This is a genomic window from Burkholderia sp. BKH01 (assembly GCF_025685725.1).
GTDB classification, from domain to species: Bacteria; Pseudomonadota; Gammaproteobacteria; order Burkholderiales; family Burkholderiaceae; genus Burkholderia; species Burkholderia pyrrocinia_C.
Window position 1 is genome coordinate 229,434 of sequence record NZ_JAOTQT010000007.1, and the last position, 49,540, is coordinate 278,973.

The 49,540-nt window shown below is 68.4% G+C and carries 45 protein-coding genes (1 of these 45 running past the window's edge); 19 read left to right on the forward strand and 26 right to left on the reverse strand.

Going from position 1 to position 49,540, the window contains the following annotated elements; genetic code table 11:
- The 4 genes from OEJ37_RS14255 to OEJ37_RS14270 form a co-directional block, all read right to left on the reverse strand.
- Positions 1-268, reverse strand: the beginning of a protein-coding gene (locus OEJ37_RS14255) for an SDR family oxidoreductase (RefSeq protein WP_174417851.1). The gene continues 497 nt to the left of window position 1, outside the view; the window shows 268 of its 765 coding nt (coding positions 1-268); it begins with the start codon at positions 266-268; its stop codon lies off the left edge, out of view.
- A gap of 19 nt (positions 269-287) precedes the next feature.
- Positions 288-1,283, reverse strand: a complete 996-nt coding sequence (locus OEJ37_RS14260; protein ID WP_263344610.1) for an arabinose ABC transporter substrate-binding protein — start codon at positions 1,281-1,283, stop codon at positions 288-290.
- Between the two features lie 179 nt (positions 1,284-1,462).
- Positions 1,463-3,352, reverse strand: coding sequence for a peptidoglycan D,D-transpeptidase FtsI family protein (locus tag OEJ37_RS14265; protein ID WP_263344611.1), 1,890 nt, complete (start codon positions 3,350-3,352; stop codon positions 1,463-1,465).
- A gap of 421 nt (positions 3,353-3,773) precedes the next feature.
- Positions 3,774-4,118 carry a DUF3564 family protein gene (locus tag OEJ37_RS14270; RefSeq protein ID WP_072436660.1) on the reverse strand — a complete coding sequence of 115 codons (345 nt, stop codon included), beginning with the start codon at positions 4,116-4,118 and terminating at the stop codon, positions 3,774-3,776.
- A gap of 649 nt (positions 4,119-4,767) precedes the next feature.
- Between OEJ37_RS14270 and OEJ37_RS14275 the strand changes: the two genes are divergently transcribed.
- On the forward strand, positions 4,768-5,982 hold the full coding sequence (locus OEJ37_RS14275) for an SDR family oxidoreductase (RefSeq protein WP_263344612.1): 1,215 nt from the start codon (positions 4,768-4,770) through the stop codon (positions 5,980-5,982).
- A gap of 55 nt (positions 5,983-6,037) precedes the next feature.
- On the opposite strand, the gene hpaR is transcribed toward OEJ37_RS14275, so the two are convergent.
- Complete coding sequence (gene hpaR, locus OEJ37_RS14280) at positions 6,038-6,478, reverse strand: homoprotocatechuate degradation operon regulator HpaR (protein WP_263344643.1); 441 nt, start codon at positions 6,476-6,478, stop codon at positions 6,038-6,040.
- A gap of 152 nt (positions 6,479-6,630) precedes the next feature.
- Here hpaR and OEJ37_RS14285 point away from each other — a divergent pair, with 152 nt between their 5' ends.
- The 8 genes from OEJ37_RS14285 (at position 6,631) to OEJ37_RS14320 (ending at position 12,886) form a co-directional block, all read left to right on the forward strand.
- A complete protein-coding gene (locus tag OEJ37_RS14285) occupies positions 6,631-7,326 on the forward strand; it encodes a fumarylacetoacetate hydrolase family protein (RefSeq protein ID WP_175917887.1) in 696 nt (231 codons plus the stop codon).
- Entirely contained in the window at positions 7,323-8,087 is a 765-nt protein-coding gene (locus OEJ37_RS14290) for a fumarylacetoacetate hydrolase family protein (protein WP_174417846.1), read from the forward strand. The genes OEJ37_RS14285 and OEJ37_RS14290 overlap by 4 nt, the downstream gene beginning before the upstream one ends.
- A gap of 22 nt (positions 8,088-8,109) precedes the next feature.
- Positions 8,110-9,573, forward strand: coding sequence for a 5-carboxymethyl-2-hydroxymuconate semialdehyde dehydrogenase (gene hpaE, locus OEJ37_RS14295; RefSeq protein WP_263344613.1), 1,464 nt, complete (start codon positions 8,110-8,112; stop codon positions 9,571-9,573).
- 50 nt (positions 9,574-9,623) lie between these two features.
- Complete coding sequence (hpaD, locus tag OEJ37_RS14300) at positions 9,624-10,472, forward strand: 3,4-dihydroxyphenylacetate 2,3-dioxygenase (RefSeq protein ID WP_263344614.1); 849 nt, start codon at positions 9,624-9,626, stop codon at positions 10,470-10,472.
- 122 nt (positions 10,473-10,594) lie between these two features.
- Positions 10,595-10,987 carry a 5-carboxymethyl-2-hydroxymuconate Delta-isomerase gene (locus tag OEJ37_RS14305; protein ID WP_034179677.1) on the forward strand — a complete coding sequence of 131 codons (393 nt, stop codon included), beginning with the start codon at positions 10,595-10,597 and terminating at the stop codon, positions 10,985-10,987.
- Between the two features lie 25 nt (positions 10,988-11,012).
- Entirely contained in the window at positions 11,013-11,816 is an 804-nt protein-coding gene (gene hpaH / locus OEJ37_RS14310; protein WP_174417842.1) for a 2-oxo-hept-4-ene-1,7-dioate hydratase, read from the forward strand.
- A gap of 7 nt (positions 11,817-11,823) precedes the next feature.
- Positions 11,824-12,630, forward strand: a complete 807-nt coding sequence (hpaI, locus tag OEJ37_RS14315) for a 4-hydroxy-2-oxoheptanedioate aldolase (RefSeq protein WP_263344615.1) — start codon at positions 11,824-11,826, stop codon at positions 12,628-12,630.
- Entirely contained in the window at positions 12,614-12,886 is a 273-nt protein-coding gene (locus tag OEJ37_RS14320) for a hypothetical protein (protein WP_263344616.1), read from the forward strand. The genes hpaI and OEJ37_RS14320 overlap by 17 nt, the downstream gene beginning before the upstream one ends.
- Here the strand turns inward: OEJ37_RS14320 and OEJ37_RS14325 are convergent.
- Positions 12,877-13,686, reverse strand: a complete 810-nt coding sequence (locus OEJ37_RS14325; protein WP_174417839.1) for an AraC family transcriptional regulator — start codon at positions 13,684-13,686, stop codon at positions 12,877-12,879. The genes OEJ37_RS14320 and OEJ37_RS14325 overlap by 10 nt on opposite strands.
- Before the next feature lie 95 nt (positions 13,687-13,781).
- Here OEJ37_RS14325 and OEJ37_RS14330 point away from each other — a divergent pair, with 95 nt between their 5' ends.
- A complete protein-coding gene (locus OEJ37_RS14330; protein ID WP_152857780.1) occupies positions 13,782-14,033 on the forward strand; it encodes a hypothetical protein in 252 nt (83 codons plus the stop codon).
- A 46-nt stretch (positions 14,034-14,079) separates the two neighbouring features.
- Positions 14,080-15,042 (forward strand): zinc-binding alcohol dehydrogenase family protein, encoded by a 963-nt coding sequence (locus tag OEJ37_RS14335; protein WP_263344617.1) that lies wholly within the window; start codon positions 14,080-14,082, stop codon positions 15,040-15,042.
- 234 nt (positions 15,043-15,276) lie between these two features.
- Here OEJ37_RS14335 and OEJ37_RS14340 read toward each other — a convergent pair whose 3' ends face one another.
- The 5 genes from OEJ37_RS14340 to OEJ37_RS14360 all read right to left on the reverse strand — a co-directional run bounded on the left by OEJ37_RS14340 (position 15,277) and on the right by OEJ37_RS14360 (position 22,257).
- Entirely contained in the window at positions 15,277-16,368 is a 1,092-nt protein-coding gene (locus OEJ37_RS14340) for a porin (RefSeq protein WP_175917892.1), read from the reverse strand.
- A gap of 159 nt (positions 16,369-16,527) precedes the next feature.
- Positions 16,528-17,595, reverse strand: coding sequence for an ABC transporter ATP-binding protein (locus OEJ37_RS14345; RefSeq protein ID WP_263344618.1), 1,068 nt, complete (start codon positions 17,593-17,595; stop codon positions 16,528-16,530).
- Positions 17,588-19,360 carry an ABC transporter permease gene (locus OEJ37_RS14350; protein WP_263344619.1) on the reverse strand — a complete coding sequence of 591 codons (1,773 nt, stop codon included), beginning with the start codon at positions 19,358-19,360 and terminating at the stop codon, positions 17,588-17,590. The genes OEJ37_RS14345 and OEJ37_RS14350 overlap by 8 nt, the downstream gene beginning before the upstream one ends.
- 100 nt (positions 19,361-19,460) lie before the next feature.
- Entirely contained in the window at positions 19,461-20,561 is a 1,101-nt protein-coding gene (locus OEJ37_RS14355; RefSeq protein ID WP_174417833.1) for an ABC transporter substrate-binding protein, read from the reverse strand.
- Positions 20,562-20,769: 208 nt separating this feature from the next.
- The gene (locus tag OEJ37_RS14360) at positions 20,770-22,257 is read right to left on the reverse strand and encodes a PLP-dependent aminotransferase family protein (protein WP_263344620.1); all 1,488 of its coding nucleotides are present in this window, start codon (positions 22,255-22,257) and stop codon (positions 20,770-20,772) included.
- 102 nt (positions 22,258-22,359) lie between these two features.
- On the opposite strand from OEJ37_RS14360, the gene OEJ37_RS14365 reads away from it, so the two are divergent.
- From OEJ37_RS14365 to OEJ37_RS14375, 3 genes are all read left to right on the forward strand, one after another.
- Complete coding sequence (locus OEJ37_RS14365) at positions 22,360-23,595, forward strand: multidrug effflux MFS transporter (RefSeq protein WP_174417831.1); 1,236 nt, start codon at positions 22,360-22,362, stop codon at positions 23,593-23,595.
- A 125-nt stretch (positions 23,596-23,720) separates the two neighbouring features.
- On the forward strand, positions 23,721-24,392 hold the full coding sequence (locus tag OEJ37_RS14370; protein WP_047903423.1) for a response regulator: 672 nt from the start codon (positions 23,721-23,723) through the stop codon (positions 24,390-24,392).
- 151 nt (positions 24,393-24,543) lie between these two features.
- Complete coding sequence (locus tag OEJ37_RS14375) at positions 24,544-25,965, forward strand: sensor histidine kinase (RefSeq protein WP_263344621.1); 1,422 nt, start codon at positions 24,544-24,546, stop codon at positions 25,963-25,965.
- A gap of 285 nt (positions 25,966-26,250) precedes the next feature.
- On the opposite strand, the gene OEJ37_RS14380 is transcribed toward OEJ37_RS14375, so the two are convergent.
- From OEJ37_RS14380 to OEJ37_RS14415, 8 genes are all read right to left on the reverse strand, one after another.
- Complete coding sequence (locus OEJ37_RS14380) at positions 26,251-27,117, reverse strand: MOSC domain-containing protein (protein ID WP_263344622.1); 867 nt, start codon at positions 27,115-27,117, stop codon at positions 26,251-26,253.
- A gap of 93 nt (positions 27,118-27,210) precedes the next feature.
- Positions 27,211-28,164: an ABC transporter substrate-binding protein gene (locus OEJ37_RS14385; protein ID WP_175917898.1), complete on the reverse strand. Its 954-nt coding sequence runs from the start codon at positions 28,162-28,164 to the stop codon at positions 27,211-27,213.
- Positions 28,165-28,201: 37 nt separating this feature from the next.
- On the reverse strand, positions 28,202-29,383 hold the full coding sequence (locus OEJ37_RS14390; RefSeq protein ID WP_263344623.1) for a c-type cytochrome: 1,182 nt from the start codon (positions 29,381-29,383) through the stop codon (positions 28,202-28,204).
- 50 nt (positions 29,384-29,433) lie between these two features.
- The gene (locus OEJ37_RS14395; RefSeq protein WP_174417826.1) at positions 29,434-30,261 is read right to left on the reverse strand and encodes an ABC transporter ATP-binding protein; all 828 of its coding nucleotides are present in this window, start codon (positions 30,259-30,261) and stop codon (positions 29,434-29,436) included.
- A complete protein-coding gene (locus OEJ37_RS14400) occupies positions 30,255-31,361 on the reverse strand; it encodes an ABC transporter permease (protein WP_263344624.1) in 1,107 nt (368 codons plus the stop codon). Before OEJ37_RS14400 ends, OEJ37_RS14395 begins: the two co-directional genes overlap by 7 nt.
- 4 nt (positions 31,362-31,365) lie before the next feature.
- Complete coding sequence (locus OEJ37_RS14405; RefSeq protein ID WP_263344625.1) at positions 31,366-32,400, reverse strand: ABC transporter substrate-binding protein; 1,035 nt, start codon at positions 32,398-32,400, stop codon at positions 31,366-31,368.
- A 33-nt stretch (positions 32,401-32,433) separates the two neighbouring features.
- Positions 32,434-33,273, reverse strand: a complete 840-nt coding sequence (locus tag OEJ37_RS14410; RefSeq protein ID WP_263344626.1) for a class II aldolase/adducin family protein — start codon at positions 33,271-33,273, stop codon at positions 32,434-32,436.
- A gap of 20 nt (positions 33,274-33,293) precedes the next feature.
- Positions 33,294-34,379 (reverse strand): LLM class flavin-dependent oxidoreductase, encoded by a 1,086-nt coding sequence (locus OEJ37_RS14415; RefSeq protein WP_263344627.1) that lies wholly within the window; start codon positions 34,377-34,379, stop codon positions 33,294-33,296.
- 318 nt (positions 34,380-34,697) lie between these two features.
- On the opposite strand from OEJ37_RS14415, the gene OEJ37_RS14420 reads away from it, so the two are divergent.
- Positions 34,698-36,035 (forward strand): acyl-CoA dehydrogenase family protein, encoded by a 1,338-nt coding sequence (locus OEJ37_RS14420; RefSeq protein WP_263344645.1) that lies wholly within the window; start codon positions 34,698-34,700, stop codon positions 36,033-36,035.
- A gap of 67 nt (positions 36,036-36,102) precedes the next feature.
- On the opposite strand, the gene OEJ37_RS14425 is transcribed toward OEJ37_RS14420, so the two are convergent.
- Positions 36,103-37,077: a LysR family transcriptional regulator gene (locus tag OEJ37_RS14425; protein WP_263344628.1), complete on the reverse strand. Its 975-nt coding sequence runs from the start codon at positions 37,075-37,077 to the stop codon at positions 36,103-36,105.
- 17 nt (positions 37,078-37,094) lie between these two features.
- On the opposite strand from OEJ37_RS14425, the gene OEJ37_RS14430 reads away from it, so the two are divergent.
- On the forward strand, positions 37,095-37,661 hold the full coding sequence (locus OEJ37_RS14430; protein ID WP_263344629.1) for a cysteine dioxygenase: 567 nt from the start codon (positions 37,095-37,097) through the stop codon (positions 37,659-37,661).
- 104 nt (positions 37,662-37,765) lie between these two features.
- Positions 37,766-39,391, forward strand: coding sequence for a rhodanese-related sulfurtransferase (locus tag OEJ37_RS14435; RefSeq protein ID WP_263344630.1), 1,626 nt, complete (start codon positions 37,766-37,768; stop codon positions 39,389-39,391).
- A 142-nt stretch (positions 39,392-39,533) separates the two neighbouring features.
- On the opposite strand, the gene OEJ37_RS14440 is transcribed toward OEJ37_RS14435, so the two are convergent.
- Positions 39,534-40,676: a glycerophosphodiester phosphodiesterase gene (locus OEJ37_RS14440; protein WP_263344631.1), complete on the reverse strand. Its 1,143-nt coding sequence runs from the start codon at positions 40,674-40,676 to the stop codon at positions 39,534-39,536.
- A gap of 379 nt (positions 40,677-41,055) precedes the next feature.
- On the opposite strand from OEJ37_RS14440, the gene OEJ37_RS14445 reads away from it, so the two are divergent.
- Positions 41,056-42,120 (forward strand): phytoene/squalene synthase family protein, encoded by a 1,065-nt coding sequence (locus tag OEJ37_RS14445; protein ID WP_263344632.1) that lies wholly within the window; start codon positions 41,056-41,058, stop codon positions 42,118-42,120.
- A 474-nt stretch (positions 42,121-42,594) separates the two neighbouring features.
- Complete coding sequence (locus tag OEJ37_RS14450; protein ID WP_174417976.1) at positions 42,595-43,815, forward strand: porin; 1,221 nt, start codon at positions 42,595-42,597, stop codon at positions 43,813-43,815.
- Positions 43,816-44,045: 230 nt separating this feature from the next.
- Here the strand turns inward: OEJ37_RS14450 and OEJ37_RS14455 are convergent, their stop codons facing one another.
- The 5 genes from OEJ37_RS14455 to OEJ37_RS14475 are packed head-to-tail and all read right to left on the reverse strand — an operon-like array spanning position 44,046 to position 49,302.
- Positions 44,046-45,536, reverse strand: a complete 1,491-nt coding sequence (locus OEJ37_RS14455) for an efflux transporter outer membrane subunit (RefSeq protein ID WP_263344633.1) — start codon at positions 45,534-45,536, stop codon at positions 44,046-44,048.
- Between the two features lie 10 nt (positions 45,537-45,546).
- A complete protein-coding gene (locus OEJ37_RS14460) occupies positions 45,547-46,701 on the reverse strand; it encodes an ABC transporter permease (protein ID WP_174417979.1) in 1,155 nt (384 codons plus the stop codon).
- On the reverse strand, positions 46,698-47,648 hold the full coding sequence (locus OEJ37_RS14465; RefSeq protein ID WP_263344634.1) for an ABC transporter ATP-binding protein: 951 nt from the start codon (positions 47,646-47,648) through the stop codon (positions 46,698-46,700). Before OEJ37_RS14465 ends, OEJ37_RS14460 begins: the two co-directional genes overlap by 4 nt.
- Positions 47,645-48,607 (reverse strand): HlyD family secretion protein, encoded by a 963-nt coding sequence (locus OEJ37_RS14470; RefSeq protein WP_263344635.1) that lies wholly within the window; start codon positions 48,605-48,607, stop codon positions 47,645-47,647. The genes OEJ37_RS14465 and OEJ37_RS14470 overlap by 4 nt, the downstream gene beginning before the upstream one ends.
- Entirely contained in the window at positions 48,604-49,302 is a 699-nt protein-coding gene (locus OEJ37_RS14475; protein WP_174417982.1) for a TetR/AcrR family transcriptional regulator, read from the reverse strand. The genes OEJ37_RS14470 and OEJ37_RS14475 overlap by 4 nt, the downstream gene beginning before the upstream one ends.
- Between the last annotated feature and the right edge of the window lie 238 nt (positions 49,303-49,540).

Genomic DNA, 49,540 nt, shown 5'->3' on the forward strand with positions numbered 1-49,540 from the left:
GCAACGTGGTCGATGCGGCCGTGCCCGCGTTCGCGACGAGCACGTCGACTTGCGGATGCGATTCGAGCACCGAGCGCAGCCGCTCCGCGTCGGTCAGGTCGTCGACGACCGGTGCCGCGCGTGCGTCGGCGAGCGTATCGATGAAGCGGTCGAGCGCCGCGCGGTCGCGATCGAGCGCGAGCACGCGGTCGCCGGCCGCGAGGAAGGTACGGCACAGCGCCTGGCCGATGCCGCCGGCCGCGCCCGTCACGAGGGTGGTGCGTGTCATGTCGGCTCCTTGCGCATGCTCACAGGCCGAGCGCGGCGCGCGCCTGCTTCTCGTTGTCGCGCGTGATCAGCGTGCCGGACGTCAGCACGAGCGGCGGCGGCGCCTGATTTTTCGTGATCCAGTCGACCATGTTGATGCTCGTCTGGTAGCCGTGCTGGCGCGGATTCAGCAGGATCGATCCGTAGAAACCCGTCGGCTTCGGCTTCGCGAACTCGTTGAGCGCAATCTGGCTGCCGTTGATGCCGACCGCGACCATCGCGTCCGCGCCGATGCCGCGGCCCTCGGCGGCGCGCACCGCGCCGACCGTCGTGTCGTCGTTCGAGCCGAACGCGACCCAGCGCTTGAAGTTCGCATGCTTGGTGAGCGCGATGTTCGCCGCATTGAACGCGCCTTCGGTATCGGTCGTCATCTCGGGCGCGTCGATCACGTTCGCGGCCGGGAAGCCGGCTGCCTTGAGCGCGTCGACGGCGCCGGTCGTGCGCTCGCGCGCGGTCGGCAACTGGTCGTACGCGAGCCGGATGATGCCGACCTCGGCCGGATTCCAGCCGCGCCGCTTCGTCTCGTCCGCGATGGCCTGGCCGACCTGCTGGCCGATCTTGTACGCGGAGATGCCCATGTGCGGCACGCCCTGGAGCGGTGCGCCGTGGCCGTCGACGAGCTGGTCGTCCACCGACATAAGCTTGATCCCCGCGCGCTTCGCCTTCGCGGCGATGCCGGGGCCCAGCTTCACGTCGGGCGCGCAGATGATCACGCCCTGCGCCTTCTGCGCGGCGAGACTGTCGAGCGCGGTCGACACCTTTTCGCCGCTCGGCGTCGCGATCTTGATCAGCGTGAAGTGCCTTTCCTTCGCCGCCTGGTCGGCGAAGCGCCATTCGTCCTGGAACCACGGATCGTCCGGCTGTTTGACGAGGAAGCCTATCTTCACATCGGTGGCATCGGCAGCCCGGGCCGGGGCGCCGCCCAGCAGCGTGACGCTCGCGGTGGCCAGCACGAGCGTTTTCCAGTGGAATCGCATGCGTCTCTCTCCGTTGTCGTAATCGGGCGCACGGGCAAGGCCGCCCGCGGCGCGAAAAAATTGTAGGAGGACGCAGTGGGAACGCTCAAATAATGCGGGGCGTTCCTAGAAAGTGGGATGAAAGCGAGGGGGCGGAGATGGCGGGCGGTGCGGTACGCCGCATCGCCCGCCCGGCGGCTTCAGCTTGCCGCCGCCTTCGCGGGCATGGTCGTGCCGGACTGCGCGGCCGTCTTCACCGGCGTGGACGTTTTCTGCACGACAGCCGTCTTCGGTTGAGCGGCAGCCTTCGGCGCCGCAACCGTCTTCTGCGGCGCGGCCGCCTTGGCCGGCGCATTCGTCGCGGGCTCGACCGGCGCGTCGGGCGGCACGCCGAGCAATTGCAGCGAGCCGCTCGTGACCGACGCGAACACCGGGCCGGCCACCGTGCCGCCGTAGTAGCCCTTGCCACGTGGCTCGTCGATCATCACGGCAACGATCAGGCGCGGGTTGCTCATCGGCGCCATCCCCGCGAACAGCGCGCGGTACTTGCCCTTTGCATAGGTCGCGCCGACCTGCTTGCGCGCGGTTCCCGTCTTGCCGCCGATCCGGTAGCCGTCGACGCGCGCGCGGCGCCCCGTGCCGCCTTCGCCGACCGCCATCTCGAGCATCGAGCGGATCGACGCGGCCGTTTGCGCCGACGTCACGCGGTGGCCGCGGTGCGCATCGATCGTCTGCTGGTCGGTGCCGTTCTTCAGCAGCGACACCGGGTGCAGCGTGCCGTCGCCTGCATAGGCCGTGTAGGTCTGCGCGATCTGCAGCAGCGACATCGACAGCCCATAGCCGTACGCCATCGTCGCCTGCTCGATCGGCCGCCAGCGCTTGTAGCCGCGCAGCCGGCCCGACGCGACACCCGGGAACGTCAGCTCCGGCGCGCGGCCGATCCCGTATTCCTGGTACTTGTTCCAGATCGTTTCGGCCGGCAGGTTCAGCGCGAGCTTCGCGAGCGCGACGTTGCTCGACTTCTGCAGTGCTTGCGAGACCGTCAGCGACCCGTGGTTCGATGTGTCGTGGATCACGGCCGGGCCGATCTTGTAGGTGCCCGGCGACGTGTTGATGATCGTGTTCGGCGTGACCTTGCGCTCGTCGATCGACAGCGCGACGACGAGCGGCTTGATCGTCGAGCCGGGTTCGAACGTGTCGATCACCGCGCGGTTGCGCAACTGCTGGCCCGTGAGGCGCGCGCGGTCGTTCGGGTCGAAGGTCGGGTAGTTCGCGAGCGCGAGGATCTCGCCGTTCTGCGCATCGAGCACGACGACGCTGCCGGCCATCGCATTGTTCTCGATCACGGCCGCCTTGAGCTGGCTGAACGCGAGCTGCTGGATCCGGCGGTCGATCGTCAGCTCGATCGTCGCGCCGTGCTGCGCGGGAACGAGCGGGCGCGTGTCGGACACGATGCGGCCGAGCCGGTCGCGGATCACCTCGCGCTGCCCGGACGTGCCGGACAGGCGCCCGTTCGCCGCGAGCTCGACGCCTTCCTGGCCCTTGTCTTCGACGTTCGTGAAGCCGACCACGTGCGCGGCCGATTCGCCCTCCGGGTAGAAGCGCTTCGAATCGGCGATCTGCGTGATGCCGTCGATTGCGAGCTTCTCGAGCCGGCCCGCGGTGTCCGCGTCGACCTGCCGCTTGAGCAGCACGAACGTCTTGTCGTTGCCGAGGCGCCGCTTGACCTCGACGAGCGGTAGGTCGAGCAGCTTCGCGATCTGCGGATAGTCGGTATCGGCGACCTGTTTCGGGTTCGCCCAGATTTCATAGGTCGCCAGGCTGACCGCGAGCATCGCGCCGTTACGGTCGACGATGCGCCCGCGCATCGCGTCGAGCTCGATCGTGCGCTGGTAGCGCTTCTGGCCCTGGCCGACGTAGAAATCCTGGTTCGCGACCTGCACCCAGAAGGCGCGCGCGAGCAGCGCGGCGAACGCGAGGAACACAACGATCACGACCAGTTTCGAGCGCCACATCGGCAGGCGCGACGCGAGCATCGGATTCTTGGCCGCGTACGGATCGGCGGGGTGGGTCTTCTTTTTCACGCTCATGCAATGGCCGGGTCGGGCCGCCGGACGGCGGCAGGTCAGTCTGAATAATGCGATTGTAATAAATGAGTAAACGTCGTGTGGGGAAAGTATGTTCCGGCCCCGCGAAAAGGCGGGCGGCGGGCGTCAGGAAAAGCGCTGAAAAGGGGGCTGGAAAGGTGGAGCGCGAGCGGATTTTCGCCGCTGCCGCGACGATGAACGACGGGCGATCGGTGGCGTGTCGATCCGGACGTGCGGTATCCGCTACCGGTCGATCGCGGTCGTCGCCCGTATGCGATCAATTGCCCGGTTCTCGGTTATTTCTTTAATGGAGAAAAATAAAAAGCGCCCCAGAATGAGGCGCCGTTAATGCTGAATATCGAAATGACTATCGCTGAAACTGGAATAAACCCGAAAACCGCAGACGATTTATGTAAAAAATTTTCTATCGGGCGACGGAAATGAATTCCCGGTATTCCGGCTGGGTCGTGCAGCGATCGACGGCCTGCAGCCGCCATGCGCCGGGGTGATTGCCGGCGAGCACGGCGGGGCCCTGTTCGCGCTGCGTCGCACCGAACGACAGCCCCTTCAACTGGCATACGGCTTTCCCGCCGTCGGCCGCGCAGAGCGCCATCGCGCCCTCGACGTCGCGAACCTTGCCCCAAGTCGGAAGATCGATGCCCTGATGTGCCTCACGCGACCACAGTCCCTCGTCGGTATCCACCCACAGCACCGCGAAGGATTGGCGGGTTGCCGATTCGCTGCCATTAATTCGAATGGTGAGGCGCATTGGATCGTCTCCTGAAAGAAATGACACATTCGACCGTTTTGACTTGAACAGTCTAGATAGACTGGTGTGAAACGCAAGTGATAATCCGCAATAGATCCGTATTGAGTCTATTTCCGTTTCGGATGAAACGACGTCTGACGATTCCCGGTCATTGCGGCGGCGCGCGCAAACGCACGTGGCATCTGCGATTGCGGTGCTGACGCACGCATCGGTGACGGTCGAGACATGGGATGACATGGCCGGGGGCGCGTCGATCTGTCGCGCGCGGGCCGTCGCCGAAACCGGGCCGACCGACGCAATCCGGCGCTGCTCGAATGCGGTCCGACCCGATGTTTCAGCGTTTTGACCGCGCGGCCGGAACGACACACTCCGACAATCGCGTACAAATCGGCACACTTTCACGAAACTTTCGGGACAGACTTGCATGCGATCGGGCCCCACACTGGGAACTTCCCGATCCTGTGCCGCGGACGCCCGTCCTCGGCGGCTGCCGCCGCCTCGTGCCAGAGGCGCGATCGACGCGATCGCGGGCCGCATGCCCGATCGGGACAGCCGGGGCGCGCGTCGGCCCCGGCCCGGCCGGTGAGCCGTGCGCAGCCCGCAACCGCGGGCGTCGCGCCGCCCGGCCGACTCTTCGAAGGAGACTATCGTGCTGATCTGGAAAACCGCGTTGTCGCTCAACTGGCGGACGAGCCTCGTGTCGCCGGCCAGCGCACCGGTCGCGGCGGCGAACGTCGGACGGCTGGTGCTGACCGGCGCGACCGGCTTCATCGGCAGCACCGTGCTGACGGCGCTCGTCAATGCGGGGTTGCTCGAACGCATCGTGTGCGTCGTGCGCGCGCAGGACCGCGGCCATGCCGTCGCGCGGCTGCGCGAAGCGGCGCTGCGCGCGGGGCTCGCGCCGTACTGGGCGTCGCGCCTGACCGACGCAAACGTGATCGTCGGCGCGCTCGGCGACGTGTGGCAGGGCGCCGACGCGCCGCGCCTCGCCGGCGCGACGCACGTGATCCACTGCGCCGGTCATGCGTCGCCGGCCGACGGCGCGCACCTGCAGGCGGACATCGCCGATTCGGTGCGCTTCGCCGAACGCTTCGCGCGGGCGCCGCGCCTGCAGCGCTTCGTATACGTCGGCACCGCCTATGCGCATGCGGGGCGCGGCGGCATCGTGCACGAAGAAGTCGTGGCGGGAGCCGCGGCGAACGATGTCGCGCAAGACGGCGAAGGGCTGCCCGGTGCGGTGCTCGCGGCCGACTACCTGCATGCGAAGGCGGAAACGGAGCAGCGCCTGCGCGCGCTCGGGCTGCCGCTCGTCGTCGTGCGGCCGTCGCACGTCGTCGGCCATACGGTGCTCGGCACGCGGCCCGCGCCGAATTCGTTCTGGATGTTCCGGCTTGCGCATGCGGCGCGCCGCTTCACCGCGCGGCCGATGACGCGCATCGACATCGTGTCGGTCGACGACGTGGCGCGTGCGACGATGCTGCTGGCCGTCAAGCCGACGCTCGCGCACGATCTCTATCACGTGTCGGCCGGCGACGAGGCGCCGCAGGTCGCGCAAATCGTGCGCGCGATGGACGAGGCGGCGGGGATGACGGGGGCGCCGCGCTACGCGGCGTGCGCGCCGGCCGAGTTGCCGCTCGTGGTGCGCGACGTGCTCGGGCGGCCCGATCCGGCACTCGAGCGCGTGATCGGCCGGGCGCTGCAGCGCTGCGCGGAATTCGCGACGGTCGATCGCGTGTTCGACAACAGCCGCGTGCGCGACGAAATCGATTTCGAGCCGTTGCCGTTCATCGATTACGTCGAGGAATGCATGCGCACGTCGCGCGGCGTTGCCGTGACCGAGCTGATGCGCGGCGCGATGCACTGACCGCCCGCGCTGCACCGGCGCCTGTTCCCGCAGCTGGCGGGAACGGGCGCCATCGTCACGCGTTGCCGCCGAGTTCGATGAGCCGGTCCAGCGCGCGATAGATGTCTTCGAGGCCGTCCTGGCCGAAGCGCGATTCGAGCTGCCGGTATTGCTCGTCGATGCGCGGACCGATTTCCGTGACGAGCTTCCTGCTTTGCGGCGTCAGGCTGACCAGCAGCCGGCGCTGATCCTCCTGCGCGCGCGTGCGCGTGATCAGCCCGTCGCGTTCCATCCGTTCCAGCACGCCCGTGAGGCTCGGGCTCAGGATGCAGCAGCGCCGCGCGATCTGTCCCGCTTCGAGCGCGTGCGTCGGTTCGCCGTCGAGCACGCGGATGATCCGCCATTGCTGTTCGGTCAGCGCGAATTCCTTGAGAATGGGGCGGAACAGGCCCATCAGCGTTTCGCGGGCCTCGAGCAGCAGCATGGCAAGGTTGCGATGGTCGAGCGTACGGTTCATCGGGGTGGACAGTGGACGGGGACGCATCAATCTTAGCAGCCGAAGCTGGTGAATTTCGCGTATCAGGGTAATCGAGGTTGCCGGCACCCGATTGTTTACTTAAGATGTTAAGTATTGACGATGCGCCGCGACGCGCGGCAGGGGAATGACGCATGGAGCTGTCTTGCACGACCGTCGCGGCGGCGCCGCCGCCGTTGCCGGTCGCCATCGGCACCGTCTACGGTGCGCTGCTCAACGAGCGCGCGGCGCTCGATTCGCTCGGCGATGCGGTGAACGCACCGCCTTACGGCCGCCCGCCGCAGGCGCCGATCCTTTACATCAAGCCGGCCAACACGCATGCGGCCGACGGCGCGGCCGTCGTCGTGCCGGCCGGCGTCGATGCACTCGAGATCGGCGCGTCGGTGGCCGTCGTGTTCGCCCGGCGCGCCACGCGCGTGCCGGCCGCGCAGGCGCTCGACTACGTGCACGGCTTCACGCTCGCGAGCGACGTGTCGGTGCCGCATCCCGATTACTACCGTCCGGCCGTGCGCTTCAAGTGCCGTGACGGTTTCTGCCCGCTGGGCCCGGCGATCGTGCCGGCCGCCGCGCTGGCCGATGTCGACGCGCTCGCACTGACCGTGCGGATCGACGGCGAGGTGGTCGCATCGGCGTCGACCGCGACGCTGATTCGCCCCGTGCGCGAACTGATCGCCGACGTGACGGCGTTCATGTCGTTCGACGCGGGCGACGTGCTGCTGCTCGGCGTCGCCGGCGGTGCACCGCGTGCCCGCGCGGGCTGCACGATCGAGATCGCCGCCGCCGGCATCGGCACGCTGCGGCACACGCTGATTGCGGAGGAGACACGATGAAGACGGCGCGCGTGATCTACAACGGTGCACTGCATGCGGCCGAGCCGGCCGGCGACGGCGCGATCCGCCTCGACACGGGGCGCGTGGTGGCCGAGGACCTGGTCGCATGGCTGCCGCCCGTCGCGCCGCGCACGACGTTCGCGCTCGGCCTCAACTACGCCGACCACGCGAAGGAACTCGCGTTCAAGGCGCCGAGCGAGCCGCTGATCTTCCTGAAGGGGCCGAACACGTTCATCGGCCACCGGTCGCGCACCGTGCGGCCGGCGGATGCCACCCACATGCACTACGAGTGCGAGCTGGCCGTCGTGATCGGCCGGCCCGCGCGCAACGTGAGCCGCGCGCAGGCGATCGACCATGTGGCCGGCTACACGGTCGCGAACGACTACGCGATCCGCGATTATCTCGAGAACTACTACCGCCCGAACCTGCGCGTGAAGAACCGCGACACCTGCACGCCGCTCGGGCCGTGGTTCGTCAGCCGCGACGAGGTCGGCGACGCGGGCGACCTGACGCTGCGCACGACGGTGAACGGCCGGGAGACGCAGCGCGGCAGCACGCGCGACATGATCTTCGACGTGCCGGCGCTGATCGAGCACATCAGCAGCTTCATGACGCTCTCGCCGGGCGACCTGATCCTGACCGGCACGCCCGAGGGGCTGGCAGACACGCAGCCGGGCGACGAGGTCGTGACCGAAATCGAAGGGATTGGCCGGCTCATGAACACGATCGTCGCCGAAGCAGACTATTATCGCGCCGGCTGAGCCCGTCGCCCAAGGAGAACCCATGACCATCAAGCACTGGATCGACGGCCGCGAAGTCGAGAGCCGAGAGACCTTCACGACGCTGAATCCTGCGACGGGCGACGTGATCGCCGACGTCGCGTCGGCCGGCGAGGCCGAAGTCGACGCGGCGGTGGGCGCGGCGAAGGAAGCGTTCCCGAAATGGGCGAGCACGCCTGCGAAGGAGCGCGCGAAGCTGATGCGCAAGCTCGGCGAGCTGATCGAGAAGAACGTGCCGATGCTCGCGGCGCTGGAGACGCAGGACACCGGCCTGCCGATCGCGCAGACGAGCAAGCAGCTGATTCCGCGCGCATCCGAGAACTTCAACTTCTTCGCGGAAGTGTGTGTGCAGATGAACGGCCGCACCTATCCGGTCGACGACCAGATGCTGAACTACACGCTGTACCAGCCGGTCGGCGTGTGCGCGCTGGTGTCGCCGTGGAACGTGCCGTTCATGACCGCGACATGGAAGACGGCGCCGTGCCTCGCGCTCGGCAACACGGCCGTGCTGAAGATGTCGGAGCTGTCGCCGCTGACGGCCGACCAGCTCGGCCGGCTCGCGCTCGAAGCCGGCATTCCGCCCGGCGTGCTGAACGTCGTGCAGGGCTACGGCGCGACCGCCGGCGACGCGCTGGTGCGGCATCCGGACGTGCGTGCGGTGTCGTTTACCGGCGGCACGGTCACGGGCAAGCGGATCATGGAGCGCGCGGGCCTCAAGAAGTATTCGATGGAACTCGGCGGCAAGTCGCCGGTGCTGATTTTCGACGACGCGGATTTCGACCGTGCGCTCGATGCGTCGCTGTTCACGATCTTCTCGATCAACGGCGAACGCTGCACCGCGGGCTCGCGGATCTTCGTGCAGCGCACGATCTACGACCGCTTCGTGCAGGAATTCGCGCGCCGCGCGAACAACCTGGTGGTCGGCGATCCGTCCGATCCGGCCACGCAGCTCGGCGCGATGATCACGCGCCAGCACTGGGAGAAGGTGACGGGCTACATCCGCATCGGCGAGCAGGAAGGCGCGCGCGTGGTCGCTGGCGGCGCGGACAAGCCGGCGGGCCTGCCCGCCCATCTGCGCAACGGTAACTTCGTGCGGCCGACCGTGTTCGCCGACGTCGACAACCGGATGCGCATCGCGCAGGAAGAGATTTTCGGGCCGGTCGCGTGCCTGATCCCGTTCGAGGACGAAGCAGAAGGGCTGCGGCTCGCGAACGACACGTCGTACGGCCTCGCGTCGTACATCTGGACGCAGGACGTCGGCAAGGTGCATCGCCTCGCGCGCGGCATCGAGGCCGGGATGGTGTTCGTGAACAGCCAGAACGTGCGCGACCTGCGCCAGCCGTTCGGCGGTGTGAAGGAATCGGGCACCGGGCGCGAGGGCGGCGAGTACAGTTTCGAGGTGTTCGCGGAGATCAAGAACGTGTGCATCTCGATGGGTTCGCATCACATTCCGCGCTGGGGCGTGTGACGGGCGCGGGTCGTTTCGCCGCAAGCACGAACGATATGGAGACTTGAACGATGGGCAAACTGTCCCTCGCCGCGAAAATCACGCACGTGCCATCGATGTACCTGTCGGAAATGCCCGGCAAGCATCACGGCTGCCGCGCAGCGGCGATCCGCGGCCATCAGCTGATCGGCGAGCGCTGCCGCGCGCTCGGCGTCGACACGATCGTCGTGTCGGACGTGCACTGGCTCGTCAACGCGGGTTATCACGTGAACTGCAATGCGCGGTTCGCCGGTACGTACACCAGCAACGAGCTGCCGCATTTCATCCGCGACATGCAGTACGCGTATCCGGGCAACCCGGCGCTCGGCCGGCTGATCGCCGAGACGGCCAGCGCACGCGGGATCGCGACGCGTGCACACGAGATCGACAGCCTCGAGCTCGAATACGGCACGCTCGTGCCGATGCGCTACATGAACGGCGACCAGCACTTCAAGGTCGTGTCGATCGCCGGCTGGTGCATGTGGCACACGCTCGACGAAAGCCGGCGTTTCGGCGAGGCGCTGCTCGAAGCGATCGAGAAGAGCGATTCGAACGTCGCGTTCCTCGCGAGCGGTTCGCTGTCGCACCGCTTCAACGACAACGGCAGCCCCGAGGAATCGATCCACCAGATCAGCCGCGAATTCTTCCGGCAGGTCGACCTGCGCGTGGTCGAGCTGTGGAAGCAGGGCGATTTCAAGACGTTCTGCGCGATGCTGCCCGAGTACAACACGCATTGCCACGGCGAAGGCGGCATGCACGACACGGCGATGCTGCTCGGCCTGCTCGGATGGGATCGTTACGACAAGCCTGTCGAGATCGTCACCGACTATTTCGCGAGTTCGGGCACGGGGCAGATCAACGCGATCTTTCCGCTGCCGTGAACGTTGTCGCCCCGCATCCGACATCCGACTGAAAAGCCTGGAGTCCGAAAGTAAGTGCTGAAGCACCAACTTGATCCGACATAAGCGCCAAAGCGCCGACTCGGGTCGACAGGAGATTGGCCATGCCCCATATCGTCGTCGAATACACCGCGAACATCCGCGACGACGCGCGCATTCCCGCGCTGCTGCGCACGATCAATGCAACACTGATCGCGCAGGGCGGCGTGTTCCCGACCGGCGGCATCCGCTCGCGCGCGATCGAGCTGCAGGACTACTGCGTCGCCGACGGCACGGAGGACGACGCGTTCGTCCACGTGACGCTGAAGATCGGCTCGGGCCGCAGCGACGACACGAAGAAGGCCGCGTGCGATGCGCTGTTCGACGCGATCAAGGCCCATTTCGCCGAGCTGTACGCGAAACGCTATCTCGCGCTGTCGATGGAACTGACCGAGTTCAGCGAAAGCGGCTCGTACAAGCACAACAACATCCACGCCCGCTACAAGCGGGCCGGCTGACCCCATTCCCGATCCCGATCCGACCATGCTCGAACCCGCCATCATCGACCAGCTCGCGCAACGTCTGCACGACGCCGAGCGCGAGCGCAAGCAGATCCGCCAGATCTCGCTCGACCATCCAGACATCACGATCGACGACGCATACGCGATCCAGCGCGCGTGGGTGACCCTCAAGCTCGCGGAAGGCCGCACGCTGAAGGGACACAAGATCGGCCTCACGTCGAAGGCGATGCAGAACACGTCGCAGATCGACGAACCCGACTACGGCGCGCTGCTCGACGACATGTTCTTCGCGGACGGCGGCACGATCCCGACCGGCCGCTTCATCGTGCCGCGCGTCGAGGTCGAGCTTGCGTTCGTGCTCGGCAAGCGGCTTTCGGGCCCGAACTGCACGATCTTCGACGTGTACGACGCGGTCGATTACGTGGTGCCCGCGCTCGAGATCATCGATGCGCGCAGCCAGTCGATCGACCCCGATACGAAACGGCCGCGCAAGGTGTTCGACACGATCGCCGACAACGCGGCGAACGCGGGCGTCGTGATCGGCGGGCGGCCGGTGCGGCCGCAGGATGTCGACCTGCGCTGGGTCGCGGCGATCATGTCGCGCAACGGCGTGGTCGAGGAAACGGGCGTTGCGGCCGGCGTGCTGAACCATCCGGCGAACGGCGTCGCGTGGCTCGCGAATCGTCTGTCGCGCTTCGACGTCGCGCTGGAGCCCGGGCAGATCGTGCTCGGCGGCTCGTTCACGCGGCCGTGCGCGGCGCGGCCGGGCGACACGTTCAGCGTCGACTACGGCCCGCTCGGGACGATCCAGTGCTACTTCGAGTGAGCGGGCGATGCGGATTCCTTCGAATGTCTTCAAGGCCGCGCTCGCACGCGGCGATGCGCAGGTCGGGCTGTGGCTCGGCCTCGCGAACCCGTACAGCGCCGAAGTTGTCGCGGGCGCCGGTTTCGACTGGCTGCTGATCGACGGCGAGCATGCGCCGAACACGGTGCCGACGATCCTCGCGCAACTGCAGGCGATCGCGCCGTATCCGTCGCATCCGGTCGTGCGCGTGCCGTGGAACGATCCGGTGATCGTCAAGCAGGTGCTCGATCTCGGCGCGCAGACGCTGCTGGTGCCGATGGTGCAAAGCGCCGACGAAGCGCGCGCGGCCGTTGCCGCGACGCGTTACCCGCCGCACGGGATTCGCGGCGTCGGCAGCGCGCTGGCGCGTGCATCGCGATGGAGTCGCGTCGGCGACTACCTGCACCGCGCGAACGACGAGATGGCCGTGCTCGTGCAGGTCGAGACGCGCGCGGGGCTCGATGCGATCGACGCGATTGCGCGGGTCGAAGGCGTCGACGGCGTGTTCATCGGGCCGGCCGATCTGGCGGCCGATCTCGGGCATCTCGGCAATCCGGGGCACCCGGACGTGCAGGCCGCGATCGACGGCGCGATCCGGACGATCAAGGCGGCCGGCAAGGCGCCCGGTATTCTGAGTGCGGATGAAGCGGCGGCGCGGCGTTATCTGGAAGCGGGTGCGCTGTTCGTCGCGGTCGGTGTCGATACGACGCTGCTGGCGAGAAGCGCGGAGCGGCTCGCGGCGCAGTTCAAGGCGGTATCCCGGCCGACGGAAAGGAATCGTGACACGACGTATTGAGCGCGAGTCTGTGGCAGACAAGCCCAGCAACGCAGAGGCACTGCCTGACGAATCGGAGAATCGGCACAAGGTTTCGCAACGGGACCGAATGTCCTCGCTTGAATTGAATGCGATTCCGTATCGCGATGCGGCGGTTCGTCGGCGTATCCGCGCCATTGGCCTGCTACGTTGCGGAGAAAAATGCGATCCAGCGATCGTGGATGTGATGGCGGAATTGAGTGAGCAGGCGCAAGCGTTGGGGATGGGTTACGACTGACTTCCAGTTATCCTGACTTCTGATATTCCCGCTTCCATATACCGCCCCGGCGTCGTCCCCAGCGCGCGCCGGAACATGTCGATGAACGCGCTCACGTTGTCGTACCCGAGATCGAGTGCGATCGTCGTCACCGGCACGCCGTCGGCGATTTTCTCCAGCGCTCGCAGCAGCCTTGCCTGCTGACGCCACTGGGCAAACGTCAGCCCTGTCTCGGCGACGAAACGGCGGCTCATCGTCCGTGCGCTGATGCCGGCCCATTCGGCCCATTCCTCCAGCCGCCGGTTGTCCGCGAGGTTCGTGGCGAGTGCGTCGGTGATCCTGATGAGCCGCGGGTCCTGCGGCCGTACCAGCCCCAGCGATTCGACTTCCGAAGCAGCGATTTCATCGAGGATCACGTCGGCGATCCGCGTCTGCGCGGCATCGAGTTCCGAATCGCCCCAGCTTGCCGCGCGCTGCACGGCTTCCCGCAGCAGCGGCGACGCACGGATCGCGCGAGGCGCATCCGGCAGTGCCGCGCAGCGCGCTTCGGCGACGAACGCCGACCAGCCGGAAATCGGCCCGAACGAGCGCAGCGAATGCCGGCAATGCGGCGGAATCCAGATCGCGTGGATCGCCGGCACGACCCACTCCTGGTCGTCGAGACCGATCGTCAGCAGCCCGCTCAGCGCACCGACGAGCTGGCCGCGCGCATGCGCGTGCGGCGCGGTCACGCGCGGGTCGCGTTGCGAAAGAACGGCGGCGACGACGAACGGGCCGTCGTCGGACGTGACGAATCGGGCGGGCAGGAGCGGATCGGACATGGCCGGATAACGGTATCGAATGGCTGTTATACCGGAGATCGGCCGGCTTCGCACGCCTACACTGCGTCCATCGATAACAACTGGAGTGCGACGCGATGCGAGCCGAACAAATGCTTCCCGACCATGCCGACCGGATCGATGCCGGCGGAACGACGATCCGCAAGGGCACCATCGGCGCGTTTCTGGTCAATGCGCGCGTGCTGACCGATCCCGACGCCACGCCCGCCGACCGGGCACGTGCGGAAACCGACACGATCGACGCGTTGCCCGCGCTGCGCGCGATCGGCCTGTTCGACGTGATGGAAGTGCGCGATCCCGCGCTGCGCGCGTGGCTCGACGCACGCTGACGTCCGCCGCAATCGTCGATCGAGATCCCCGATTCAAGGAGCCACCATGAAAGCCGCAGTCGTGAAGGGCGCCGGCGAGCGTCCCGTCCATATGGAATTCGAACCACCGCGCGCGATGCCGGGCCACCGTCTGATCGACGTGGCGGCGTCCGCGCTGAGCCGGATCGCGCAGGGGCGCGCGTCCGGCACGCATTACTCGTCGGATGGACGTTATCCGTTCGTCGTCGGCGTCGACGGCGTGGGCCGTCGCGACGACGGGCAGCGCGTCTATTTCTTCGGTGCCCCCGCGCCGTTCGGCGCGATGGCTGAACGCACGATCGTGCCGGACACGCAGTGCGTGCCGCTGCCGGACGGGCTCGACGACGTCACGGCCGCGGCGATCGCGATTCCCGGGATGTCGTCGTGGGCCGCGCTGACCGAACGTGCGCGGCTCGTCGCGGGCGAGACGGTGCTGGTCAACGGCGCAACGGGCACGTCGGGCCGGCTGGCGGTGCGGGTCGCGAAGCATCTCGGCGCCGCGAAGGTGATCGCGACAGGCCGCAACGCGGTCGCGCTGGACGCTTTGCTGAACGCCGGCGCGGACGCCGTCGTGTCGCTGCAGCAGGACGACGCGCATCTGGCGCGTGCGCTCGAACCGCATTTGCGCGCGGGCGTGGACGTCGTGCTCGACTATCTGTGGGGTGCCAGCGCGCAGACGCTGCTGGTTGCCGCGGCGAAGGCGGCGCCCGATGGCCGCCGGCTGCGTTTCGTGCAGATCGGCTCGCTCGGCGGCGCGGACGTGCTGTTGCCAGGCGCGGTGCTGCGCGCAACCGCAATCGAATTGATGGGCAGCGGCCTCGGCAGCGTGTCGCTGCCGCGTTTGCTGGCTTCGGTGCGCGGCGTGTTCGACGCGGCCGGCCCGGCGCGGCTGACGATCGAGACGCGCACCGTGCCGCTGTCGGCTGTCGGCGAACACTGGGGCGATACGGACAGTCTCGTGCGCACGGTGTTCATGATGCGCGGCGAGTGAACGGCGACCGAACCGCAGCGGGGCCGGCTCGGCGCGATGAACGAGCTGTGCGGCGACAACCGGCTATCCGTCGTGATGCCGCCGCGCATGCGGGGAAAGCAAGGCGGTCGCGGGCGTAACACACCCGTCGCCACCCGCTGCATCAGGCTCGGAACCGCCTGATGCCGCCGCGCATGCGGGGAAAGTAGGGCGGCCGCGGGTGAAGCTCACCCGTCGCCACCCGCCGCGTCAGGCTCAGAACCGCTGCTGAATCCCCGCCGTGACACCGACCTGCGTCGTGCCGTATCCCGCGAAATCGCGTGACACGCCGACCTTCTGGTCGTGCTTAGCGATCGCGAACGCGCCGGCTGCGTACAGCACCGTGCGCTTGGACAGCGCGTACTGTGCACGCAGCGACACGAGCGTCGGATCGGCGTCGGTGCCGCCCTTGATGTTCTGGTGATAGACGGCCGCGATCAGCGAGAACGTCGGCGTGAACTGGTACGACCCGCCGATCCAGACCATGTCGCTCAACTGGTTCGCCGCCGTCGTGCGGAACGTGCGTTTGTAATTGCGATAACCGGCCATCGTCTTCAGGTTGCCGAAGTCGTAGCTCAGGCCCGCGTGGATGCCCTGGATGTAGTTGACCGTATCGGCCGGCGTGACGCTGTCGGCCGCGCCGTTCTGCCGGTCGAACGTGACCACCGCCGCGAACGGGCCCGTCTCGTAGCCGAGAGCGAAATCGTATTTCGAGCTGGTTTTCACGCTGCCCGGCACGTTGCCGAAGCCGTACAGCGCGCCGAACTTGAAGCCGCTGAATTCGCCGTCGTAGCGCACCGCGTTCGACGAGCGCGTGAACAGGCCGTCCTTGCGGCCGCCGGTCGCCATCGACGAGGTCGCCCACGAATAGTTCTGCGCGTAACCCATCGGGTCGAACGGCAGCATGTAGTCGTAGGTGACGGTGAAGTTGCGGCCGAGCGACAGCTCGCCCCATTTGCCTTTCAGGCCGACCGTCGCGCGGCGCGCGAAGATCGAGTCGGGGCCGTCGTCGAAGGCGCCGTTCGCGAGATCGATCCCGCTTTCGAGTCGGAAGATCGCCTTCAGCCCGCCGCCGAGATCCTCGACGCCGCGCAAGCCCCAGCGCGACGTGTTCTTGTTGCCGGACTTGAGCTTGAACGAGTTGCCGCCCTGTGGCGCCGCGTGGTTCGTATATTCGATGCCGGCATCCATGATCCCGTACATCGTGACCGACGACTGCGCGTGCGCGGCGGGCGCGGCGATGCAGGCCGCGGCGGCCGAGCCCGTAAGGACTACTGTGCGAATGGAACGTTCTGCGCGTGACTTCATTGACGGTGTCTCCTTGGTTCTTGTGGGTTGGGTGAAACAGGTGCTGCGCGCAACGAGCCGTGGCGGGCGCCGCAAGACGTTCGCCGTACCTGCAAGTCGTCGCATGGCGCGATGCGTGCGGCATGCAGGTACGGCGGCGCGCGGGCCGCCGCGATCGGGTCAGCCCGCTTTCGCGAACGCCCAGCAGTCGTTGGTCGGGAATTCGAGCCAGTGCTTGCCGGCCGCGCGCGGCGCGTGGCCAAACGCGCGCAGGCGCATGTCGCCGCAATGGAACAGGTATTCCCAGCGGTCGCCGAGATACATCGACGTGACGAGGTCGGCCTGAAGCCGGTTCGCGCCGGGGCCGTCGGTAACCTGCACGCGCTCGAGTCGGATCACGGCCTGCGCGTCCTGGCCGGGCGCGAACGTGTCGCGCGCGAGCGCGCGCAGCTCCCAGCCGTCGCCGGCGAGCGTCACGCATTCACCGTCGATCGCGGCGACGCGCGCGTCGATCCGGTTGTTGCTGCCCATGAACTCGGCCGTGTACAGCGAACGTGGCGCGCCGTACAGCTCGGCCGGCGTGCCTTCCTGCTCGATGCGGCCGTTGCGCAGCAGCAGGATGCGGTCGGACATCGCCATCGCCTCGGTCTGGTCGTGCGTCACGCACAGTGCCGACAGCCCGAGCGACACGATCAGCTCGCGCAGCCACGCGCGCGCTTCCTCGCGCAGCTTCGCGTCGAGGTTCGACAGCGGCTCGTCGAGCAGGATCACCGGCGGGTTGTAGACGAGCGCGCGCGCGATCGCGACGCGCTGCTGCTGGCCGCCCGACAACTGATGCGGAAAGCGTTCCGCGAGATGGCCGAGGCCGAGCTGGTCGAGCGCGGTCTGCACGCGGCGCTTCTGTTCGGCGGGTGCGACGCGGCGCAGCTTCAGCCCGTAACCGACGTTCTCCGCGACGGTGCGGTGCGGCCACAGCGCATACGACTGGAACACGAGGCCGAGCGAGCGCTGCTCGACGGGCAGGTCGACGCGCTTCGCGCCGTCGAAGAACACGCGGTCGTCGAGCTGGATGCGGCCGTCGGACGGCTGTTCGAGGCCGGCCACCGCACGCAGCAGCGTGGTCTTGCCGCTGCCCGACGCGCCGAGCAGGCACACGACTTCGCCGGCCTTCAGTTCGAACGACACGCCCTTGAGGATCGGATTGGCGCCGTAGCTGAGATGCAGGTCGTCGACGATGAGCTTATCCATGAAGTTTCACTCCGAAACGCAGGGCCACGCCGAGACCGGCGCCGACCATCGCGATGTTGATGACAGAAAGCGCGGCGACCTGGTCGACGGCGCCGGTCGCCCACAGCGACACGAGCAGCGCGCCGATCACTTCGGTGCCGGGCGACAGCAGGTAGACGGCCGTCGAGTATTCGCGCTCGAAGATCATGAAGATCAGCAGCCACGCGGCGAGCAGGCCGAAGCGCACGAGCGGCAGCGTCACGTCGAGCGACACGCGGCTGCGCGTCGCGCCGACGCTGCGGCCGGCTTCCTCGAGCTCGGGGCCGACCTGCAGCAGCGCACTCTGGATGAGCCGCATCCCGTATGCGAGCCACACGACCGTATACGCGATCCAGATGCTCCACATCGAGTTCTTCAGCTCGCGCAGGCCGGGGACGAACAGGAAGATCCACAGGAACGCGAGACCGGCGAGCAGGCCGGGCACCGCGCGCGGCAGCAGCACCAGATAGTCGAGCAGCTTGGTTGCCCAGTCGGGGCGGCGGTGGCCGGCGAACGCAACGAGCGAGTAGAAGCCGACCGCGAGCGCACCGCCGATCACGCCGATGCCGAGCGTGTTGACGATCGCGCGCACCAGGTTGTCCTGCTCGAACAGCTCGATGAAGTTCGACAGCGTCAGCACTTCGGCGAGCGCGACGCCTTCGCCCCAGTTGGTCACGAACGCGCGCAGCACGATGCCCGAGATCGGCACGATCACGGTCAGCATCAGCCACAGCGCGACGATCGCGAGCGCGACCCAGCGCCATACGCCGAGCGGCAGCACCGTCGCGCGGCCGGCCTTGCCTTTCACGGTGACGAAGCGGTTCGCGGTTTTCAGCAGGTGGCGCTGCAGCAGCACGAGCGGGAACGTGATCGCGACGATGCACACCGCGACCGCGGCCATCAGGTGATACGACGGCACGCCGAGCTTGTTGGTCAGCTTGTACAGGTAGGTCGCGAGTACGAGATGGCCTTCCGGATCGCCGAGCACGAGCGGCAGCCCGAACACCTCGAAGCCGAGGAAGAACACCAGCACGCCGGCGAACAGCAGCGCGGGCATCGTCATCGGCAGGCTCACGTCGAGCGCGACGCGGAACGGGCGGGCGCCCGTCACGCGCGCGGCTTCCTCGACGTCCGAGCCGAGGTTGCGCAGCGCGGCCGACGAATACAGATACACGTGCGGCACGTGCGTGAGGCCGACGATCACCGTGATCGCGAAGATCGAATACACGTTCCAGGGCACGTTTTGCACCCCGAACAGTTCCTTGAACCACACCGAGTAGAAGCCGACCGGGCCGGCCGCGACCACGTAGCCGAACGCGAGCACCATCGGCGACACGAACACCGGCGTGAGCAGCAGCGGTTCGAGCCAGCGGCGGCCGGGCAGGTCGGTGCGCACCATCAGGAACGCGAGGATGCCGCCGAGCGGGATCGAGATGAACAGCATCCCGCCGGCGATGATGAACGAGTTCTTCACGGCCGACCAGAAGTCGGGATCGCTGAAGATGAAGCGGAAACCTTCGATGCCGAGCGTCTTGTTCGCGTCGAAGAACGGCGCGGACAGCAGGCTCTGGAACAGGATGAAGCCGAGCGGCAGCGCGACCGCGACGGTCAGTACCGCGACGACGATCCAGCGCAGCATGCCGGCGAGCGGCTGCAGGCTGTTGACCGGCAGCGTGGGAATCGCGTCGCGCTGGCCGGTGGCGGGCGCAACGGCCGGCGCCGTTGAGCGTGTGCTGGTTGAAAGCATGAGTTCGCCCCTGCGGCCATCCGGATGGCCGCCTCTAGGAAGTCGGTGAGGGGAAGCGGCCGCCCGCGCGATGCGTGGCGGGCGGCCGGCGGTCAGCGGATCAGCGCTTGATCGCCTGCTGCCATTGCTTCAGGAAGGCCAGGCGCTTCGACTGGTCGAGATAGACGAGCAGGCCGGTGCCGATCTGGATCGGCTTCAGCGAATCGCCGAGCTCCTTCGTCAGGCTCGCGGCCGACGTTTCGCCCGTGACGTCCGCGCGAATCGCGTACAGGTTCGCCTGGTTCGCGATCAGCGTCTGGCCGCGCTTCGACAGCAGGTAGTCGACCCACAGCTTCGCGGCGTTCGGGTTCTTCGCCTTCTTCGAGATCGTCGCGAGGCGGCTCACGACCTGCGTGTAGTCCTTAGGAAACACATAGCCGATCGACTTGTCCTTCTTTGCCTTCGCGTATGCATACGAACCGATGATGTTGTAGCCGATCAGGTTCTCGCCCGACGAGATCCGCTCCATCATCGCGCCCGTGCTCGACTGCAGCTTCGGGCCGGTCGCGCCGATCGCCTTCACGAGCTCCCACGTGACCTTCTCGTTCACGTGCGCGTCCTGCGTCAGATAGTTGAAGCCGACGCCCGATTTCTCGATGTCGTAGGTCGTGACCTTGCCCTTGAACTTGTCGGCCTGCGTGGTGAGCAGCTTGATCAGGTCGGCGCGCGTCGTCGGCACTTCGTTCTCGGGGATCAGGCGCTTGTTGTAGACGATCGCGAGCGGCTCGAAGGTCGTGCCGTACGCCTGCTTCTGGTATTGCGCCCATTGCGGCACGTTCGGGCTTTCGGGCGAATCGTAGGACGCCATCAGGCCGTCGTTGACGAGCTTGACCTGCAGGTCCATCGCCGAACTCCACAGCACGTCGGCGCTGGTGCTGCTCGCCGCGTTCTCGCTGATGTAGCGGTTGTACAGCTCGGTGCTGTTCATGTCGTTGTACTCGACCTTCACGCCGTACAGGCTTTCGAAGTCCTTGATCAGCGGACGCACGAGGCCCGTGTCGGTCGTCGAGTAGACGATCAGCTTGCCTTCCTTCTTCGCGGCGTCGATCACGCCCTGGTAGTTACCCGGATACCCGGCCGGAACCTGCGCGACGGCGCTGCCGGCGGCAGTGCCCAGGACGATCGCCAGCGCGGCGGCGAGGTGCTTCGGTGCAAACGGCATGTCTTCCTCCAGTTACCCATAGATGTTGTTCGAGTGACGCGGATGTTAATTGCGAGGCACTTTCAGCCTGCTTTCATTTCGGTTCACAATCGTGTCGTTTGTGTCATGGATTTCCCGAGGTCGAAACGGCTGCGGCCGCGGTATTCGCGGCGCGCAGGGTGGTTTGATGGGGAGGGAGGCGAGTGGCCGCGGGACGCGGCGATGACGGTTATGCGGGTTGCGCCAGCAGCTTGCCGAGGATCCGGCCGCCATGCCGCGCGTGCGCGGCCGTCAGCGCCGAATACCCGACGACGACGCCCGTTTCGCACTCGGCGCTTCGGCAGAATCCGCGGATCGTCTGCAACGCGATGCCGGCCGCGTGGGCCTGCGCGACGTACGATGCGTCGTCCATCCCGGGCGGCAGCCACAGCACGAAATGAAATCCCGCGTGTTCGCCAGACACCGTGTACTGCCCGCCGGCGTGCTTCGCCAACTGGTCGAGCACGATGTCGCGCCGCTGCCGGTACGCGTGGCGGCTGGCGCGCAGGTGCTTCGCAAAGTCGCCGTGTCCGATGAAGCGGGCCAGCGCGAGCTGGGGTGCCACGCCGACGGAGCGCGCGGTCGCATGCCACACGGCCGACAGCATCGGCCGCAATTCCGCCGGCACGACCATGAAGCCGATGCGCAGCCCCGAGAACAGCGTCTTGTTGAATGAGCCGCAGTAGATCACGCGATCGCATGCGTCGAGCGATTTCAGCGCCGGTAGCGGAGCGGCCTGGTAGCTGAATTCACCGTCGTAGTCGTCCTCGATGATCCATGCCCGGTTGCGCTGCGCCCAGTCGAGCAGTTCGAGCCGGCGCGACACCGACATCGTGACGCCGAGCGGCGCCTGATGGGCGGGCGTCACGTACGCCGCGCGCGCACCGGGATGGCGATCCAGCGACGACGTGTCGATGCCTTCCCGATCAACCGGCACGTCGATCACGGTCGCACCGGCCATCGTGAAAATCTGCCAGGCCGACGCATAGCCGGGATCTTCCATCAGCACCGTCGAGCCGGGCGTAAGCAGCGTTCGCGCGACGAGATCGATCGAATGCCGGATGCCGGTCGTGATGAAAATGTCGCCGGCGTCGCACGGGATGCCGCGGTATTCCCGCAGGTACGCGGCGATTTCGGTGCGCAGGCTTTCGACGCCTTGCGCAGGCGTCGCCCCGAGGTCGTTCGCCGTCGCGGCAAGCAGGCTTGCCCCGAGCGCCTTCTTCCATTGCTGCATCGGCATCAGGTCGGGATCGGCGAGCCGCGCGACGAACGGCGCGCCGGGGCGCACGCCATGTTCCGGCGCGATCGCATCGGTCGCGCCGGCCGGCGCGCGGGGCGTGTCGGGGCGATGGAGGTTGCCGTCGCGCGACTGCGCGGCCGCGCGCAGATAGCTGTCCGGCACCACCGCGCAGACCCGCGACCCGGAGCCGCGCGTGCGTGCGATGTAGCCCTCGGAGCACAGCAGGTCGTACGCCGCTTCGACGGTTCCCCGCGCGACGCCCCAGCGCGCGGCAAGGGTCCGGCTGGACGGCAGCGGGCCGTCGCCGGGAAGCAGGCGCTTCAGGATCGCGTCGCGAATCGCGTCGGCAATGCACGCCTGCTTCGACTGCGGGCTTCCTGTCGACAGCCCGGAAGGGCACGGCAGATCAAGCGGAATCGCGGCTTTGCCTCGTGCCATAGTGGTCTAGTCAGTGTTCTATTTAATGGCCCTTCAGCTTATATCACTTCCCCCTTAAATTGCTGTCGACCGCACCCACCCGACCGGAGACGGACTTACCGCATGAAGACGCGTTCATTGCCCCAGCGGGGCTGGTTGTTCCTGTTGATGCTCGTCGTGTGCCTGCCGCGGGTCACGATTGATGTCTACCTGCCGTCGCTGCCTGCGATGGCGGATGCGTTGCATGGCAGCGACGCCCAACTGCAGCTCACGCTGACCCTATACATGGTCGGCTATGCGCTGTCGATGCTGGTGTCGGGGCCGCTGTCCGATCGGTACGGCCGCCGTCCCGTTCTCCTCGGCGGCCTGTGCCTTTACGTGATCGCGAGCGTTGCCTGCGCGCTGTCGACCAGCATCCCGGCGATCATCGCCGCACGCATCTTCCAGGCGCTCGGCGGCTGCAGCGGAACCGTGATCGGGCGGGTCATCGTGCGCGAGCGCTTTCCGACCGCCATGCAGGCCTCCATGCTCAGCCGCATCTCGGCCGGCATGGCGCTGTCGCCGGTGATCGCACCGCTGGCCGGAAGCGCGATCGCCGAATGGCTCGGATGGCGCGGCGTGTTCGGCTGGCTGGCGGCGGGCGGGCTCGTCGCGACGGCGATGGTGCTCCGTTATTTGCCGGAGACCCGCGAAAGCGAGACGCGGCCCGAGCCGGGTCCGGGGCTCCTGCGAACCTACGCGGGCCTGCTCCGCGAGCGCCGGTTCCTGCGTTACTCGCTGGCGATCAGTTTCGTTTACTGCACCTACTTTCCGTTCATCGCGGAATCGTCGACGCTGTTCCAGCGGCAAATGGGCGTGTCCGGCTCGGCTTATGCAGCGATCTTCGGCCTGACCGTGCTCGGCTACCTGATCGGCTCGAGCGTGTTCAGGCGCACCAGCGGCCGATGGAATGCCGATGCCGTCATCGTCGCGGCGGCAGGCGTCAATCTGGTCGGCGCCGCCGTGCTGTGGGGCGGCGGCGCCGTCGCGCCCGCAGCGGTCGCGGCCCTCGTCGTGCCGATGTTCGTCGTGATGATTACCGTCGGGATCGCGATTCCGGCTTGCCAGTTCGCGGTGATGCAGCCGTATACGAAGATCGCCGGCACGGCGTCCGGGCTCTTTTTCTTTATCCAGATGGCGATCACAGCCACGTGCGGCGGCGTGCTGGCATGGCTGTCGGACGGCACCGCCCGCCCGATGATTCTCGTCACCGTCTGCTCGAGCGTCGCGTTCCTGGTGGTGGTGGTCGGCCTTCGCGAGCGGAGCGCCGCCGACGGCCGGCACTTTGCCACGGAGAGCCTGCCGGCCGCCGAGCGGTGAGCGCAGATCGGGCAGGCCGGGTGATACGGGCTTGCGCCGGCGGCGCAACAGGTGTTTCCGCGAGACGTCGACATGGAAAGGATCATGTAATGTAGCGGCCTGTCGCTGACCTTACCGGAATCCCCATGCGTGTGCTGCTCGTCGAAGACAATCCGAACCTGGCCCAGTCGCTGAACGACGCGCTGAGTGCCGCGCGCTTCGCGGTCGATCACATGGCGGATGGGGAGGCGGCGGACCACGTGCTGCGCACGCAGGATTACGCGCTGGTGATCCTCGATCTCGGGCTGCCGAAGCTCGACGGGCTGGAGGTGCTGCGGCGGTTGCGCGCGCGGCGCAATCCGGTGCCGGTGCTGATTCTCACCGCGCATGGGTCGGTCGAGGACCGCGTGAAGGGGCTCGATCTCGGCGCCGACGACTATCTCGCGAAGCCGTTCGAACTGACCGAACTGGAGGCGCGCGCCCGCGCGCTGATCCGGCGCAGCCTCGGCCACGAGCATTCGCGGGTCGAATGCGGGCCGCTTTCGTATGACAGTATCGACCGCAGCTTCCACCTCGCGGGCGAACCGCTGTCGCTCACGCCGCGCGAGCGCTCGGTGCTCGAGGTGCTGATTCTGCGCAACGGCCGCGCGATCAACAAGGAAACGCTGTCGGAGAAAATCTTCGGGCTCGACGAGTCGGTCAACGCCGACGCGATCGAGATCTACGTGTACCGGCTGCGGAAGAAGCTCGAGAACACGGGCGTCGCGATCGTCACGCTGCGCGGGCTCGGGTATCTGCTCGAAGCGAAGGCGGTATGAGTTACGACCTCCACGCTCACTGGCGTTCGCTGCCCCCCAAGGGGGCGCATGGCCCCCACGGCCGGCTTTGCAAAGCCGGCCGGCTGCGCGGGCGCGGAGCGGTGCTCCGCGAATTCCCCGCTACGCCCCTTGGGGCGGCCCGGCGGGAGGCATGGTGACCCGCCCGAACCTGCGCACGCAGGTTGCGCTGTGGCTGCTGCTGCCACTGCTCGGCCTGCTCGCGCTCGACTCGTGGCTCACGTACCAGCGCGCAATGAGCGCCGCGCACGTCGCGTTCGACCGCACGCTGTCGTCGTCGCTGAAGTCGATCCGCGAAGGCGTGCGGCTCAATGACGGCGAGATCGAGGTCGACCTGCCGTATCTCGCGCTCGAAATGCTCGAATCGAGCGACGGCGGCAAGATCTACTACCTGATCCGCGAGGACAACGGCCGCACGATCACCGGCTATCCGGACTTGCCGCTGCCGCAGGGGCGCGACGCGGGCGACGGCGCGCTGTTCGTCACGCGCTACTACGACGTCGTCTATCGCGGCGAGCAGTTGCGGATGGCCGCGCTGCGCATACCGGTGCACGACGTGCCGACCGCGCAGTCGCGCATCGTGTGGGTGATGGTCGGCGAGACGATCGAGGCGCGCCAGGCGCTCGCCCGCGAGATCCTGGTGGGTTCGCTGCTGCAGGAAGGGCTGCTCGTCGTGCTCGCGCTCGGGATCGTGTGGCTCGGCGTCGGGCGCGGGCTGCGGCCGCTGAACCGGCTGTCGGCGACGGTCGCCGCGCGCAGCGAGGACGACCCGACACCGCTCGACACCGGCGCGATGCCGAGCGAGCTTGCGCCGCTCGTCGATTCGATCAACCAGTACATCGGCCGCACGCAGCGGATGCAGGTCGCGCGGCGCCGCTTCTTCGCCGATGCGGCCCATCAACTGAAGACACCGCTCGCGGCCGTGCAGGCCGGCGTCGAGCTCGCGCTGCGGCCCGACGAGCAGCCGCGCGCGGACGTGCACTTGCGGCGCGCGAACGGCGCGGTGCGGCAGGCCGCGAAGATCGTCCAGCAACTGCTGTCGCTGTCGCGGCTCGATTCGGACAGCGGCCACGCGGTCGCGCACAAGCCGGTCGCGCTGCACCGGCTCGCGCGCAGCGTGACGCTCGACTGGTCGCCCGTCGCACGCGCGCGCGACATCGATCTCGGCTTCGAGCACGAGGCCGACGTCAGCGTGCACGGGCAGTCCGACCTGCTCGGCGAGATGATCGGCAACCTGATTGACAACGCGATTCGCTATGCGGGCGACCGCGCGGTGATCACGGTGCGCGTGTCGCGCGATGGCGAACAGGCGCGGCTCGACGTGATCGACAACGGGCCGGGCATTCCGGCGGACGAGCGCGACGCGGTGTTCGAGCGCTTCCATCGCGGCAGCAAGACGCAGACGGTGGAAGGGACCGGGCTCGGGTTGTCGATCGTGCGGGAAATCGCACGCGTGCACCAGGGCAGCGTGACGCTGGGCGATGCGGCGGGCGGCGGGCTGGTCGTGACGATCCGGCTGCCGGCGGCGCACGAGGAGGGGCCGGGCGCGGCGTGACGACGTGCGTGAGGCAGGCCGAAGACCCCGCGGCAAGGTAGGCTGCGAAGCCGAAGCCGAAGCCGAAGCCGAAGCCGACATGTCGGCAAGCGTGCCGGCGCTATGCGCGCCGAGACCCGATGACCGTCAGGATATTTCCGTGAATTCCACTACCGCATCCTTTTCCGCTGCGCCGGCGCGGCACGCGCTGCGCATTCATCGTGGCCGCGCCGCGATGCTCGGCGTCGCGGCGCTCTTCGCGTTCGGGGCGACGATGCGACGGCTATACAGTGCCGTGACCACGCCTCAATCGCCGAACCCGATCTCCGCTTCAACCGACTGCCCGACTTCGAGCCACGCGCCCGCGCCTTCGACGACGATCGCGTTGATGCCGAACGTCAGCGCATCGTCGTAGTTCGGATTCGCGCGATAGGTCTGCATCGTGTCGGTCGGCTCATGCGGCCATTCAGGGTCGGGCGCGCCGGTGACCTGGTCGATCGTCGGCATCGGGCAGCGCGTGCACAGCTTCACGAGGCGCAGCCGCACCGGCGTGGCGCCGTCGGTGTCGAGGTGTTCGACGAAATCCTCTTCGTATGCATCGAGATCCGACACGACGATGTTCGGGCGGAAGCGGTTCATCGGGATCGCCGGTGCGCCTTTCGCGGCAAGCCGCGCGTTCAGGTCGTCGAGCGACGACTGGCCGATCACGAGCAGCGGATAGCCGTCCGCGAACTGCGTGTGCGTATCGATCTCGCCCGTCCATTTGCGGTTGCAGCCGCGGCGCGCGTCAGGCCCGAAGCGCGCGAGCCTGGTGGGCATGCCGAGGAATTCGATGAGCCATGCGGCCGTTTCGGCACCCGTGTCGACCGCGTCGACCGTGTCGCGCCAGACGGTCGCGGCCATTTTCGGCGTGGTGGGCGACACATCGCCGTCGAGCGGCGTGCGGATCTCGCGCATGCCCGGCGCGTTCAGCACGAGTGCATCGCTGTCGAGTGCGGTGCGGATCAGCGCGAGGCGAGGGTGCGTGCGCTGCGTGATCATCTGCCCGTCGGGATCGGTGATCAGCCAGTGGCGGTCGTATGCGAGGCCCGTTTCGAGCAGTTGCGCACGCGTCAGAGCGATGCCGGCGCAGGATTTGATCGGGTAGACGAAAAGTTCGCTGATGGCTGGCATGGCGCTGGCTTCGAATGACGTGGATGGTCGAAGCGCGATTGTGCCAGATCGTGCCGAAGCCGTTCGGACGGTTGCGCACCGCCGGGCGGCCGGTCATGCGAGCGGGAAACCCGCGTCGAAGGTCGTGCGCACGTCGAGCGGCTGGCGCAGCAGCCCGGCCTTCAGATAGAAGTCGGCCGTACGCTGCTGTTCGGCGATCGCCGTCGCATCGATCGGCAGCCAGCGCGTGTTGCGGCGCTCGAACTGCAGCTTCGCGGCTGCCGGCGGAATGCCGATGATGCGCGCGAGCGCCGCGGAATACGCGTCGACATGCCGGTACGACCATGCCTGAGCGCGTACGACGCGCCGCAGGAAATCGTGCAGCACATCGCGCTTCGACGCGATCGCCGCGTCGGTCGCCGCGATGTAGCTGAGGCCCGACCATAGCCCGCGGCCGTTGACGAGCACGCGCGCGCGGCCGCTCGTTTCGGCGAGCGCCGTGTAGGGCTCCCACGTCGCCCATGCGTCGATCGATCCGGTTGCGAGCGCAAGCATCGTGTCGGCCGGCGGCAGGAAGCGGAACGACACGGCATCGGGCGGCAGGCCGGCCGCGTCGAGCGCTTTCAACGTGACGAAATGGCCGATCGAGCCGCGCGTGGTGCCGATGCGCTTGCCCTTCAGGTCGGTCGCGCCTTTCAGTGCCGCGTCGGGCCGCACGAGCACGGCCGTGCCGTACGGATCGGAACGGTTCGCGCCGATCACCTTGATGCGTGCGCCCGACGCGAGCGCGAAGATCACCGGCGCATCGCCGATCGGACCGCAATCGACGGCGGCCGCGTTCAGCGCTTCGGCGAGCGGCGCGGCGGCCGGGAACTCGGTCCACGCGATGTCGTACGCGAGGCCGTTCAGTTCGCCGGCCGCTTCGAGCAGCGCGCGCAGCCCGCCTTTCTGGTCGCCGGCGCGCAGCAGCGGCCGTGCGCCCGATTGCGCGCGCAGCGCGGCCGGGGCCGCGGCGATCGTGGCGAGGGCGCTCGCCTGGGCGAGGAAATGGCGTCGGGTCGGATTCATCGTGAAGTTCGGTCGATCGAAAGAGAGGTTCGGCAATTCAGTGCGGCAGCCCGGCCTGCACGTCGCGGACGGGCTCCGCGTCGACGCGCAGCAGCAGCGCGGTCAGCGGGTCGCCGTTCGCGGCGGCCACAGCCGGCCGCGCAGCGGCATCGGAACGACACAGCAGGTCGGCGTCGGACCAGCCGGCGCTGCCCGGCAGCGCGCGCGCCCGCAGCCAGCCGCGCCGATCGGCGAGCAGTTGCGTGCCGCCGAGCGCGTCGGGCGCGACGCCGGCAATCGTCGCGAACGCGAGCCAGGCATCGGGCGTCGACGCGACGCAGTTCGCACGCGTACCGGTTGCCGACGGCACGGCCACGCCGCGTGCGGTGACGAGCAAGGTTTGCCAGCGCGCGTCTTCCGGCGGTGGCGCGGCGCCCGGCGCGAGCGCGATGATCCGCACGCGCTGGCCTGCGCGCCAGAGATCGAGCGGTTGCGGCGCAGCGCCGCCGCAACGCACGTCGAGCGCCGGCAGCGGGACGGGCACGGGCCACGCGCCTTCGGCCTGCGCGCCGCTGCCTGCAGAGAGCGCCTTCAGGTAGTCGAGCACGGCCCACGTATCCTGCGGGCCGAGCGTCGCGGCGAAGCCGGGCATCGTCGGTGCGCCTTGTGCGTCGCGCGTGCCGTGGCGCACACGCCAGAACAGTTCGCCGTCGAGGCGACGCGCAAGCAGCGAGCCGGCAAAGGTCGGCGGCCAGTGCGAAAGCGTGGCCGCGAGCGGCCCTTCGCCACGGCCGTCCGCGCCGTGGCAGGCCGCGCAGTGTTGCGCATACAGATGCGCGCCGCGCATCACGTTCGATACCGAAAACGGCGCGGGATCGCGCTGGAAACTTGTCGGCACGGCGGGCGCGAGCCACAGCGACGACGGCGGCCACGGCGCGAACCATGCAATGGCGAGCGCGGCGATCGCGGAGGCGAAACGCCACTTTCGCGAAGCGAGCGCGACGCAGGCGAGCATGACGGCCAGAGCCGTCGCCGTACCGGCGAACGCGAGTTGCCGCGTGAGTCCCGCGTCGATGCGCAGCGTCTCGAGCGCGATGCGGTGCATCCACGGCCACGCGGCCTGACCGTCGGCGTCGCCTGTCAGGCCGACCGCGTGCAGCACGCGCGCCAATGCGATTTGCGCCCGATACAGCAGTTGCAGGAATGCGAGCGCCCAGTCGGAGAAAGGCGGTGCGTTCATCGCGTGCATCCCCGCCGCGAAGCGGCCAACCGTCGAACGACACTGCGCATCTACCAGCTCGCATCGAGCCCGAGATGCCGCAGCGCGTCGTGGCGCAGTTCCGCGAGGCGCGGGTCGCCGCGATGGCGCGGGTAGGGCAGGTCGACGTGCAATTCGGCGACGATCCGTGCCGGACGCGGCCCGAACACGATCACGCGCTGCGCGAGAAACAGCGCTTCCTCGACGTCGTGCGTGACGAGCAGCGCGGAGAACCCGTCGCGTTGCCACAGCGCGGTCAGCTCGGCCTGCATCGTGAGCCGCGTCAGCGAATCGAGCTTGCCGAGCGGCTCGTCGAGAATCAGCAGGCGCGGATCGTTGACGAGCGCGCGGGCGAGCGCGACGCGTTGCGCCATCCCGCCGGATAGCTGATGCGGAAACACATTCGAGAATTCCTGCAGCCCGACGCGCGCGAGCGCATCGTCGACGCGATGCTGCGCGACACGCGCCACGCCGCGCGCTTCGAGGCCGAGCGCGACGTTCGCGCGCACGCGTCGCCACGGGTACAGCGTCGGGTCCTGAAACACGACGATGCGCGACGGATCGGGTTGCTCGATCGGCACGCCGTCCTGCGCGATCGTGCCTTGCCGCGCGGCGTCGAGGCCCGCGACGAGGCGCAGCAGGGTCGATTTTCCGCAGCCGCTCGGGCCGAGCAGCGCGACGAATTCGCCGGCCGCGACCGACAGCGTGACGTCGTCGAGCACCGGCAGCGGGCCGCCGGGGCCGTCGAACGCATGGCTCACGCGGCGGATGTCGATGCGCGCGCCGCGCGGCGCCGTGATGGTGGATGAAGCGGCGGGCGAAGCGGCAACGGACGGTTCGAGTACGGCGGCGCTTACCATTTGACGGTTCCTTTCTGCCACGCGAGCACGCGGTCGCGCACCGCGAACAGCAGCGCGATCAGCCCGGAAAACAGCAGCGCCATCACGATCAGCGCCGCATACATGTTCACGTACGATGCCCAGCCCTGCGCCCAGCTCAGGTACCAGCCGAGCCCCGACTTGACGCCCATCATCTCGGCGACGACCAGCACCGTGAACGATGCGCTCAGCCCCATGAAGATGCCGACGAACACGTGCGGCAGCGCGGCCGGAATCGCGACGCGCAGCACCAGGAAGCGCGCGTTCGCGCCGAGCGTGCGGGCCACGTCGTAATACTGCTTGTTGACGCTCGCGACGCCCGACCACGTCAGCACGGCAACCGGGAAGCCGGTCGACAGCGCGATCAGGAACGCGGCGGCCGAATAGCTCGACGGGAAGAAATAGAACGTGAGCGGCAGCAGCGCGGTGGCCGGCACGGGGCCGAGCACGCGCAGCACCGGATGCACCCAGTAGCCGATCCGGCGCGACCAGCCGATCGATACGCCGACGGCGAAGCCGACCGCGACGCCGTATGCGAAACCCAGCGCGAGCAGTTTCAGCGTGTTGCCGGCGCTGCCGAGCAGGCGCGGCCAGTCGTCGACATACACCTCGATCAGCGCCTGCGGCGGCGCGAAGAACGGCGTCGGCAGCCAGCCGGTTTTCGCGGTGACGATTTCCCAGGCGGCGAGCACGAGCGGCAGCGCGACGAGCCACGGGCCGGCCGGACGCACGCGCGCGAGCCGCGTGCGGGGGGCCGGCACGAGATGGCCGAGCGTCGCGACGGCGAGCAGCAACGCGGCGATCGACCATGCCGCGGTGCCGAACGTGTCCGTGTACGCCCAGTCGGTGAAGCCGACGACACGGTTCGGCCACAGTTGCGTGAGCGCGCCGAGCGCGGCCCACGCGAACGCGGCGACGATGCCGGTCGGCCAGGCGCGTGCGCGGCGGGCTTCGGTGGTCAGCGTGGCATCGCAGGCCGTGCAGGCAATGCGCGCGGACGCAGCGGAGACAGTAGACGCAGCGGCGCCGCTGGCTGGTTCCGATGCGGTGCGCGCGGGGGAAGCGTGTTCGATCGTCGACATCGCGTCACCCCAGCACGTTCGAATAGACCTGCTGCGCGAAGCGCTGCGGGTCCGTGCTTTTCTTCAGCACGCTGATGCGGCGGAAATCGTCCGCATAGAACGCGATTTCCTGCTGCAGGTCGACGTTGGTCGGGTGATGCGTGTAGGTGAGCGTCGCGTACAGCTTGCGCAGGTCGTCGGGGCTGATCTTCGGCGAATACTTCGCGAATACCTTCGCGGCTTCGTTAGGGTTGTCGTGCGTGAACTCGGTTGCCTGCACGATCGAGCGCGCGAGTGCGGCGGCGGCCGGCCGGTCGTTGCGCACGAGATCGCCGCGCGCGCCGATCACGCAGCACACCTTGCGCGCGTATTCGCCGGACAGGTTGGTCGCGAGTTCCGTATACGCGCCGTTGCTGCGCTTTTCGAGCAGGAAGAGGTTCGGGTCGCCATCGGCGATCGCATGGATCTCGCCCTTGTCGACCGCAACGCCGAGCAGGTCGGCCGGGTACTGCCGCCACGTGATGTCGCGCTCGGGATCGATCCCGTTCTTCGCGAGCAGGATCGAAAAGAAATGCTTGCCGGGCGCGGCGAGATCGCTGACGCCGACCGTCTTGCCCTTCAGCGCCTGCAGCGTCGTGACGCCGGCTGCCTTCGCGCCGACCAGCCGCACGCAGCCGCCGTGCGAGCTGCCGATGATCTTCACGTCGAAGCCGGCTTCGAGCGGCTTCAGCCAGCGGTGGATCATCCCGACCGCCGCATCGGCCTTGCCGGTCGCGATCGATTCGAGCAACTGGTCGGTCGACCCGCTGTAGTTGATCAGGTCGACCTTCAGGCCGTTCTTCTCGAAGAAGCCGCGTTCCTGCGCGACGACGATCGGCGTCAGGCAGAACGCGTTCTGGTTCCACGCGAACGTGAGCTTTTTCAGCGGCGGTGCGGACCACGCTTTGCGGCCGAGCGTGATCGCCGGCGCGGCGAGCGCGGCGGCGCCGGCCGCGCGCAGCAGCCGGCGGCGTTTGTCGTCGTGCGCGATGGCCGGCGCGGGTGCGGTGGATTGGGTCATGGTGGTCTGGTCTCCGGTCTTGCGGAAAGGCGCTCAGTCGAGCAGGTCGGGTTCGTCGGCGACGACGCGCGCGAACAGGCTGTCGAACGCATGCAGTGCGCCTTCGGGGCCGCCGATCTGGCCATGCGTGTGGCGCGCGGTCGCGTGATCGATCGGCTGCGGCGTGCCGGCCGCTTCGGCCAGCAACTGCGTGTGCGCGGCGTTGTCGAGCGCGATGTACCACCACGCGGCGGCCTCGACCGTCGGGCCGGCCGTCAGGATGCCGTGGTTCTTCAGGATCACGCCTTTGTGCGTGCTGCCGTCCGGCCTTGAAAGCGCGTGCGCGATCCGCGCGCCTTCGCTCGTGTCGACGACCATCCCCGTGAAGTCGTCGAACAGCGCGTGATCCTCGTAGAACACGCACGCGTCCTGCGTCAGCGGATCGAGCGGGCGGCCGAGCGTCGACCATGCCTTGCCGTAGGTCGAATGCGTGTGCGCGGCGGCGACGACGTGCGGATGGGCTTCGTGGATCGCCGCATGGATCGCGAACGCGGCCTTGTTCAGCGGCCGCGTGCCGATCGCGGTTTCGCCGCGCGCGTTGACGAGCAGCAGGTCGGACACCTTGATCTGCGAGAAATGTACGCCGAGCGGATTCACCCAGAAATGGTCGGGCAGTTCCGGATCGCGCGCGGTGATGTGGCCGGCGAGCCCGGACGCGAAGCCGTAGCGCGCGAACAGGCGGAACGCTGCCGCGAGCCGCTCCTGCCGGTGGCGGCGTTCGGCGGCGACGTCGATGCGCGGCGCGGGCGCGTCGAACCAGAAATGCTGGCGCGGCGCTTCGGCGAGTACGAGGCCCGATGTGGTACGAACAGGCGTGGCGAGGACGGCTGACATGGCGTGCGGCTCCGTTGGCGTCATGCGGCGCGGCGCGCCGCGTCGCGTTCCGCGACAGCGTTGCGCACGCGCGGAATCAGTTCGCGGCCATAGTCGATCGCGTCTTCCAGCGGATCGAAGCCGCGGATCAGGAACGTCGTCACGCCGAGGTCGTAGTAGTCGAGCAGCGCATCGGCGACCTGTTCGGGCGTGCCGACAAGCGCCGTCGAATTCGAGCGCGCGCCGGTGAGCTTCGCGATCTCGGTCCACAGCCGCTTGTCGACGCGCGAGCCACGCTCGGCCGCGGCGAGCAGGCGGCGCGCGCCTTCGCTCTGCTGCGGGCCGCCGGCGCCGAGGCCGGCCGCTTCGCGCAGCCGGCGCGTTTCGTCGAGGATGCGATGCGCGCGCGCCCATGCTTCGTCCTCGGTCGCGGCGAGGATCGGGCGGAACGACACGGAGAAGCGCACCTGGCGGCCGTGCTGCGCGGCTTCGGCGCGCACGCGCGCCGTCAGGTCGCGCACCTGGTCGAGCGATTCGCCCCACAGCGCGTAGACGTCCGCGTGCTTGCCGGCCACCGCGAGCGCGGCTTCCGATGCGCCGCCGAAGTAGATCGGCACATGCGGCTGCTGGAACGGCTTCACTTCCGAAAAGCCCTGCTTGAAGCGGTAGTGCGCGCCGTCGTGATCGAACGGCTGCGCTTCGGTCCAGATCCGCCGCAGGATGCCGAGGTATTCGTCGGTACGCGCATAACGCGCGTCGTGGTCGAGGAAATCGCCGTCGCGCTGCTGCTCGCTGTCCGAGCCGCCGGAGATGAAGTGCACGGCGAGCCGGCCGCGGCTGAACTGGTCGAGCGTCGCGATCTGCCGCGCGGCGAGCGTCGGCGCGGTGAAGCCCGGACGATGCGCGAGCATGAAGTGGATGCGCTCGGTCGCGGCGGCCGCGAACGCGATCGTCAGCGTCGCCGACGGGCCGGTCGAGTGATGCGGCACGAGGATCCGGTCGAAGCCGGCCGTTTCGTGGGCGCGCGCAAAGTCGCGCACGTAGTCGGGATCGACCACGGGACCGGACGGCGGGTGGGTTTCCGACTGCTTCTGGCTCTGGATCATGCCGATGAATTCGACGCTCATCTGGGTCTCCGGTGCGGGGATCTCCCGGCGCACGGCCGGGCAGGAATGGAGCGCAGGTTAACGCCGGGATCATGCGGAATGGAAATAATCAATCCCGATTTGAATATCAGATTTGCATGGTTTGGGCGGCTGTGCGTTGCGCATACGCTGTGGGCTCACAAACGATCGGGCAGGTGCGCGTTACGCATCGCCGGCTTCACGCGAAACCGCGCCGCGCGGCGATCGATCACCGCTGTCGCGGCTTGTGCCGCGGTGGCCGCTTTTGTGCCTTTGTGCGCCTTTGTGCACCTTTGTGCATTACCCAGGGAATTCGTCTCGATGTCCGCCAGCCTTGCCGCTTCCTCACCGTCGCCGCAGCAGCCTTCGCTGCGCCTTCTGCCTGCCGACGACGCCGACGATGCAGAAGACGCGCGCGTCGCCGCGCTGCTCGACCGCCTCGCACCCGGACTCGCCGCCGACGCCGCGCGCAACGACGTCGACGGCCGTTTTCCGCACGAGAACTTCGCGCGGCTGCATCGCGCGGGGCTGATCGCGCAGGTCGTGCCGCGCGAACATGGCGGTGCCGGTGCGACGCTCGCACGGGCGAGCCGGATCGTGGCCGCCGTCGCGCGCGCCGATCCAGCGACCGCGCTGGTATTGACGATGACGTATCTGCAGCACCGCGCGCTCGGCCGTACCGACAGTCGCTGGCCTGCCCAGATGCGGCGCGCGGTGTTCGACAGCGCGGTCGCACAAGGCGCGCTGATCAACGCGCTGCGCGTCGAGCCGGCGCTCGGTTCGCCGTCGCGCGGCGGCCTGCCGGAAACGGTCGCGCGCCGCGACGGCGACGGCTGGCGGCTGTCCGGCCACAAGCTTTACAGCACCGGGATCCCGGCGCTGCGCTGGCTGGCCGTGTGGGCGCGCACCGACGAACCGGAGCCGCGCGTCGGCGTGTTTCTTGTGCCGCGCGACCGCGATGCCGACGGCGACCGCATCCGCGTGATCGAAAGCTGGAATCATCTCGGCCTGCGTGCATCGGGCAGTCACGAGGTGGTATTCGACGATGTGCGGCTGCCGGCCGACCACGCGGTCGACGTGCGCGCGCCGCAGGCTTGGGCCGTATCGGCCGCGACCCACGCGGATGCCGATGCGCACGCCGACCAGCAGGCTTGGATGGTCGCGCTGCTCGGCAGCCTGTACGACGCGGTGGCGCGCGCATCGCGCGACTGGCTGGTCGGATTCGCGATGACGCGTGCGCCGAGCGGGCTCGGTGCGCCGCTCGCGACATTGCCGCGCGTGCAGGAGGCGGTCGGCGAAATCGAGGGCTGGCTGCATGCGAACCGCGTGCTGCTCGACGATCTCATCTCACGCACCGACGCCGGCAACGCGCCGTCGGTGACGACGAGCGGCCTCGTCAAGCGGAGCGTGACCGAACACGCGATCCGCGCGGTCGAGCAGGCACTGAAACTGTCGGGCAACCACGGGCTGAGCCGTGACAATCCGCTCGAACGCCACTATCGCGACGTGCTGTGCAGTCGCGTGCATACGCCGCAGGACGACGCGATTGCGGTGGTGGCGGGGCGTGATGTGCTCGAGGCGGCGAGTCGGGGTGACACGAAAGCGGAAGCGGGCGGGGCGCTGCGCAACGACGACGAACGCGGCCGACACGATGCGTGAGCGGTGCAGCGCTGCGGTGGAAGCAAACGGAAACACGGCGGCGCGATGCGGGCGCCGCCCCGTCCGGTCACGCAGCCTTGCCGTGCGTCTGCTCGGGCAACGCGAACGCCGCGCGCGCATGCGCGGCGACGGCCGCGAGCGGTGCGTCGAAGCGGGCCGCATCGTGCCGGCGCAGCAGCCACAGATCGATCTGCGGCTTGAAATCGGCGAGCGGCACGATGTCGAGCGCGTCGCGCAGCGGGCTGCCTTCGACGAGCGGCAGCGGCATCAGCCCGATGCCGAAGCCGTTCGCGACGCTTTGCAGTTGCAGGTCGCGGCCGTAGGCGTCGAGCGTGACCGGCATCGGCAGGCCCTGCGCGTCGAGCGCGCGCCGCAGGCCCGCGCGAAAGCCGCAACCATCGGGATTGAGCACCCAGCCGCGCGCGTGGCAATCGGCGAGCCGGTAGCTGCGGCGCGGCCAGTCGCCCTTGCGACCGACCGCGACGAGCCGCGTGGCCAGCAGCCGTTCGCCTTCGACGTACGGCGGCAGCACCATCTCGCGCGCGAGGAATACGAGCGCCGCATCGAGTTCGCGGCGTGCGACTCGCTCGACGAGCATGCCGCCCCACGCGGTCGTGAACTGAGTCGAGAGCGCGGGCCACTGCGCGGCGAGTTCGGCGATGAGCGCGGGCAGCATCAGCTCGCCGAGCCCCTGCGTGAGCCCGATCCGGAATTCGCCGGCGGGCGGTTGCTGGCCGGCCGTCAGTTCGCGCAGCGCATCGACTTCGCGCAGGATCGCGCGACACTGCTCGAATACCTGCCGGCCGATGTCGGTCGGGCGCGGCGGCTTCGTGTTGCGATCGAGCAGGGTCACGCCGAGCGCTTCCTCGAGATTCTGGACGCGCCGCGTGATCGCGGGCTGCGTCATCCCGAGCTCGGCCGCGGCCTGGCTCAGGGTCTGGCAGCGGACGACCGCTGCAAAAGCGTCGATATCGCTAATTTTCATGTTTGTTCTGCATGGTCTTTCGGGTGCATCATGACGATCCATCATATTCGGCATCATATTCGAGGAGGCAGCCGATGAGTACGCTTTCGTTGCATCAGACGCCGCTGCGTCCGTTCGTCGACGGTCTGGGCGCGCTGCTCGCGTCCGGCGCGAACGAGGCGCGCATCCTCGACGAGGGCGGCGCGCTGCTCGCCGCGCTCGTCGAACACGACGACTGGCTGCCCGACGCGTTCGCGCAGCCCGATCCCGCGCGCTATCGGCAGTACCTGCTGTATCTCGATCCGGACGAGCGGTTCTCGGTCGTCAGCTTCGTGTGGGGGCCCGGCCAGACGACGCCGATCCACAACCACACGGTGTGGGGGCTGATCGGGATGCTGCGCGGCGGCGAGTTTTCGCAGCCGTACCGGTTCGACGAAGCGGGCAAGCCCGTGCCGGTGGGCGAAGCCGTGCGGCTGCGGCCGGGCGAGGTCGAGGCCGTGTCGCCGCGCATCGGCGACGTCCATCGCGTGACCAACGCATTCGCCGACCAGGTATCGATCAGCATCCACGTGTACGGCGCGAACATCGGCAAGGTCGAGCGCGCGGTGTACCTGGACGACGGCACCGTGAAGCCTTTCGTGTCCGGCTATTCGAACGCCTGACGCAAGGCCGGCCGGCGCGGCCCGTTGCAGGCGCGTGCCGGCAGGCCGAAGATTCATCCGTTTCGCTTTCCTCACCGACTTCAACAGAATCCGACAGAGACATCGTGACGCAATCCGCCGATTCCACCTCCCGCTTTCCCGCCGCGTCGTACCAGGATGTGCGCGCGCGACTGCTTGCCCGCGACGAGCTCGCGCTGATCGACGTACGCGAGGAAGATCCGTACGCGCAGGGCCACCCGCTGTGGGCCGCCAACTTTCCGCTGTCGAAGCTCGAACTCGACGCGTGGACGCGGATTCCGCGCCGCGACACGCCGATCGTCGTGTTCGGGGAAGCAGGCGGCGAGGATCTCGCGCCGCGCGCGGCCGCGAAGCTCGCGCAGCTCGGCTATACCGACGTGCGGCTGCTCGACGGCGGCCTCGCGGGCTGGCTGGCCGCGGGCGGCGAACTGTTCATCGACGTGAACGTGCCGAGCAAGTCGTTCGGCGAATGGGTCGAGGCCGAGCGGCATACGCCGTCGCTGTCCGCGCAGGAAGTGCAGGCGCTGATCGACGCGAAGGCCGATGTCGTGATCGTCGACGCGCGCCGTTTCGACGAATACCAGACGATGAACATCCCGACCTCGACGAGCGTGCCGGGCGCGGAACTCGTGCTGCGCGTGCGCGCGCTCGCGCCGAATCCGCACACGCAGGTGGTCGTCAACTGCGCGGGCCGCACACGCAGCATCATCGGCACGCAGTCGCTCGTCAACGCGGGGCTGCCGAACCCGGTCGCGGCGCTGCGCAACGGCACGATCGGCTGGACGCTCGCCGGCCAGTCGCTCGAGCGCGGCGCGGCGCGACGCTTTCCGGACGAGATCGACGCGACGCAGCGCGCCGAGGCTCGCCAGGCCGCACGCGCGGTGGCCGAACGCGCCGGCGTGCCGCGCATCGCGCTCGCGGATATCGCCGCGCTCGACGAGCCGGGCCGCACGCTGTACCGCTTCGATGTGCGCACGCCGGAGGAATATGAAGCCGGCCACCTGCCGGGCTTCCTGAGCACGCCGGGCGGTCAGCTCGTGCAGGAGACCGACCATCACGCGGCCGTGCGCGGCGCGCGGATCGTGCTCGCCGACGACGACGGCGTGCGCGCGGACATGACCGCGTCGTGGCTCGCGCAGATGGGCTGGGACGTGCGCGTGGTCGAACCGGCCGGCACCGCGGCGTTCGGCGAGCAAGGCCAGCCGCCGCGCGACGTGCCGGCACCGCCGCCCGCGACCGACGTGTCGCCCGCGACGCTCGCGGGCTGGCTGAAGGAAGCCGTGCCCGGCGAACTCGCGATCGTCGACGTGACGGCCAGCGCGAACTATGTGAAGCGCCATATTCCGGGCGCCTGGTTCGTCGTGCGCGCGCGGTTGCGCGACGCACTCGCAGCGATCCCGCCTGCGAAGCGCTACGTGTTCACGTGCGGATCGAGCCTGCTCGCGCGGTTCGCGGCGGACGATGCGCGCGCGCTGTTGCCGGCGTCGGTCGACATCTCGGTGCTGACCGGCGGCACGGCCGCATGGATCGATGCCGGGCTGCCGCTCGAAAGCGGCGAGACGCGGCTCGCGTCGCCGCGCGTCGACCGCTACCGGCGCCCGTACGAAGGCACCGACAACGCGGCTGCCGCGATGCAGGCATATCTCGACTGGGAATACGGGCTGGTCGACCAGTTGAAGCGCGACGGCACGCACCACTTCAGCGTGATCTGATCGATACGGGCGGTAGCCGGGCGCGGCGGCACGCAATGCGCCGCGCCCGGCTACCGCCCGTTGAGCCCGTTCAGCACGTTCAGCACGTTGAGCCCGTCCAGCCCGTCCAGCCCGTCCAGCCCGTCCAGCCCGTCCCGTGCATTCAGCGCTTGAACGTATCGATAGCCGTGCGGCCGACCGCCGGATCGTCGGTGAAGAAGCCGTCGATGCCCGCGCGCAGGTAGGCCTGGATCTCGCGCACCGAGCCGGCCGTGTTGCGCGTGGCCGGCGTGCCGCCGTCCTTCAGCGACGCGGGCAGGAAGTTGTTCTCCGGGCGGAACGTGTACGGATGCACGACGAGGCCGGCCTCGTGCGCATAGCGCACGTACGGCGTCGGCTGCTGCAGCGTGCCGTCCGCGGCGACCGCGATGATCGACGTCTTGTACGGGCCGACGCCGTTCGCATAGGTCGCGATCTCGCGCATGCCGTCGCGCGTCGACAGGTCGCCGTAGGTGCGCTTGTCGTTCGCCTTCACGAAGTCGTACGGGCGCTGGCCGGCTTCGTCCATCAACTGCACGAGCTTCCAGTTCGGCTGGCTCGACTTGATCCGGTTGCGGATCGTCTTCAGGTTCGCGACCTCGAACGACTGGATGTAGACGGTCGCCGTGCGCGACGTATACGAATCCTTCAGCAGCGCGTCGACGAGGCGATCCTCGAGCGGCAGGCCGATCGACTGGAAGTAGGTCGGATGCTTGGTTTCCGGATACAGGTGGATCGTGCGGCCGGTCTGCGCGGACATCTGCTTCGCGAGCGCGACGATCTCGTCGAAGGTCGGAATCTCGAACTGGTCGTTGTACGCGGTGTTCGCGGGGCGGACCTGCGGAATGCGCTCGCGCGCACGCAGCGTCTTCAGCTCGGCGAGCGTGAAATCCTCGGTGAACCAGCCCGTGAGCTGTGCGCCGTCGATCGTCTTGGTCGCCTTGCGGCTCGCGAACTGCGGCAGCGCCGACACGTTCGTCGTGCCCGAGATCTCGTTCTCGTGGCGCGCGACGAGCACGCCGTCGCGCGTCGACACGAGGTCGGGCTCGATGACGTCCGCGCCGTCCTCGATCGCCTTGCGATACGACGCGAGCGTGTGTTCGGGGCGCAGCGCGCTCGCGCCGCGATGGCCGACCACCTGAACCTTCGCGGAAATCGGCTGCGTGGGATCGGACGTCAGGTCGTCGCCGCCGCACGCGGCGAGCAGGAAGGCGGCGGCACAGGCGAACGGGACGTAGCGCAGGGCGCTCGGGCGCGTGAAGAACATGTCGATGAACCTTCGAAACGGGAGTCGGAAAAGTCGGAAAGGGCGCTCGCTCCGCTGGCGCGGTTGTCGTGCCGTGCCGTATGGAATCGAACGGGACGCGATCGTCGCATCGAATAATTACATGTGTATTACTTCGACCTTTCTGTTTTGTTCGGGGCTGTGATGAGGCGGCGGGCAGGGGCGCGGCATGAATGTGCGTGCGGCATTCGGGCCGTCTCGGGCAGGCCGCGCGCCGGATGCACTAAACTTGCGGGAATTTTGCATCGCAGCGCCCGGGCCGACGCCCGCGCGGCGCGACGATGCGGCGACTCGCGGGCCGGCGCGGGCGCCCGGCGCCCGTGTGCGTCCGGGGCCCGCGCCGGCCGATTTTTCCCGACCCATGACGACTCGAACCGATTCCGCCTACCTGCTCGGCGACCTGCTGAAGAACGTTTCCCGCTCCTTCTACCTGACGCTGCGCGTGCTGCCCGACGGCATGCGCGACCCGGTCGGGCTCGCGTACCTGCTCGCGCGCGCGGCCGACACGATCGCCGACACCGCGCTCGTCGCGCCCGATCGCCGGGCCGCGTTGCTGACTGACCTGCGCGACGAGATCGAGCGGCTCGGCGACGGCGCGGCGCTGTCCCGTTCGCTCGACGACGTGACTCGGATGCAGACGGATTCGCACGAGCACGTGCTGCTCGGCTCGATGGAGCCGATGCTCGCGCTGCTGCGCGCGCAGCCGGACGCCGACCGCGCGTCGATCCGCAAGGTCGTCGCGACGCTGACGTCAGGCATGGAATTCGACCTGCGCACGTTCCCGGACGAACAGTCGGGGCAGGTCGCGTCGCTGCCGACGCGCGACATGCTCGACCGCTACACGTACCTCGTCGCGGGCTGCGTGGGCGAGTTCTGGACCGACATGACGGGCGCGCACACGCGTGCCGCGCGCGGCTGGGACCTGCCGGACATGCGCGAGAAGGGCATCCGTTTCGGCAAGGCGCTGCAGATGACCAACATCCTGCGCGACTGCGGGAAGGACCTGCGCATCGGCCGCTGCTACCTGCCCGACGACGTGCTGCGCGCGCATGGGCTCGGCGTTGCCGACCTGATGCAGGCGGACGCGTCGGCGCGCGCGCGCGGCGTGCTGGTCGACCTGCTGCGCGTCGCGCTCGACCAGTATCGCGAAGCGTGCCTGTATACGCTCGCGATCCCGCGCCGCTTCGTGCGGCTGCGGCTCGCGTGCCTGTGGCCGATCATGATCGGCCTCGAAACGCTCGAGTTGCTGGCCGGCCACGACGCGTGGCTCGACCCGGCGAAGCCGGCCAAGGTGCCGAGGAAGCGCATCTACCGAATCATGGCGTCGTCGCTCGCGCTGGTCGGCTCGAACACGGCGATCCGTGCGCGGATGACCGCGCTCGCCGATGCGGTGAACGCGCGGCTTGCCGAGCCGGCATCGCGTTGAATGTCGCCGGCGCGCCGCGCCGGCATCGTCCTTCGGCCCGCGTTCGCCGGGCCGCTCCCATCCGATCTTCCGCACGCGGACTGAAACGTTTTCATGATTTCGTTTCGTGAAATGTGGGTGTCATGAACGTCAGCGATCCTGCGCGGCGGCGTGAATCGCGATGTCAGTCCGCGATCGCGCATTTGTAAGATGATTTTTGCCGAAGGCATCTGACGACATCGGACGGTCTCGTTGCACCAGTAAAAATGTAAAGCTAGGGTTTTCACCGGCAAATGCCGGAAGTGACCGCCGCGTAAGCGTTTTCAGGTGTTATGTAACCGCTTGGTGAACCCGCGCGTTGCGTCGATCATACGATGACCGACTGCACATGTTGGGAAATAATCGGTAATCCGTCAGAATTGCGCCGGCATGTACTCGCACATGTGTCACAAGACCACACCAGAAAAGAAATCATTCTTTGAGGACGGAGAATCAATGAAAAAGCGCGTCGCTTTCGCCATGACGGCAGCGGGCCTTGCAGCCGCTACCGCCGCCCACGCCCAGAGCAGCGTGACCCTGTACGGTATCGTCGATAACGCTATCGCTTGGCAGAACAACTCGTCGGCAGTCGGCGCGACCACGGGTGGTCACTCGAAGGTGCAGATGGCCACCGGCATTTGGGCAGGCAGCCGCTTCGGCCTGAAGGGCAGCGAAGATCTTGGCGGCGGCACGAAGGCGATTTTCCAGTTGGAAGCCGGCTTCAACGCGAACAACGGCTCGTCGCAATGGGCGAACGGCATCTTCACGCGTCAGGCGTGGGTCGGTATGACCAACGCATCGTACGGTACGCTGACGGCCGGCCGCCAGTACACCGCGTACTACACGCTGCTGTCGCCGTACAGCCCGACGACCTGGCTGACCGGTTATTACGGCGCGCACCCGGGCGATATCGACTCGCTGGACACCAGCTACCGTGCGAATAACTCGCTCGTCTACATGTCGCCGAAGTTCTACGGCTTCACGGTCGGCGGTTCGTACTCGTTCGGCGGTGTTGCAGGCGCGACGAACCGCGGCTCGACGTGGAGCGCGGCGATCCAGTACCTGAATGGCCCGGCAGGCATCGCGGTCGGCTACCAGAAGGTCAACAACGCGACGCTCGGCGGCGGCGTGTGGGGCGCGAACTCGACGGTCCAGAACGGCCTGACGGCATCGGGCGACGGCAACCAGCCGGCCGTTTCGTCGATCAACAACGGCTATGCCACGGCGCAATCGCAGCAGCGTGTCGCCGTGACGGCGGGCTACCAGTTCTCGCCGGCATGGGACATTTCGGCGTCGTACTCGAACGTCCAGTACACGCCGGGTGTCGGTTCGTCGTTCCGCAACACGGCAATCTTCAACACGGCTGGCGCCGTGCTGCACTGGAAGGCAGCCGCTCAGTGGGACTTCGCGGCAGGCTATTCGTACACGGCGGCAACGCAGTCGAACGGCATCACGAGCTCGGCCAAGTACCACCAGGTCACGCTGTCGCAGTACTACAGCCTGTCGAAGCGCACGGGCCTGTACGCGGTTGAGGCTTGGCAGCACGCGAGCGGCAACACGCTGAACGGCAAGGGCAACGCGATCATCTCGGCGACCACGTCGATCGGCGACGGCGTGGGCGCAGGTTCGAAGCAGAACCAGATCGGCCTCGGCGTCGGCCTGATCCACCGCTTCTGATGTCGCGCGGCGCGCGAGCGTCGCTCACGGCATGCGGTATGAAGAAACCGGCCTTCGGGCCGGTTTTTTAATTTACGACACACGTTGCGCGTATTGCAGGTTCAGCCATCGGCGAGCACCGAATGGAAGCGGGCGGCGACGGCAGCCGAACCTGATAAGCGCGACGCTCATGCGGTGCACGGCATGCAGCCGGCAGCATCCGGCCCGTGCCAGTGCCGCCAGCGCGGTGGTCACTGCGCCGCATCATCCGTCCAGCTCCCCGCCAGCGCCTGGAACAGCGCCGCCGTATCGGCAAGCCGGTCGGCCTGCGCGCGCGTGCGGTCGAGCGCCGTCTGCAACGTCTGCCGCTGCGCGTCGAGCAGGTCGAACGTGCTGACCCCGCCCGCCGCGTAACGGTCGCCGGCAATCGCGCTGCGTGCCGCCGCTTCCTGCGCGGCCGTGTCCCGCGCCTGCAATTCGGCTGCGTCGTGCTCGACCGCGCGCATCGCGTCGGCTACCTGCTGAAGCGCCTGCAGCACGGTTTCCCGATAGCTCGCGAACGCGGCGTCGTACGCCGCTTCGGCCGCGCGTTTCTTCGCGCGCAGCTCGCCGCCGTGAAAGATCGGCTGCGCAAGACCAAGGCCGACGTTCCAGACATTCAACCCGCTCACGATATCCGCGATGCGCGTGCGCTCCGAGCCGATCCCCGCCGAAATCGAAAAACGCGGATACAGGTTCGCGGTGGCCACGCCGACGTTCGCGCTCGCCTGGTGCAGCACGGCTTCCGCCGCGCGGATGTCGGGCCGTTCGCGTGCGAGCGTCGACGGCAGCGTGACGGGCAGCGTGCGCGGCAGCGCGAGCGCATCGAGCGTGAGGTCGGGCAGCACGGCGCTGGACGGCGGCGCGCCGAGCAGGATCGCGAGCCGGTGGCCGGCCTGCGCGAGGCGGGCCGCGAGCGGCGGCAGCGATGCCTGCGTCTGCGCGAGCAGCGCGCGTTGCGCATGCACGTCGGCCCGCGATACGCCGCCTGCCGCGAAGCGCGCGTCGACGATGCGCAATTGCCGCGCCTGCGCGTCGATGAGCTGGCGCGTGAGCGCGACCTGCTGCGCGAGCGACGCGCGCAGGATCGCGGTGGCGACGACGTTGCCCGCGAGCGTCAGCCTCGCGGCATCGAGCGTGTACGCCTGATAGTCGACCTGCGCGCGCAGCGCTTCGAGCGCGCGCCGGTTGCCGCCGAACACGTCGAGCACGTACGACACGCTGACCGAAGCGTCATACAGCGTGAACGGCGCCGGATTCGGCACGTTGCCCGGCAGCCCGAACGCGGCGATGTCGACCTTCTCGCGCGTGGCGGACAAGTTCGCGTCGACGCGCGGCAGCATCGTCGCGCCGGCTTCGGCCGCATGGTTCTGCCGCGCTTCGTCGAGCCGCGCGCGGGCCTCGGCGAGCGTCGGGCTGTTTCGCCACGCGGTGTCGACGAGCCGGTTCAGCGGTTCCGAACCGAACTCGGTCCACCAGTGTTGCGGCGCGTGCGCGGCCGATGCGAACGTCTGCGCATCGCCGGCCGGGCCGCCGGCGGCCGCCGTCGTGACGGGCGGCTCATCACGCGTGTATTGCTGCGTGGCCGGTGCGTCGGGCGTGCGGAAATCCGGCCCGACCGCGCAACCGGCGACGAGCAGCGCAGCGGCGGCCAGCGTAAAGCCGCGGGCAGCGATGGAGGCGCGATGCGAAGCCGGTTTCATCGTGCGGCACCTAATCGAGCGTGCGCCGGTAGAAGCGCAGCGCGATGCCCATCACGACGACGGTGAACAGCGCGACCGGCCACACGGACGGCCACAGGTCGGCCCAGCCGTTGCCCTTCAGCAGGATGCCGCGCACGAGGCGGTTGAAGTAGGTGAGCGGCAGCAGGTTGCCGATGAACTGCGCCCACTTGGGCATCCCGGCGAACGGGAACATGAAACCGGACAGCAGGATGTTCGGCAGGAAATAGAACACCGCGAGCTGCATCGCCTGCAACTGGTTCTGCGCGAGCGATGAAAGCGTGATGCCGACCGTCAGGTTCGCGGCGATGAACAGCAGCGCGGACAGGTAGATCGCGAACACGCCGCCGACGAACGGCACGACGAACACGAACCGCGCCGCGGCGAGGATGATCGACACCTGGATCAGCCCGATCAGCACGTACGGGATGATCTTGCCCGTCATCACCTCGAGCGGCCGCACGGGCGTCGCGAGCAGGTTCTCCATCGTGCCGCGCTCGCGTTCGCGCGTGATCGCAAGGCCCGTCATCATCACCATCGTCATCGTCAGGATCACACCCATCAGGCCCGGCACGACGTTGTACTGCGTGATGCCTTCCGGGTTGTACAGCCGGTGCAGCACGACGTCGAATGCGGCCGGGCGGCCGTTCAGGTGCGCGAGCGGCCCCGTCAGGTCCTTGTTCGCGACGGGCTGCAAGAGGCCCGGCAGCGCGCCGATCGCCGACGCGGTCGCGACGGGATCGGTCGCGTCCGCCTCGACGAGCAGCGACGGACGCTCGCCGCGCAGCAGCCGCCGCGAGAAATCGGCCGGCACGCTCAGTACGAACTGCACGTCGCCGCGGGCGAGCGCATGCCGGCCCGCCGCTTCGTCCGGCAGCGTCTCGACGATGTCGAAATACGCGGAATTGCGCATCGCGGCGATGAAGCTGCGAGCGAACGGGCTCGAATCGGCGACGATCACCGCGGTCGGCAGGTGCTTCGGATCGGTGTTGATCGCAAAGCCGAACAGCGTGAGCTGGATGATCGGCACGCCGACGATCATCGCGAACGTCACGCGGTCGCGGCGCAACTGCAGGAATTCCTTCAGCACGATGCTCCACCAGCGCGCGACCGAGAACGATTCGCGCAGGCGCGCCCACGCGTTCATGACGATGCTCCGCCGGGCGGCCCGGATGCGCGGCCCATCATGAAGATGAAGACGTCCTCGAGCCCGGTGTCGATCGGCGCGACCTGCAGCGACGCATCGTCGCTCGCGACCCTCGCGAGCGTCGCGTCGAGCGCGGCGCGATCGCGGCCGCTCACGTGCAGCGCGGAACCGAACACGACGGTTTGATCGACGCCCGGCATCGTGCGCAGCCGCGCGGACAGTTCGGTCAGGCGCTCGCCGGTGATCGTGCGGGTCGACAGGTGCTGCGACGCGACGATCTCCGCCGACGTGCCTTGCGCAAGCAGTTCGCCGGACGCGATATAGGCGAGCTTGTGGCAGCGCTCGGCTTCGTCCATGTAGTGCGTGCTGACGAGCACCGAGATCCCTTGCGCGGCCAGCCGGTGCAGTTCCTCCCAGAAGTCGCGGCGCGCGGCCGGATCGACGCCGGCGGTCGGTTCGTCGAGCAGCAGCAGTTCGGGTTCGTGCAGCATGCACGCGGCCAGCGCGAGGCGTTGTTTCCAACCGCCCGACAGCGCGCCCGTGAGCTGGTCCGCGCGGCCCGCGAGGCCGAGCCCGTCGAGCGCGCGCGCGACGGCCGCCTTGCGGTCGGGCATCCCGTACACGCGCGCGACGAAATCGAGGTTCTCGCGGATCGACAGGTCTTCCCAGTACGAGAAGCGCTGCGTCATGTAGCCGACGTGCCGCTTGATCTGCGCGCTGTCGCGCACGATGTCGTAGCCGAGGCAGGTGCCGCTGCCCGAGTCGGGCGTGAGCAGGCCGCACATCATCCGGATCGAGGTCGTCTTGCCGCTACCGTTCGGCCCGAGAAAGCCGAAGATCTCGCCGCGCGCGACGCGCAGCGAGACGTCCTTCACGACGTGCTTGTCGCCGAAGCGCTTGTTCAGGCGATCGACATCGATCGCGTACGGAGCGGCAGGCGCGGTCATTGCACCCTCACGGCGACGGGCTGGCCCGGATGCAGCGTCGGCGCGTCCGCGACGGCGGGGCGCGCCTCGATCATGAACACGAGCTTGGTCCGGCTCTCGTTGCTGTAGATCACGGGCGGCGTGTATTCGGCCTGGCTCGACACGTAGGTGATGCGCGCGGGCACTTCGGCCGCGCAGCCGTCGCAGCGGATCGCGACCGCGCGCCCCGGCGCGAGCGATGCGATGGCGGCTTCCGGCACGAAGAAGCGCACCTTCAGGTTCTGCGGCGGCAGCATCTGCACGACCGGATTGCCGGCCTGCACCCATTCGCCGACGCGGTACAGCGTGTCGTACACGCGCCCGGCGGCAGGCGCGGCGACGCGCTTCTGGTCGAGCTTCCATTGCGCTTCGGCGACCGCGGCCTGCGCGGCGTCGACCTGCGCGGCCTGCGCGGCGACCTGCTGCGCGCGGCCCGGCAGGCGCGCGACATCGACCTGCTTCTGCAGTTCGCGCATCTGCGCGGCGGTGGTTTGCGCGGACGTGCGCGAATCGTCGAGCTGCTGCTTCGACAGGCCGCCGGCCGCGTACTGGCGTTCGTCGCGCGCGAGTTGGGCGGCAGCCCGTGCGGCCTGTGCGGTGGCCTGTGCGAGTTGCGCCTGCGTGACAGCGACTTCCGGCGGGCGCTTGCCGGTCTGCAGGTCGGCAAGCTGCGCACGCGCGGCCGCGAGCTGATGCTGTGCCTGCAGCAGCGCGGCCGTTTCGTTCGCGGCTTCGAGCGAGAACGCGGGCGTGCCGGCGGCGACGGCCTGGCCGCGTGCGACCGACAACTGCGTCAGCGTGCCCGATTGCGACGACGACAGGTACACGAATTCGCCTTCGACATAACCCTGGTAGGTCGTGCCGTTGTCCGTCGACCGTCCGCAACCGGCGAGCAGCGCGAAGGCGGCGAGCGCAAACGGCAGCGCGCGGGCCGCGTTCACGACGGCCTCCGCGGCGAGTGCGTCCGCGCGCGCGGCGCGGCGGGCGGCGGCTGCATGCCGGAGCCGAGCAGCGCGCGGACGTGCCGGTGCAGCACGTCGCGATCGATCGGCGGCAGGCCGCGCGCGCTTTGCCACAGCTTCGCGGTCGCCAGCGGCAGCATCACGAGCGCGATGATCGAATGGAACAGGAACGCGGGTTCCAGCGCGGGGTTCAGCGTACCGGCCTGCTGCGCGGCACGGATGCGTTCGGCGAAACGCCCGACATGCTCGAGCGGAATGCGCCGCAGCATCCGCTCGCGCAGCAGCCCGCCTTCGTGGACGATCTCGCGTAGCCAGATCGACGGCAACCACGGCATGCGATGCGTGACGTCGAAGAAGCGGTCGACGAGTTCGGCGACGAGCGCGAACGGATCGTTCTCGATCTGCGGCTCGGTCGGGCGCCACACGAACGCGATGACCTGCGCGAGCCGTTCCTCGACGATCGCGTCGAGCAGTTGCTCGCGGTTCGTGAAGTAGTAGTGGACCATCGCGGACGTGACGCCGGCGGCGGCGGCGATCTGCGCGACCGTCGTCGCGGCGATGCCGCGCTCGGCGAACAATTGCATCGCGATATCGAGCATGTGATCGCGCAGGTCGAAATCGTCCACCGACGGGCGGCGCCCGCGCGGCCTGGCGACGGTGGATTTCGCGTTCATGCAGACGACGCTAATTGATGAGTTAGTTAATTTCAAGGAAGGGTTTTCGCCGGCGTTGATCGAGATCAGACGCGCGTCGAATGGCGGCGCGGACGAGCGCGGACGCGGCGCGGCGGCGGGTAGTGTGCCGGCGGCGGCGTGTAGGGAGCGGCTAATGGAGAAATGGCGGAGGGAAACGGCGAGGGGAAACGGCGAGGGGAAACGGCGAGGGGAAACGGCGAGGGGAAACGGCGAGGGG

What these genes read in the sequence shown, in the direction of transcription:
- OEJ37_RS14475 (WP_174417982.1), bottom strand. Translation starts at nt 49,302, where the DNA reads ATGAACGCGAAATCCACCGTCGCCAGGCCGCGCGGGCGCCGCCCGTCG.
- OEJ37_RS14440 (WP_263344631.1), bottom strand. Translation starts at nt 40,676, where the DNA reads ATGTTCTTCACGCGCCCGAGCGCCCTGCGCTACGTCCCGTTCGCCTGT.
- OEJ37_RS14465 (WP_263344634.1), bottom strand. Translation starts at nt 47,648, where the DNA reads ATGACCGCGCCTGCCGCTCCGTACGCGATCGATGTCGATCGCCTGAAC.
- hpaH (WP_174417842.1), top strand. Translation starts at nt 11,013, where the DNA reads ATGCTCGAACCCGCCATCATCGACCAGCTCGCGCAACGTCTGCACGAC.
- OEJ37_RS14360 (WP_263344620.1), bottom strand. Translation starts at nt 22,257, where the DNA reads ATGGCACGAGGCAAAGCCGCGATTCCGCTTGATCTGCCGTGCCCTTCC.
- OEJ37_RS14345 (WP_263344618.1), bottom strand. Translation starts at nt 17,595, where the DNA reads ATGGATAAGCTCATCGTCGACGACCTGCATCTCAGCTACGGCGCCAAT.
- OEJ37_RS14260 (WP_263344610.1), bottom strand. Translation starts at nt 1,283, where the DNA reads ATGCGATTCCACTGGAAAACGCTCGTGCTGGCCACCGCGAGCGTCACG.
- OEJ37_RS14400 (WP_263344624.1), bottom strand. Translation starts at nt 31,361, where the DNA reads ATGTCGACGATCGAACACGCTTCCCCCGCGCGCACCGCATCGGAACCA.
- OEJ37_RS14455 (WP_263344633.1), bottom strand. Translation starts at nt 45,536, where the DNA reads ATGAAACCGGCTTCGCATCGCGCCTCCATCGCTGCCCGCGGCTTTACG.
- OEJ37_RS14390 (WP_263344623.1), bottom strand. Translation starts at nt 29,383, where the DNA reads ATGAACGCACCGCCTTTCTCCGACTGGGCGCTCGCATTCCTGCAACTG.
- OEJ37_RS14375 (WP_263344621.1), top strand. Translation starts at nt 24,544, where the DNA reads ATGGTGACCCGCCCGAACCTGCGCACGCAGGTTGCGCTGTGGCTGCTG.
- OEJ37_RS14460 (WP_174417979.1), bottom strand. Translation starts at nt 46,701, where the DNA reads ATGAACGCGTGGGCGCGCCTGCGCGAATCGTTCTCGGTCGCGCGCTGG.
- OEJ37_RS14430 (WP_263344629.1), top strand. Translation starts at nt 37,095, where the DNA reads ATGAGTACGCTTTCGTTGCATCAGACGCCGCTGCGTCCGTTCGTCGAC.
- OEJ37_RS14350 (WP_263344619.1), bottom strand. Translation starts at nt 19,360, where the DNA reads ATGCTTTCAACCAGCACACGCTCAACGGCGCCGGCCGTTGCGCCCGCC.
- OEJ37_RS14285 (WP_175917887.1), top strand. Translation starts at nt 6,631, where the DNA reads ATGGAGCTGTCTTGCACGACCGTCGCGGCGGCGCCGCCGCCGTTGCCG.
- OEJ37_RS14355 (WP_174417833.1), bottom strand. Translation starts at nt 20,561, where the DNA reads ATGCCGTTTGCACCGAAGCACCTCGCCGCCGCGCTGGCGATCGTCCTG.
- OEJ37_RS14265 (WP_263344611.1), bottom strand. Translation starts at nt 3,352, where the DNA reads ATGAGCGTGAAAAAGAAGACCCACCCCGCCGATCCGTACGCGGCCAAG.
- OEJ37_RS14445 (WP_263344632.1), top strand. Translation starts at nt 41,056, where the DNA reads ATGACGACTCGAACCGATTCCGCCTACCTGCTCGGCGACCTGCTGAAG.
- OEJ37_RS14270 (WP_072436660.1), bottom strand. Translation starts at nt 4,118, where the DNA reads ATGCGCCTCACCATTCGAATTAATGGCAGCGAATCGGCAACCCGCCAA.
- OEJ37_RS14395 (WP_174417826.1), bottom strand. Translation starts at nt 30,261, where the DNA reads ATGGTAAGCGCCGCCGTACTCGAACCGTCCGTTGCCGCTTCGCCCGCC.
- OEJ37_RS14330 (WP_152857780.1), top strand. Translation starts at nt 13,782, where the DNA reads ATGCGAGCCGAACAAATGCTTCCCGACCATGCCGACCGGATCGATGCC.
- OEJ37_RS14365 (WP_174417831.1), top strand. Translation starts at nt 22,360, where the DNA reads ATGAAGACGCGTTCATTGCCCCAGCGGGGCTGGTTGTTCCTGTTGATG.
- OEJ37_RS14410 (WP_263344626.1), bottom strand. Translation starts at nt 33,273, where the DNA reads ATGTCAGCCGTCCTCGCCACGCCTGTTCGTACCACATCGGGCCTCGTA.
- OEJ37_RS14405 (WP_263344625.1), bottom strand. Translation starts at nt 32,400, where the DNA reads ATGACCCAATCCACCGCACCCGCGCCGGCCATCGCGCACGACGACAAA.
- hpaE (WP_263344613.1), top strand. Translation starts at nt 8,110, where the DNA reads ATGACCATCAAGCACTGGATCGACGGCCGCGAAGTCGAGAGCCGAGAG.
- OEJ37_RS14385 (WP_175917898.1), bottom strand. Translation starts at nt 28,164, where the DNA reads ATGAATCCGACCCGACGCCATTTCCTCGCCCAGGCGAGCGCCCTCGCC.
- hpaD (WP_263344614.1), top strand. Translation starts at nt 9,624, where the DNA reads ATGGGCAAACTGTCCCTCGCCGCGAAAATCACGCACGTGCCATCGATG.
- OEJ37_RS14305 (WP_034179677.1), top strand. Translation starts at nt 10,595, where the DNA reads ATGCCCCATATCGTCGTCGAATACACCGCGAACATCCGCGACGACGCG.
- hpaI (WP_263344615.1), top strand. Translation starts at nt 11,824, where the DNA reads ATGCGGATTCCTTCGAATGTCTTCAAGGCCGCGCTCGCACGCGGCGAT.
- OEJ37_RS14450 (WP_174417976.1), top strand. Translation starts at nt 42,595, where the DNA reads ATGAAAAAGCGCGTCGCTTTCGCCATGACGGCAGCGGGCCTTGCAGCC.
- OEJ37_RS14340 (WP_175917892.1), bottom strand. Translation starts at nt 16,368, where the DNA reads ATGAAGTCACGCGCAGAACGTTCCATTCGCACAGTAGTCCTTACGGGC.
- OEJ37_RS14325 (WP_174417839.1), bottom strand. Translation starts at nt 13,686, where the DNA reads ATGTCCGATCCGCTCCTGCCCGCCCGATTCGTCACGTCCGACGACGGC.
- OEJ37_RS14370 (WP_047903423.1), top strand. Translation starts at nt 23,721, where the DNA reads ATGCGTGTGCTGCTCGTCGAAGACAATCCGAACCTGGCCCAGTCGCTG.
- OEJ37_RS14290 (WP_174417846.1), top strand. Translation starts at nt 7,323, where the DNA reads ATGAAGACGGCGCGCGTGATCTACAACGGTGCACTGCATGCGGCCGAG.
- hpaR (WP_263344643.1), bottom strand. Translation starts at nt 6,478, where the DNA reads ATGAACCGTACGCTCGACCATCGCAACCTTGCCATGCTGCTGCTCGAG.
- OEJ37_RS14380 (WP_263344622.1), bottom strand. Translation starts at nt 27,117, where the DNA reads ATGCCAGCCATCAGCGAACTTTTCGTCTACCCGATCAAATCCTGCGCC.
- OEJ37_RS14420 (WP_263344645.1), top strand. Translation starts at nt 34,698, where the DNA reads ATGTCCGCCAGCCTTGCCGCTTCCTCACCGTCGCCGCAGCAGCCTTCG.
- OEJ37_RS14415 (WP_263344627.1), bottom strand. Translation starts at nt 34,379, where the DNA reads ATGAGCGTCGAATTCATCGGCATGATCCAGAGCCAGAAGCAGTCGGAA.
- OEJ37_RS14425 (WP_263344628.1), bottom strand. Translation starts at nt 37,077, where the DNA reads ATGATGCCGAATATGATGGATCGTCATGATGCACCCGAAAGACCATGC.
- OEJ37_RS14335 (WP_263344617.1), top strand. Translation starts at nt 14,080, where the DNA reads ATGAAAGCCGCAGTCGTGAAGGGCGCCGGCGAGCGTCCCGTCCATATG.